Genomic DNA, 57671 nt, shown 5'->3' on the forward strand with positions numbered 1-57671 from the left:
TGCGGTGCCGTCTGTTGTGAGTGTTTTGGTTTGGAAAAACCTGCTCAACGGCTCTTTCGGAATTGTAAACCGGACGCTGATGGAGCTGGGCTGGATTTCTGCACCGATCCCCTGGCTGAGCGATACGCTGCTCGCAAAATTCATGTGTATTTTCGTCAATCTCTGGGCAGGGTTTCCGTATTTTATGCTGTTGACCCTTGGCACCATGACGGCAATTTCGCCGGATGTTTATGAAGCGGCGCGGATTGACGGCGCCAACCGCGCGCAGGTGTTCCGCAAGATTACGCTGCCGCTCGTCATGTATCAGACGACGCCGCTGATGATCATGTCGTTTACACACAATATCAACAATTTCGGCGCCATTTTCTTCCTGACCGGCGGCATGCCGAAGGTTTCGGACAGCACCATTACTGCGGCCGGCGGAACGGATATTTTGGTAACCTGGATCTATCAGCTCACGGTAAATTTGCTCAAGTACAACTATGCGGCGGTGGTTGCGGTGCTTCTGTTTTTGGTGATTGCGCCGTTTGCCATTTTGAATTTCCGCAGAACCAAATCCTATCGGGAAGGGGAACTTTGATATGAAAAGCAGGACGATGCAGCGCGTGAATACGGGAATCATCTTTCTTTTTTTGACGCTGGTCTCTCTGGTGACGCTGTATCCGCTTGTCTATGTTGTGGCCGGCGCGTTTTCGCCGGGTTCCTCGATTGCGTCGCTGAGCGTGGTGCCATTCGGAGACGGCGTGACGCTTGCGCATTTTCGATATCTGTTTGAGAGTACGAACTATCTGCTCTGGTACCGCAATACACTGATTATCGCGGTTTTTTCTTCCGCCGGAACGGTTGTCATTGCATCGCTTGGCGCCTATGTCTTTTCGCGGTTTCGCTTTCCTTTGAAGAAAAGCATGATGATGGCGCTTTTGATTTTGCAGATTTTTCCCTCTTTTATCGGAATGATTGCCATTTATGTAATCTTGCTGCGGATCGGCGGAATCGATACTCTGTGGGGGCTGGTGCTGGTCTATGTGGCGGGCAATATTCCGTACAACGTCTGGCTGGTAAAAAGTTATCTCGATACCATTCCGCGCAGCCTGGACGAGGCGGCACGGATCGATGGCGCCAGTCACTTCCGCGTGTTTTACAGGATTGTGCTGCCGGTTGCAAAGCCGATCCTGACCTTTTTAATGATTTCCAGTTTCACAACGCCCTGGCTGGACTTCATTTTTCCGAAGATGGTGCTCCGCTCTTCGGAAAAGCAGACGCTGGCGCTGGGGCTGTTCAGTTTGGTGACGGATAAAAAGAACTTGTTTACGACATTTGCTGCCGGCGCGCTGCTGGTAGCAATTCCGTTTATCATCTTCTTTGTCCTGACGCAAAAGACGCTGGTGACGTCTCTCGGCGGCGCGGCGGTAAAAGAATAAATGCTTTAGAATGCAACATTTTAATAAAAATATGCAACACTTTCTCCTTTCCTGAAAGGAAAAATTCGCTATAATGTGGATAGAACCTGAGAAAAGAGGAGAAGGCAAAATGAAAATTACGTTTATGGGTGCGGGAAGCACGATTTTTGCAAGAAATGTCCTCGGAGACGTCATGTGTACACCGGCGCTTTGCGGCTGCGAAATTGCACTTTATGACATTGATCCGGTCCGCCTCAAGGAATCGGAGATTATTCTTTCTGCAATCAACAAAACAATAAATTCTGACAAGGCAAAACTTCGGACGTATCTCGGCGTGGAACACCGTCGCGAAGCGCTTCGGTCGGCTGACTTTGTTGTCAATGCAATTCAGGTCGGCGGGTATGAACCCTGTACGGTTACGGATTTTGAAATCCCCAAAAAGTTCGGCCTGCGCCAAACGATCGCCGATACATTGGGAATCGGCGGCATCATGCGCGCGCTTCGGACCATTCCGGTGATGGAAGATTTTGCGCACGACATGGAAGCGGTCTGCCCCAATGCCTGGTTCCTGAATTATACGAATCCGATGGCGATTTTGACCGGCTATATGCAGCGGTATACAGGGATCAAAACGGTAGGGCTCTGCCACAGTGTGCAGGTGTGTTCGGAACATTTGCTGCAGGCGCTCGGTATGGAGGATAAACTCGAAGGGCGTCAGGAAAAAATTGCCGGAATCAACCATATGGCCTGGCTCCTGGAGCTGCGCGACCGGAACGGAAACGACCTTTACCCCGAAGTGCGTCGTCGTGCGGCGGAAAAAAACGCAACTGAAAAGCACAGCGATATGGTTCGGTATGAATATATCCGGCGCCTGGGCTATTACTGCACGGAATCCAGTGAGCACAACGCGGAATACAATCCGTTTTTCATTAAGGCGCAGCATCCGGAGCTGATTGACCGCTATCAGATCCCGCTCGATGAATACCCCCGCCGCTGTGTTGAGCAGATTGCCGGTTGGGAAAAAGAAAAGGATGGAATTCTTGCGGACGGAAAGGTTTCGCATACGCGCTCCAAAGAATATGCGTCATATATTATGGAGTCGATGGTTACGAATGCACCGCTGAAAATCGGAGGCAACGTTCTGAATGCCGGCGGCCTGATCGAAAATCTGCCGTTCGACGCCTGTGTAGAGGTTCCGTGTCTGGTGGATGCCTGCGGCGTGACACCTTGCCGGGTAGGACGCCTGCCGGTACAGCTGGCGGCGATGAATATGACGAACATCAATGTGCAGCTTCTGACCATCGAAGCCGCCGTGACGCGCAAAAAAGAGCACATTTACCACGCCGTGATGCTCGACCCGCATACGGCGGCCGAGTTGACACTCGACGAAATCGTAGCAATGTGCGATGCGCTGATCGAAGCGCACGGCGACTGGCTGCCGGCGTTCCACTGAAAATTTGCGTGAATAGAGCTGCTTGAAAACCCAAAGCGCTCCGTGTGACTGTGAACTGCAGTCATACGGAGCGCTTTTTTGTAGAGAAAAGTGCATTGTGGAGAACAAACGGCTGTAAGCATTAGAGGCGAAGTGCGCTGCAGCTCTTTGTAAGACGGCTCAGCGAGAACGGTTTCGGACGCTGCTGCGCTCGACAAATTCTGTGCAGAGCTCAATTTTCATGCAGGGAGAGCCAGCAGATGCGTTTGCTTTACTGAGCAGACGCCGGACAGCTTCCTGTCCCATTTCTTTTTTGAAAACGCGGATTGTAGTCAGCGGAGGAGAAGTCACTTCGCAAAACGGCATATCGTCAAATCCGATGATGGAAATTTCATCCGGAATCTGGTGACCGCGCTCCTGCAAGGCCTTCATTGCGCCGAAAGCGATGTTGTCGTTGTCGGCAAAAAATGCAGTCGGAAGCGTTGCGTGACAGTTGAGATAGGCGAGCATATCCCGGTAAGAGCCCTCCATGGTCGGAGAGAGGAACGCGCAAAATGATTCTGGAAGACAAAGATCGTGGCGATCCAGCGCGCGCAGCAAGCCGGCTTTCCGATCCTCAAAGTTGTTGATTCGGAAACTGCTGCCCAAATACCCGATTTGCGTATGACCGTTTTGAATAAAATATTCGACCGCATTGCAAACGGCATCTGTATTGCCGATTAGAACGGTGTCCATGGGGTTTCGGTCAAACCAACTATCGAGCAGGATAACCGGTGCAGCAGCCTCGTGGAAAGGCGCGATATCGGAATCCGCAAGTTCTGTGGCGAGAAGCAAAATGCCGCTGGTGCTGTCGTTTAAAATATGGGTCAGGACTTCCTGAAAGTCGGGATCCTCCTGCGAAAGATTTGTAACCGTCATATGGATGCCGTTATTTCGGCATTCGTATTCGATCCCCTGAATGAGAGCGGAGAAAAACGGTGTGTCGGCCAGAACATCCCCGGATTTGGAGTAGGACACCAGACGCACGCTTTCCATTTTGGCCTGCGTGCGGTACCCGATTTCTTTGGCAATTTTTAAAACTTTTTCTTCCGTTGCTTTGCTGAATCCTCTTTTCCGGTTCAAAACATTGGAAACCGTCGCAGGGGAACAGCCGGACCGTTTGCTGATTTCTAAAATGGTTTTTTTCATTGAAAACCCGCTCCTTACTGCAAAACATTATAGACGAAACTCAAATTTTCTGTCAAGAGGGATAGATTACTTTTAAGTAAAATATTAGATAAAATTTTATAAAACAGAAAAACGGAATTGACAAAGGATCGAACGAGATATATGCTAAAAATCAGAAAGGATTGCTGCTTTGCACAGGATTTTCAAAAAGATTGTTTGCTTTGTAGAATAATCCGTAAATAAAATAAATGATAAAATTTTATTTTAAAATTATATGAAATGATTTAGGGGGGTGAACAATATGCACAGCTATCCAACGTCTGTAGAAAAATGGGGACTCTTTGAATTTCAGGCGCGCGGAAAGACAGCAGGAAATCCGTTTACGGATTACACGGTCCAAGGAACGTTTACATCCAAAAATGAGACAGTAAGGGTGTCCGGATTTTATGACGGCGAGGGCATTTACAAAGTCCGGTTTATGCCGTCTTTCGAGGAAGCGTATACCTTTACGGTGTCCGGCAGTTTTTCCGACGAAACATACGGCGGCTCTTTTTTGACAACCGCGCCTTCTTCTAAAAACCATGGGCCGGTCCGGGCTGCAAATACCTATCATTTTGCGTATGAAGACGGAACGCCGTACTATCCAATCGGCACGACCTGTTATGTGTGAGAGCTGCAGAGCGATGAGCAGATTGCAAAGACGCTGCAAAGTCTCAAAGAGGCGAAGTTTAATAAAATCCGGTTCTGCATTTTCCCAAAACATTATGATTATAACCTCGGCGAACCGCGCAGCTATCCCTATGAAGGAACCCCGATGGACAGCAGTGTGCTGACCAAGGAAAACTTCCTCGAGTATACCGGAAAAACAGAGGGGAACCACTGGGACTTTACCCGGTTCCACCCGGCGCATTTTCAGCAGATTGAGCGCTGCATTGCTGCGTTGCAGGAGCTCGGTGTGGAAGCGAACCTTATTGTCATGCATCCCTATGACCGCTGGGGATTTTCGCAGATGACGGCGGAGCAGGACGATCTTTACTGGAATTACGTGATCAACCGGTTTTCTGCATATCGCAACGTCTGGTGGGCACTGGCCAATGAGTATGACCTGATGGAGCACAAAACGCTTGCGGACTGGGAACGATACGCGAAATTGCTCTGCGATCACGATCCGTACGGGCATCTGCGTTCCATTCACAACTGCCATACCTTTTACGATCACAGCAGGCCCTGGATTACGCACTGCAGCATGCAGCGTTTGGATTTGCATCTGTCTTCGGAATGTACAGATGCCTAGAGAGCCCGGTATCAAAAGCCGGTTGTGCTGGATGAGATCGCTTATGAAGGCAATATTCAGCATGGCTGGGGTAATATTTCCGCACAAGAGCTGCTCAGACGATTTTGGGAGGCTGCCTGCCGCGGGGGATATCCCGGGCACGGGGAGACGTATCTGAGCGAAGATGGAGTTTTGTGGTGGTCGCACGGCGGCAAGCGCAAGGGGGAAAGCTGGAAGCGTTTTGCGTTCTTGCTTCAGATTTTGCAGGAAACGCCGGGGATCGGCTTGAAGGGGATTCCCTATGAGTGGGACAGTGTTTGTGCGGTTCCGGAATCACCGGAACTGGCGGAAAAAACCGGATATCATCTGTTCTATTACAGCTTTATGCGTCCGTCCTTCCGGGAATTTAATTTCGATGAAGAGACCGAATACCGGGCAGAGGTCATCGATACCTGGAATATGACGATAGAAGAGGCGGGCGTTTGGAAAGGACGGTTCCAGGTTCCGCTGCCGGGCAGAGAATATATGGCGATCCGTCTGACAAAAGTACACGGCTGAAACGGAACGATTGCAATAAACTCTTAAGTTTACAATACTACGATACATAGAAAGGAAGATTCATATGCAGCAAGCAACCATTAAACTGGGATTTGCCCCTACGCGCAGAAGTGTTTTCAGTGCGCCGGATGCAGTGAAGTATGCGAATCTGACGCGAAAGCGCCTGCGGGAATTGCAGGTTGATTTTGTGGACATCGCAGAAGTGAATGCGGACGGCCTGCTCTACGATGAAGCGGGACGGCAAACAATCGAGGAGAAATTCAGAGCGGAAAAGATCGACGGCCTGTTTGTTCCGCACTGTAATTTTGGTACCGAATATGAGGTGGCCAGACTGGCCAAAGCGCTGAACGTACCGGTGCTGCTTTGGGGACCGCGTGATGAGGCGCCGGAATCGGACGGCAGCCGGCTTCGGGATTCGCAGTGCGGGATGTTTGCAACCGGCAAGGTGCTGCGCCGGTTTGGCGTGCCGTTTACATATCTGAAAAACTGCCGGTTGAAAGACGCCGCTTTCGCACAGGGAATCCGGCTGTTCCAGGCGGTATGCAACGTTGTGCGGACATTCCGGAATATCCGGATTTTGCAGATTGCACCGCGTCCCTTCGACTTTTGGAGCACCATGTGCAATGAAGGGGAACTGCTGGAAAAGTTCGGCGTGCAGCTCTCTCCGGTTCCGATGCCGGAATTGCTGGAAGAAATTCGGCTTTGCCGGGATACGCAGGCGGATGCGGTCCGGGAGACCGTTTCGCTGCTGCAAACCAAAACAGAGATACAGGTAACCGCACAGGAACTGGAGACCATTGCGGCCCTGACGGTTGCAATGAAGAGGCTGGTTGAAAAATACGGCTGCAGTGCCGTGGCCGTACAATGCTGGAACTGTATGCAGACAGAGCTGGGCATTATGCCCTGCACCGCAAATGCGATCCTGACAGATATGGGAATCCCGGTTGCCTGCGAAACCGATATCCACGGCGCCATCTCCTCGCTGCTCGTACAGGCGGCAAGCATGGGAAATAGTCCGACACTTTTCTGCGATTGGACGGTTCGTCATCCGCATAACGAAAACGCGGAACTATTGCAGCATTGCGGCCCGTGGCCGATCAGTCTTGCGAAAGAAAAACCGGTTTTGGGCTATCCGATTGCATTTGATTATCCCGGCTCTCTGAGCGCAGAATATCCGGAAGGAACCCTCACAATCGCTCGGTTTGACGGCGATAATGGGGAATATTCCCTTCTGCTCGGCAATGCAGAGGTTGTGCCCGGTCCGTATACGAAGGGGACTTATCTGTGGATTCAAGTGGAAAATTTGGATCGGCTCGAAGCGAAGCTGGTTTGCGGGCCGTATATCCATCATTGTTTGGCTGTTTATCAGGATGTTTTGCCGGTCCTGTATGAGGCCTGCAAATATATCGGCGTGCAGCCAGATTTGTATGACCCGGTAGAAGAACAGGTAAAAGCAGTGATTAGAGGGGAAAAGATACAATGACAGATTTGGAATTGGCAAGAAAAGCAGTTTCGCTCAGAAAAGATGTCACGGAAATTATCCTGCGCGGAAAAGGCGGGCATTTTGGCGGGGACTTCAGCGTAATGGAGATTCTGGTTACGCTCTATTACCGCCACATGAATGTCGGTCCGGATCAGGTCAGCGACCCGGATCGGGATCAGTTTATTCTCAGCAAGGGCCATTCTGTGGAGGCACTCTATGCCGTGCTGTGTGACCGGGGATTTCTGACAAAAGAATTGTGCGGGAGCTTTTCGCAGTTTGGCTCTCCGGTGATCGGGCATCCGACTAATAAAATCCGTGGAATCGAGATGAACTCCGGTTCTTTGGGACACGGCCTTTCCGTCGGCGTAGGAATGGCGCTTGCAGCCAGAATGCAGAAGCGCGATTATCGAACCTATGTCGTGATGGGAGACGGGGAGTTGGCCGAAGGCTCTGTCTGGGAAGGTTTTATGGCAGGCGGCCATTACCGGCTGGACAATCTAACCGCAGTGATTGATCGGAACGGCTTGCAGATTTCCGGCAAGACGGAGGATGTGATGTCGCAGGAGCCGATGCACAGCCGGCTTGCAGATTTCGGCTGGCATGTGATCGAGTGTGACGGAAACGATGTCCGTGCGCTTGACCGCGCCTTTACCGAAGCAAAGGCGACAAAAGGGATGCCTTCGGTCGTACTGGCCAAAACCGTAAAGGGATGCGGGTATTCTGTTGCGGAAAATCAGGCGGGATGGCATCACAAGGTACCGTCTTTGGAGCAGCGGGATGAAATTATGCGGGAATTAGACGAAAGGCTGGAGAAACTCCTATGAAAAATACGATTACAAACCGACAGGTTATCTGCGATGTTTTAATGGAGCAGGCGGCGGAACATCCGGAAATTACGGTTCTTTGCAGTGATTCCCGGGGGTCGGCTTCGCTTGGAAGTTTTGCAAAGGCGTTTCCGGATCAGTTTGTGGAGATCGGTATTGCGGATCAGAATTTGGTCTCGATTGCTGCAGGCCTTGCAAATTGCGGACAGCGCCCCTTTGCAGCCAGCCCCGCGAGTTTCCTTTCTACACGCAGCTATGAGCAGATCAAGGTGGACGTTGCCTATTCGCATACGAATGTCAAGCTGATTGGAATCAGCGGAGGCGTCAGCTATGGCGCGTTGGGAATGACGCATCATTCTTTACAGGATCTTGCGGCGCTTTCTGCCATTCCGGGCATGCGGGTCTATCTGCCCAGCGATCGTTTCCAGACAAGGAAACTGATGGAGATTTTAACCCGTGATTCGGAGGGGGCGTACATCCGAATTGGACGCAATGCGGTAGAGGACGTCTATACCGAAGAAAATTGTCTGTTCCAGATGAATCAAGCGACACTGGTGCGGGACGGTCATGATATGACCATGATTGCCTGCGGCGAAATGGTAAAACCGGCAAAGGATGCTGCGGAAGTGTTGGAAAAGGAAGGCATTTCCGTCCGGGTTTTGGACATGTACTGCATCAAACCGATGGATGAAGAGGCTGTCCTGCGTGCTGCGCGGGAGACCGGGCGCATCCTGACGGTGGAAGAACATTCGGTGTATGGCGGACTGGGTTCCATGGTCGCAAGACTGGTCGGAGAGGCCTGTCCGGTTCCGATCAAGACCGCTGCCATTCCGGATGAGCCGGTGATCACCGGAACCAGCGCCGAGGTCTTTGCGTATTACGGTCTGGACGCAGCCGGTCTGCAAAAAAAGGCGAAGGAGCTTATGCAGCGTGGAAAATAACATCATCATCGGAATCGATCAGAGTACCTCCGGGACAAAAGCGCTGGCTTTCAGCGCAAACGGAGAAATTTTGGGGCGCTACGATCTGCCGCACCGGCAGATCATTGATGAGAACGGGTGGATTAGCCATGATCCGATGGAAATTTACCGCAACACGCTGGCAAGCGTGATCGGGGTGCTTGAAAAGACTGGCATCGCGCGGGAACGGGTAGCCGGAATCGGCCTGAGCAATCAGCGGGAGACAGCGGTTGTTTGGAATCAGAAAAGCGGGCTGCCGGTTTGTGACGCCATCATCTGGCAATGCGCCAGAGGCGCTTCGATTTGCCAGAAAATCGACACGCCGGAAACCAGGAGACAGATTAAATCCGTTAGCGGGCTTCCGCTTTCACCGTATTTTGCCGCAGCCAAATTTGCTTGGGCCGTTGAAAATGTGCCGATTCCCGACCGAAAGAATCTCTGCTGCGGGACGGTGGACAGCTGGCTGGTTTTTAAGCTGACCGGAGAATTCTGGACAGATTATTCCAATGCGTCCCGGACGCAGCTGCTCGATCTGCATACCCTGCGCTGGAGCGATTCCCTTTGCGCATGCTTTGGGCTGGATCCGGCGTGGCTTCCGAAACTGACGGATTCCAACGGCTTTTTCGGAGAGACGGACCTCGAGGGATATTTTCCGAAGCCGGTTCCGATTCATGGCGTTCTCGGGGACAGCCATGGGGCGCTTTATGGGCAGGGCTGTCTGACGCCCGGATCCATCAAAGCCACTTATGGTACCGGGTCCTCCGTAATGATGAACGTGGGCTCCCATCTGGTTTCAAGCGAAGATATTGTGACTTCCCTTGCGTGGTGCATAGATGGGAAGGCACAGTATGTATTGGAAGGAAATATCAATTATTCTGCTGCTGTGATTAAGTGGCTGGAGGAAGATTTGCAGCTGATTTCATCCGCAAAAGAGGTGGAGGCACTCGCGAAATCGGCCAGAAATATGGATGGAATGTACCTTGTTCCGGCATTTTCGGGATTAGGTGCGCCGTATTGGAAGGATCAGGCGAAAGCCATGATCTGCGGAATGACGCGAAATTGCGGTAAGGCCGAACTGGTGCGCGCAGCAGAAGAATGTATTGCGTACCAGATTACGGATATCCTTTCGCTGATGCAGCAGGCTTACGGCGAGGCGCCAAAGCAGCTCCGCGTAGACGGCGGTCCGACAAGAGATGCATTCCTGATGCAGTTCCAGGCGGACGTGAGCGGCGTCGAGGTCGTGGTCCCGCAGAGCGAGGAGCTGTCCGGAATCGGGGCCGTCTATGCTGCCGGATTGGCACTGGGCGTTTTTGACGAGTCCATTCGGGAAAACCGTCCTGTGCGTGCGCGGTATCTGCCATCTATGGAGAAAAAACGCCGCGATGCCAAATATGCCGGATGGAAAGAAGCTGTGAAGCTGGTTTTGCAGGCGAAATAAGATGGTAGCGTTTTTAAAACAGAAAGAGCGATACGGCAAAACCGTATCGCTCTTTTTCGTGTGCATGCAGTTGTAAAGGGCAATTTCAGCTCTTCTGCGAATTTGCCTCAAGATTTTCTTTTGCGACAGAAAGCATCAGTTTGATGCGATTTTCCTGGTTTACTTGTGTAGCGCCGGGATCGTAGTCGATCGGCACGATGTTGGAATCCGGATGGAGGTTGCGGATTTTGCGGATCATACCCTTGCCGACGATATGGTTCGGCAGACATCCGAAGGGCTGTGCGCAGACGATGTTGCGGTAGCCGCTTTCAATCAGCTCCAGCATTTCTGCGGTGAGCAGCCAGCCCTCGCCCATTTTGCAGCCGTAGCCGATGACGCCGCTGATAAGCTCCTTTAAATGGGCGTAGGGGGAAGGCGCCACAAATTGCGGATAACGTTTCACGGTATCGATCAGGCAGAGCTCCAGCTTGGAAAGGTAATCCATCAGAACGCGTACGAGCGCCTTTTTTGCAGGATTTCCGCCGTAAAGCTTGATGTCCTCGAGCCGGTTGTCTACCTTGAAAAGCATAAACGCCAGGATGCCCGGAACCATCACTTCACAGTCCTGTTCATTTAAAAACCGTTCCAGACCGTTGTTGGCAACAGCGGAGTACTTGACGTAAATTTCGCCGACGATTCCGACCCGGACTTTGGGTGTGCGATTCACGGGGATGGCTGCAAAGGATTTGGCGATTTCATCCAGATAACGGACCATTTCCTTTTGGGAGTAGGCTTGTCCCTGTTTAAACAGTTCTGTCAGTTTGTTGATCCAGCTGGAAACAAGCGCTTCGCTCTGGCCTTTTTCGCATTCATAAGGCTTGACCTGATTGTCCAGCAGCATGAGCAGATCGCCGTATACGAGCGTTGCAAGGGAACGCCGGATCATCGGCAGCGTAATTTGAAACCCGCTGTTCTTTTCCAGCCCGGAAAGGTTGATGGAAATGACCGGAATGTAATCCAGACCGTCTTTTTTCAGTGCCTTGCGCAGCAGGTGAATGTAGTTGGAAGCCCGGCAGCCGCCGCCGGTCTGCGTCATCATGAGCGCGACTTTATGCAGGTCGTATTTTCCGCTGTGCAGCGCGCTCATCAGCTGCCCGATACAGAGCAGTGCCGGATAGCAGGTGTCGTTATGGACGTATTTCAGTCCTTCGTCCACCAGTTCGCGCCCTTCGTTTGTCAGCAGTTCCACATGGTATCCGTAGTTCCGAAACACATTTTTCAGCAGCTCAAAGTGAATTTTTGCCATGCTGGGAATCAGAAGGGTATAATCCTTCTTCATTTCTTTGGTAAATTCTACGCGGGTCAATTCTTCTTTCATCCGTGTGCCTCCTTTGCCTGCTCCAATGCCGCAAAGAGGCTGCGCAGGCGGATTTTTACTGCACCGAGGTTGGTGATTTCGTCGATTTTAATTTGTGTGTAGATTTTTCCGCCGGCCTCAATGATGGATCGCACCTCGTCGCCGGTAATTGCATCCACGCCGCATCCGAAGGAGACGAGCTGCACCAGGTTGATGTTCTCCTGCGGCCGGTCGGCGGCGTATTTGGCGGCCGAATACAGACGTGCATGGTAGGTCCATTGATTGAGCACGTGCGTGCGGAATTTCGGCGTCAGATGGCTGACGGAGTCTTCTGTGACAAGCACGGCGCCGCAGTCGCAGATTAGCTTGTCGATTCCATGGTTGACTTCCGGGTCGAGATGGTAAGGCCGGCCGGCCAAAATGATGACCGGCAAGTCCTGCTCTTTGGCAATCGCAAGGAAATCTTCACCCTTTTTCCGGATCTTTTCCATATAAGCGGAATATTCCTGATAAGCGGCATCAGCTGCGGCCGTGACTTCCGGAAGCGGAACCTCCAAGCCGTGCCGTTTTAAGATGGCGTGCATCTTCCTCGGGAAGTCGTGGCGGCGGTGCGGGCCGACATAGTCGCTGATGAACGTTTTTTTCTCCAGCTGTGGAATGTTCGCGTGGATGACCTCCGGATAATATGCGACAACCGGGCAGTTGTAGTGGTTATCGCCGTGCTTTTCATTGAAATTGTAGCTCATGCAGGGATAGAAAATCACGTCGACCTCCGGATTCCGCAAAAGCGCTTCCACGTGTCCGTGGAGAAGCTTCGCCGGATAACAGACCGTGTCGGAAGGAATGGTGTGCTGCCCTTCAAAATAGAGCGTTCGGGTAGAGTCGCCGGTGGTGGTGACGCCGAATCCGAGCGTGCGGAAGAACGTGTGCCAGAAGGGATAAAGCTCATAAAGATTCAGCCCCATCGGCAGTCCGATTGTCGGGCCTTCTCCTTTGACGGTCGAATACTGCGAGAGCAGTTCGCGCTTGTAAGCGTAGAGGTTGAAGGCCTCTCTGGAGGCGCCTTTTGCAACCGGTTTTTCGCAGCGGTTTCCGGCAATGTAGCGGCCGCCGCCGGCAAAGGTGTTGATGGTCAGCTTGCAATGGTTCGAACAGCCGTTGCAGGTCGTATTGACCGATTTGTGCGTGAAATTTTCCAGTGCATCTCGCGAGAGGACCGTGCTTTTGCCGGCCGAGCGGGATTTCGCATAAAGCGCCGCTCCGTAAGCACCCATCAGTCCGGCAACGGCGGGCCGGATTACCTGCTTGCCGATTTCCTGTTCAAACGCCCGCAGAACCGCGTCATTCAGGAAGGTGCCGCCCTGTACGACGATGTGGGACCCGAGAGAGTCCGCATGCGCCACCCGAATGACTTTGTAGAGCGCATTTTTTACAACGCTGATGGAAAGCCCGGCAGAGATGTTTTCAATGGAAGCGCCATCCTTTTGCGCCTGTTTGACGGAAGAGTTCATAAAGACCGTACAGCGGGAACCGAGATCAACCGGGCGGTCTCCCTGCAAACCAAGCTTTGCAAATTCTGCGATACTGTATCCCATTGCGCCGGCAAAGGTCTGCAAAAAGGAGCCGCAGCCGGAGGAGCAGGCTTCGTTTAAAAAGACATTGTCGATCGCGCCGTTCTTAATTTTAAAGCATTTGATATCCTGTCCGCCGATATCAATGATGAAATCGACCTGCGGGTCAAATTTTTTGGCAGCGGTAAAATGCGCAATGGTTTCGACTACGCCGAAATCGAGCTGAAAGGCGTTTTTGATGAGTTCTTCTCCATATCCGGTCGAAGCAGCACCGGCAATCTGAATTTCCGGATAGGCTTCATAGAGATCGATTAAAAATTGCCGCACAAGCGGGACAGGATTTCCGTTGTTCGGCAGATACCGGGAGAAGAGAATGTCGCCGTCACGATTGATCACGGCGGCTTTGAGTGTTGTTGAGCCCGCATCGATGCCGAGATAGCAGGTTTTGTCCTCTGGCAGTGTGCTGCTTGCGCGCAAGGTGCAGCCGCTGTGCCGCGCCTCAAATGCATGGTATTCCGCTTCGCTGGAAAAGAGCGGCGCACAGCTTTTGTAGCCGCCCTTGGCAGAATAGGTTCGGATTTTTTCGGTAAGCGCCGAAAGGTCGACCGGTGCGCCGCCAGGAGAGAGCGCAGCGCCGATTGCAACAAAATAAAGGGAATTTTCCGGGCACAGCCCCTGCAGTCCGAGCGTGTGGTCGAAGACGCTGCGCAGCTGCGGCAGGAACGTCAGCGGTCCGCCGAGATACAAAACGTTTCCCTCAATCGGTCGGCCCTGTGCAAGTCCGGCAATTGTCTGGTTGACGACAGCGGAAAAAATGGCGGCGGCAATATCTTCTTTGCGTGCCCCCTGGTTGAGGAGCGCCTGAATGTCCGATTTTGCAAAAACACCGCAGCGGGATGCAATGCTGTAGGTTTTGGTGCTTTCTCCGGCAAGGGTGTTCATTTCGGCCGGCGTGACATTGAGAAGCGTAGCCATCTGATCGATAAACGCACCGGTGCCGCCGGCGCACGATCCGTTCATGCGGACTTCCATTGCACCCTTCAAAAACAGGATTTTGGCATCCTCGCCGCCGAGTTCAATGACTGTTTCCGTTTCCGGGCAAAGCTTTTTGGCGGAGATGCGTGTCGCATAAACTTCCTGTACGAACGGCAGCCCGATTCCTTCGGCGAGCCCCATCCCGGCAGAACCGGAAATGCTGAGCGTGGGCGTTTCTATTCCGGGAAGCGCGGCGATTTCCTGTAAAAGCGCGGCGGCCTTTTCAGAGATTTTGGAATAGTGACGCTCATATTTTTGATAAATCACAGCGTCTGTATGGTCTAAGACGACCGCTTTTAAGGTGGTCGATCCAACGTCAAGTCCAATTTTCATCATCTATCGTCTCCAATATTTAAGGTCGTCTCGGCAGGATCCTCTTCGGATATATTGACGAGCATTTGATTCAGCGTTTCCAGCAAAAGGGTCAAATGCGTGTCCGGAATATCGCGGAGCAAGTGTTGCTCCATCTTTTTTCGGCGAAGCTCCATTTCCTGCTGAATTTCATAGGCTTTTTCGGTGAGGGAAACGGTTCGGCAGCGCCGGTCTTCCGGGTTGACGGCACATTGTACAAAGCCTTTTTTGCGCAGCCGCTCCAAAAGACCGATTACCGTGGGGTGCTGCAGTCCGAAATGGGATTCAATATCCCGCTGGCTGACCTCCTGAATCCGGGTGTGGTATAAAAAGAGGAGGATTTCTGCCTGAGAGACCGTAAGACCGATTCGTTTGAGCGTGCGGTTTGCGTCTTTTACAAAGGCGTTGCTGATCTGTTTGAGCGCTAGGCTGACGGAAGCATCTGTGTCGATGGGGTTCACATCCTTTTTATGTAACATACTACGTATTTTATTTCTTTGTCTCTGCGTTGTCAAGCTTTTTCGACAGGGAAAATCCGGAAGCGGCGGCCGGATTTTGACAGAAAAATACAGCGTTTTTTCCTAAAAAGCAGGGGACGTATTTGTGAAAAAAAGATTCTTGCAAATTTTGTGAATTTGCAATATTATAATCATAAGTTCAAAACAAAATATAGTAATTTCAGAAAGGCGGTTTCCAAATGAATTACGCAGAGGTGCGGGGATTTAATTATCAGCCGAGTTACGGGTCGACAAGTCTGGAAAACTGGGTGAACTACCGTCCGGATATTGTCGAACTGGAACTGCGGCGCGGAAAAGCGTATTTCCCGAAATTCAATACGGTGCGCTACTGGCTCTCTTGGGATGCGTATTACCGGAAGCCGGAGGTATTCAAGGCGAATTTTGAAAAATCGCTGCAAATTGCGGATTCGCTGGGGCTGAAGGTTATTCCGTGCCTGTTTAACCGCTGGCACGATCAGACCGGTTACGACAACGGCGGTGTCTATCTCGAAAATATTGCAATGCCGGATTGCTGGGCATATTATCGGCCGCTGTATCTGGAGTATGTGATAGACCTGGTTTCGGCACACCGGGAGGATCCCCGGATCCTCGTGTGGGATTTATGCAACGAACCGTTTTCATATCGTGCCGTGACAGAACAGATTCGTCCGTTTGTCCAGCTGGAACTGGACTGGCTGACAGAGATGTATACCTGTGTGAAGACGCTGCATGCGCGTGCGCCGGTTGGCGTCAGCATCCATCAGGATCATGGCAGGGAGGGTCTGGAACGAATCAATGCGGTCAGTGATGTGCTCCTGATTCACCCTTATTATGCCTGCGATCCGGAAACAATTTTTGATCCGGAGCTGCGTGCGGCATATATTCAAAATGTCGAGATGATGTGCGCGTTTGGAAAGGAAGCGGGAAAGCCGATGCTGGTGACGGAGACCTGCTGGGGCGCTATGCGGGATGAGGATCGTGTGGAGATTATCCGCTTTACGCTCGATACGCTGACCAAACACGGGCTGGGATTTGTCGTACACGCGCTGCATTACAGTAAGGTTGCCGATCTGCACGACACGGAAGACGGATTTGTCGGGGCGCCTTACAACCTTGCGTTTACCCGGAAAGACGGAGCGATCCGCCCGGGACATGAAATTTTCAATCAGTATTGATAAAAAACAAACCCATGCGCTGCGAAAGAAAATCGCAGCGCATGATTTCGTTTCTGTTTGATTTGCCGTAAAAGCCAAAAACGGTCTGGAAACTGGACTTCGATGAAGCGATTCCGAAAGCGGGCACAGTCTCCAGTCAATATTTCACTGTATAGGAGCAAATGGACAGCCCGGATACAAATCCGCAAAGAAAAAGCAGAAGAAACCGGATATGAAATAAAGCGGATTTCGGGCTGCCGAGAATCGCCTGACGATGTGCAGAATAAAAGAAAAAACCGCCGTTTTCCTAGGAAAACAGCGGTTTTTTCTGGAGCTGATGACGAGGCTCGAACTCGTGAACCTCTCCCTTACCAAGGGAGTGCTCTGCCTGCTGAGCTACATCAGCAAAATGGCGACCCGGAACGGGCTCGAACCGTCGACCTCTAGCGTGACAGGCTAGCGTTCTAACCAGCTGAACTACCGGGCCACGTCATCCGGACTAATGCTTGACAGCAAACAATATTATAAAGGATCCGGCGTAAAATGTCAAGAAATGTTTTTAACTTTTTTGATAAAAAGGAGCAGGAAGTTTTTTCTGCTTTTTTAAAACGCCGCAAAGCAGCAGCGCGACGCTGCTTCCCAGCAAGGCGCCGGTGAGAATATCCGTCGGAAAATGGACGAAAAGAAAAACACGCGAAAACGCAATCAGGGCGGCGAGAAGAAGTGCGAGAATTCCAAGACGCCGGTTTCCGTGAAAGAGAACGACGGCAGCGCTGAAGGAAGAAGCCGAGTGCCCGGAAGGAAAAGAATAGGAGGCTGGGCGCCGGATTAGAAGCTCAATAGCAGGAAACAGGTCACACGGACGCGGCCGTGCAGCCAGCGGTTTGATCAGCAGATCGTTGAGCACAAAGGTGCCGGCAAGCGCGAGCCCAAGTAAAAGGCCCCATTTGCGGGTTTTGCGGAAGAAAAGCAGAAGTACGGCGGACAAGATCCAGAAGATGCCGGCGTTTCCCAGTGCGGTGATGAGCGGAAAAATTGCATCCGTAACCGGATTGTGAAAATGCGCTTGTATGAACAGGATAACGGCTTCATCAAAAGTCTGAATAGCCTGCAAGTGAATTCCTCCTTGTGATGAAATTTTAGAAATAAATCTTGAAAATTAACGATTGTTTGGCGGCTGATTTGGCTTGCGGCAAAAGCAAGAGCGCAGAGAAGCGCACTTGCAATAAGACGGTCTTTTGCACCGGCGATAAACAGTTCATTTAAGATGATTATAACACGAAGTGTTTAAAAAGAGAATACCAAACAGGGACACGCGAATATATATAGAAAGCGGCGGAGGACGTTCGAATTTGAAAACGCTTTTAAGCGCTGCATGAAAAAGGAGTTGACGCGATGGACTGGCAGAGTCTGAAACAGGACGAAGTCCTGGAACGCTTAAGAACCGATGCGGTTTATGGAATTTCGGAATTGCAAGCGGAAAAGCGCAGGGCAGTGTATGGGGAAAACAAATTGATGGAAAAAAAGAAAAAGAACCTGTTTCTGCAGTTTTTGGCGCAGTTTTCCGATTTTATGGTGCTGATTCTGCTTGCCGCTGCTGCAATTTCGTTTGTGATTTCCTATTTAAACGCGGATCAGGATTATGTGGATTCCATCATTATTCTGGCCATCGTAGTTTTAAATGCCGTAATTGGCGTAATTCAGGAGAGCCGTGCAGAACATGCAATTGAGGCGCTCCGCAAGCTTTCCACGCCGCACGCCCGTGTGATCCGTTCCGGAAAAACGATGCAGATTCCGTCCGGAGCGGTTGTGCCGGGCGATATTGTGCTGTTAGAGACCGGCGATCTAGTTCCGGCTGATTTGCGTCTGTTGGAGGCAACGGATCTGACAGCGGAAGAATCGGCGTTAACCGGGGAATCGGTGTCGGTTGAAAAGAATGCGGATGTCCTTGTTTCGCCGGAAGCAGCACTGGGAGACCGGCAAAACATGTTGTTTTTTGGGAGCAGTGTTTCCGGCGGACGCGGAAAAGGCGTTGTTGTGGGGATCGGTATGGACACGCAGATGGGACATATCGCGGGGATGATCAATCGGGAGGAGACACCGCAGACGCCGCTGCAGAAACGGCTGGCGCAAACGGGAAAAATTTTGGGAATCGGGGCAATCGGAATCTGTGCGGTGATTTTTGTGTTGGGCCTGCTGCAAAAGACCGATCCGCTGGAAATGTTTATGATGTCCGTCAGCCTGGCGGTTGCTGCAATTCCAGAAGGACTTCCGGCAGTGGTGACGATCGTTTTGGCGGTTGGCGTGCGCCGGATGGCGGCCCATCATGCGATTGTCCGACGATTGCCGGCGGTGGAAACTTTAGGAAGCGCCAGCGTGATTTGTTCTGATAAAACGGGAACCCTGACGCAAAACCGTATGACCGTCACGGAGATTTGTACGCTGGAAGGCGTTCAAACCGGAGAAGTGGCGCAGGAACTCTTGCGGATGGCTGCACTCTGCAATAACTGTACTGTTGAAAATGGAAACGTGCGAGGCGAAGCGACGGAGGCCGCGCTTGTCAAGGCCTGTACGGTGTCCAAGATAGAGCTGGAGAAAAAATATCCGCGTATTCGGGAAATTGCCTTTTCTTCCAGACGAAAACGGATGACGACCATCCATCGTCTGAACAATGGGCGGTTCCTAATCCTTATGAAGGGCGCACCGGATGTTTTGATGCAATATTGCTCCGGGTGTCGTCAGGCAAACAGCGTCATTCCGATGGATGCAGGAGTACGGCTGAAGCTCAGCCGGAAAAATGAGGAAATGGCCGCCCGTGCGCTGCGCGTGCTGGGGGTCGCTTATCGGGAAACCGCGGCGCTTCCGCGGGATACCGCTGCTGCGGAGAGCGGACTGGTGTTTTACGGCTTTGTTGGAATGCAGGATCCGCCGCGTCCCAGAGTGGCGGATTCGGTTCACCTGTGTAAAAATGCCGGAATCCGCCCGGTTATGATTACCGGCGACCACAAAACGACGGCTGCCGCTGTTGCCAGAGAAATTGGGATTCTGGAGACAGACGGCGTTGTTTTAACAGGCGCGGAGCTGGATCGGATGGATGATCAGGCGATGCAGCAGGCAGTTACCCGCTGCCGGGTTTTTGCGCGCGTTTCTCCGGAGCACAAGGTGCGGATCGTAAAGGCTTATCAGGCATTAGGCGAAACGGTAGCCATGACGGGTGACGGCGTAAATGATGCACCGGCCTTGAAAACGGCCGACATTGGCTGCGCGATGGGCAGATCCGGAACGGAAGTTGCCAAAGCCGCGGCCGATCTAATTTTGACGGATGACGATTTTACAACCATCGTCTCTGCGGTCAGAGAGGGCAGAGGTATTTATGAAAATATCCGCAGAACGGTGCATTTCCTGCTTTCCTGTAATATTGGCGAAATTTTGACAGTCTTTGCTTCTGTTTTAATGCGGCTTCCGGCGCCGCTGCTGGCAATTCAGCTTCTCTGGGTGAATCTGGTTACCGATTCGCTTCCGGCTTTGGCGCTAGGCGTGGAGCCAATTGCAAAGGACGTGATGGAGCATCCGCCGGTGCGGCGGAAAGAAGGTCTGTTTTCCGGCGGACTCTGGTACAGCATTCTGATTGAGGGATGCTTGATTGGTGCGCTGTCACTGCTCGCCTATACGATCGGGCGCGTGTTTTTTGATTCGGATGCTTCGATGCCGGTGATTGGGCGGACAATGGCATTCGCGGTTCTCAGTTTGTCACAAGTTGCCCATACCTTTAATATGCGGTCGCTGAAGTCCATTGCACAAACAGGTCTGCTTTCAAAGTCAAAGCTTTTACCGGCAGCGGCAGTCTGTTTGTTGTTGCAGATTTCCGTGATCAGTATTCCCCCTCTGGCGGCGGTGTTTCGGACCGTGCCGCTTTCGGGAATGCAGTGGCTGATCATCTTGGCGCTGTCGGTTGTTCCGCTTGTAATGGTGGAATTGGAAAGGCGTATTCCGCATAACAGGCAAAAAGCTCCGGTAAAACAGATGAAAAAAAGTAAAAAATAATCACGTAGGTATTGAAAAATGATGAAAAAGCGTGTATGATAGAAACCAGAGAAAATTTTTCACGGGGAGTTTGTTAGAGGAATGAAACAGAGAATTGCAGAAACAAAAGGACTGACAGAACGGTTTTGCCTGCAATATGATGTTGTGGGTGACGAGGAGAACGGGTACGGAATCGAGATCACGTTGATCGAAGATGGCAACAAAACCACTGAGCGGTGTTCCGGTATCACCAATTGCTACTTTTATGCCAAAAAGCTAGCAAAGGAACTCGCGTCTGAAGCAGTATTTCCGGTTCATCTGGAAGATATCGTTCGGGATGTCATGTCCGACTGGAAGGTTTTTTGAGCGAAAGCGAGAGAAATCCAACAGGCGCCGGGGGTGTCTAAGACACAGAAAGCAGAATCCCTGTTTTTCGATCAAATCAAAATAGGGATTCTGCTCAGATGGCGTTAGCGGCGGCGTTTTGGACGGGAACGGCCTTGCCAGCTGCATGTCACTGCTGCGCTTTAAACATTTTACGATTCGGGATATGGCATTTCGAAATGGCAAACAGTATGGCCTGCGGATTGAGGAACGCGGCAGCCTGTGGACCTATGAGCTGGTTGCAACAAACTGCTACTTTAAATGCACAATGCCGGGACTTGGCGGAAATGCAGCGGTTAGTTCTCTGGGCGGGGACAGTCACTTTGTGGATTGTATCTGTGTAGATTGTACCGTTGGATTTGAACTTCTGGGAGGCGGGTCGAACCGCCTGACTCGCTGTCACGTGTGGGGGGCCGATTCCGCCGCGCAAAGAGGGCGAATTGCCGGAAATGCTGGTGCACTCTGTAAATTATCGAATCAACTGCAAAGATACGATTTTAACGGATTGCTATGCCGATACCGGCGAGACCGGATTTGAAATCAGCGCGGATACGCGCCTGATTGGATGCAGTTATTATAACAATTTTGTGTACGGTTTGGACAATGTGGTAGGGATTCAGCATTTTGATGGCCGTCTGACCGTATCGGACGGTTACTTCCGTCAGACGAGTCCGCATGCACAACTGTATGTTGGAAATGGGGAACATGTCATCTGGCGCGATAATATTCTGACCGGCGGATTGAAGCTGCCGGAATAACACGCGGAAAGGGCTATAGATGCAGGGCGTTTTGAGCCGCGCCCGCGCTGTATGCAGCTAGTAGCTGCTGGGAGACGGGGCAAATTTCCCCTGTAGGACTTGGAAATCTATCTTTTCCGGTTGTGCTTGATAAAAATAAACGCAGCGCGGCACCGGGTGAAGGGGTGCCGCGCTGCGTTGTTATATAGACGGATCGATGGTATTTTAGCGGAGATTGGGCGCTGTGCGTGAAGAGGATGCATTGCAATCAGATGCATTCCGAGCTTTGGCGCTTTCTCTATATAAGGCAAGACATACAACTACCACGTGTGAGCTAGGTTGCTGGGACCATACAAGCGACAAAAAGCAGGATGTGGTTTTGGCAGGCTGAAAGGCGTCCAAGAAAAAGCAAACATGCCGTCCAACCGTACGGTCGGGTTAATTGGGCAATGAAGAACGTAAAAATGAAAGAAGAACAGATCGGAGTCAGAACCGCGTTTGTTGTCAAACCATTCCCAAATCCAACTGTTCAAAAAATTTAGAAACAAAAAACAAAAAAACCGCCTTTAAAAGGCGGTTCATATGTTGGCATCTTCCTATTTTCCCAGGCCGTCACCAGCCAAGTATTTTCGGCACCAATGAGCTTAACTTCCGTGTTCGGGATGGGAACGGGTGGACCCTCATCGTCATCAACACCAACTGTTTTGCTGCCCTCGCGAGTCAGCTTCTATATATTATCATACCTTTTTTAAAAATGCAAGCCTTTTTTCAAAAAAAATAAAATTTTATTGTTCTTGTATTCTTTAAAGGAAAAGAACTCTTAAAATCAATTAAAAAGAACGTATAAAAATTCCTTCTTCTAAGGAAATGACCGCCGGTTCAGCGTGCTGTTCCCAATACCGGAACAGAGACATACAAAAATAGAAAACTGCCAATGAATGTGCGGGTTCGGTTTGCAGTGGGATGATGCAGCAATTGGCGGCTTTAGCGACTTCCCTAAAAAAACATGAAAAAATTTTGAATATTTCGGGTCGAAAGCAATTGAAAAATGCAATAAAATGTAATAAGATAAAAAAGGAAAATGTATGCACGATAAGAGAGAAATATCCCAGACGGTCTGTTGTTTTAGCGGTTCCAAATGGAATTGCTGGAATTTGCTTTTCAAACAAGCGGCGGCAGATCCCTGGGATGTGATTTTTTTGTCGTTGTATACGCAGGAGAGAAATATTAGAGAGGGGAACAGGTGTTCATGGAGAAGTTTTTTAAACTCAAAGAAAATGGCACAACCGTTCGCACAGAGTTCCGCGCAGGTCTGACAACATTCTTTGCAATGGTGTATATCCTGATGGTCAATGCGAACATGTTTGCCAATCCGTTTGGAGACGGAACAGAGGCTCTGGGCGTTTCCTACGGCGCAATTTATATTGCAACCGCAATTTCCGCAATTATCGGAACGATTTTGATCGGCTTGCTTGCCAATCTGCCGCTTGCACAGGCGAGTGGTATGGGACTCAATGCATTCTTCGTTTATACGGTTTGTGTTGGTTTCGGCCTTACGTACGCAAATGCATTGGTTCTGGTTTTGATTGACGGTATTGTCTTCATCCTTCTGACTGTTACCGGTCTGCGCAAAAAGATTTTCACGGCGATTCCGCAGGCTGTCCGCGTGGCAATTCCTGCTGGTATCGGCCTGTTTATCGCGTTCCTCGGTTTGCAGAATTCCGGAATTGTCATTCCGAGCACCTCGACAGGCGTTACGCTCGGTTCCTTCAACCTGCTTTCCGGTTCTTGGGGTGCAGTAATGCCGATGCTCGTGACGATTGCTGCGGTTCTGGCAATTGCCATTATGTCGAAGAGAAATGTTCGCGGCGCAGTCCTGTGGGGCATCCTCGGCGGCGCAGTTCTGTATTATTTGCTTGGATTGACGGTGCCGGAGTTTTATGCAAATCTTGGAATCGCGATGTCTCATCCGTTTGAGGCGTTTAAGGCATTTGGCACCGAAGCATTCGGCAAAGTCTTTACGGAAGGCTTTGACTTCTCTGTGTTTGCAGCAGAACATGGCGTTGCAAACTTGGTTTTGACGATCGTTACAACCGCACTGGCTTTCTGCATGGTCGATATGTTTGATACCATTGGTACGCTGTATGGTGCTTGCGCACGCGGCAACATGCTGACCGAAGAGGGTGAAGTTCCGCGTATGGATCGCGCGATGCTGGCGGACGCAATTGCGACCACAACCGGCGCAATCTGCGGTACTTCCACCGTTACGACGTTTGTAGAGTCTTCTGCAGGTGTTGCGGAAGGCGGCCGTACGGGCCTCTCCTCGATGTTCACGGCGGTATTCTTCTTTATTGCAATGTTCCTCAGTCCGATCGCACAGCTGATTCCCGGATGCGCAACCGCTGCGGCACTGGTTTATGTCGGCGTCCTGATGATGGGCTGCGTGAAAGAAATTGATTGGCATTCTGCGGATATTGCGGTTCCTGCGTTCCTTACAATGGCGCTCATGCCGTTTGCCTACAATATTTCCTACGGTATCGCGTTCGGTTTGATCTCCTATGTAGTGATTAAGCTGTTCACCGGCAAGGTAAAAGAAATTAAAGCTGGAACCTGGGTCATCACGCTGCTGTTCCTTGCCATGCTTTTCCTGACACACTAAGTTTCGATTTTATAAAGCGTTTTATACTCGAGGGTTTTATACAAAGACCGGTTTTCCATACACTGGAAAGCCGGTCTTTTGTTCGTATTATGGTTATGGCTTTAGCCAGTTGAGGACGGAAGGTCCGAAACAAACAACCACCCGCAATGCGGGGTACTGTCAAGAATTATGCGCAACTTATCTTAACTTATCTTCTATAACAGGACAGGGTTCGGATTCCATTACATAAATAAAAAGAATCTCAAAAAAAGCAGACACCTGGAGTTTTCCATGGTGTCTGCTTTTTTGAGGACTGTGGAAAAGACGCGCAACGGCCGATTGAAAAGAGAAAAGGAAAATGAATCAGGCGGTTTCGATGTTGCTTGCATCCTGCAAACGAAGCTTCTGTACGGCCTGTTCGCGCATTTTGTACTTCAGAATTTTACCGGCGGCATTCATCGGGAAGCTGTCGACAAAATCAATATAGCGCGGCGTTTTGTGCTTGGCCATGTGGGTGAGCACAAATTCCTTGAGCTCCTCTTCCGTCATGGTTTCACCGGGCTGAAGGATGACGCAAGCCATAATTTCTTCCCCATAATCTTTATCAGGGACGCCGATGACCTGAACGTCACGCACCTTCGGATGCGTGTAAATAAAGTCTTCAATCTCTTTCGGATAGATGTTTTCTCCACCGCGAATGATCATATCTTTAATCCGGCCGGTAATTTTGAAATATCCGTCTGCGTTTCGTCTTGCGAGATCGCCGCTGTGCAGCCAGCCGTCGGAATCAATCACAGCAGCGGTGGCTTCCGGCATTTTGTAATAGCCCTTCATGATGTTGTATCCACGCGCACAGAATTCGCCGTCAACACCGTCAGGCACTTCCTCTCCGGTCTCCGGATCGACAATTTTGCATTCCACGCCGAACAGATGCGCGCCGACTGTATTGACACGGACCTCAAGCGAATCGGTTGTTTTGGACATGGTGGTTGCAGGGGAGGCCTCTGTCTGCCCATAGGTGATGCAAATTTCCGACATGTGCATCTTATTGACGACATCCTCCATGACTTTTACCGGACAGGGACTTCCGGCCATAATTCCGGTGCGCATGTGGCTGAAATCTGTTTTTTCAAAGTCTGCATGCCCCAGCATCGCGATGAACATCGTCGGGACACCGTGGAAACAGGTGATTTTCTCCCGATTGATGCAGTCCAGGCCCTTTTTGGGTGAAAACGCCGGGATTGGCGACATGGTAACCCCGTGCGTCATAGAAGCGGTCATGGCGAGCACCATGCCGAAGCAGTGGAACATCGGAACCTGGATCATCATTTTATCCGCAGTGGAGAGATCCATGCAGTCGCCGATGGCTTTTCCGTTGTTGACCACATTGTAGTGCGTCAGCATAACGCCCTTCGGGAATCCGGTCGTTCCGGAGGTATACTGCATATTGCAGACGTCGTGCTTGTTGATTGCATTTGTCCTGCGGTAGACTTCTTCAACCGGGACGCGATCGGAGAGCGCCATGGCTTCTTCCCAAGTGTAGCAGCCCTTTTGCTGCGAGTCGCAGGTAATGATGTTGCGCAGGAAGGGCAAACGTTTGATGTGCAGCGGGTGCCCCTTTTCTGCGGTTTCGAGTTCGGGGCAAAGTTCCTTCATGATGGCAATATAGTCGGAATCCTTATATCCGTCAATCATCACGAGGGTATGCGTGTCGGATTGGCTGAGCAGATATTCTGCCTCGTGAATTTTATAGGCGGTGTTTACGGTGACCAGTACGGCACCGATTTTGGTTGTTGCCCAGAAGGTGATATACCACTGCGGAATATTGGTGGCCCAGATGGCCACATGATCGCCGGGCCGGACGCCCATTGCGATGAGCGAACGCGCAAAGGTATCAACATCATCGCGGAACTCCGAATAGGTCCGGGTGTAGTCGAGCGTAGTGTAACGGAACGCATATTGATCGGGGAATTCCTCTACCATTCGGTCGAGAACCTGCGGGAAGGTCAGATCAATCAGGTGTTCTTTCGGCCAGACGTATTTTCCGGTTTTCGTATTGTTGTCATAGAGGCGGCGAATCTCTTCGGATCCGTCCATATATTGCTGCATGTAACGGGCAAAGTGTGGAAATACAATTCCGGGATCGCTCAGATCCGGCGCATACCGTTTGAGCCATTCCAGGGAAATGTATCCCTCGTAGTTGATGGAACGGAGCGCCCGCATCATGGCGTCCATCGGCAAATCGCCTTCGCCCATGATCTTGTAGACCGTGTTACCGTTTTCAACGACGGAATCCTTGGCGTGCGTATATTTAATGTATGCACCGAGGTGCTGCACGGTTTCCTCCGGTGTTTCGCCGGCATACCGGTAAGGGTGATGCAAATCCCAGAGGGCGCCGATGTTGTCGCTTTCAATCTGATTGAGCAGCGCACGCAGACGCGCGGTGTCCGTATAAACGCCGTTGGTTTCCACCAGCAGGGTTACATTGTGCGCTTCCGCATAGGGAATAAGTGCTTTCAAGGCGCGGAGAACGACAGCGTCGTCAACGTCGCCTTCCGGCGCAGCGGTGCGGTCGCCGAGAATCCGGATATAGGGCGTGTGCAGCGCTTCCGCAAGGTCGATATAGGTGCGGAGTTCCTGCAAGGTTTCCTCTTGCCGGTCAGCGTATTTGAGCGCACATCCGGAAGAAAGGCAGGCAATCTCCAAGCGTTTCTTGTGCAGTTGTTCGATGGTTTTCGGCAGATTGTCCTTTTGGAACGGCTTTGCATTGATGGAGAAAATGTCATCTCCAAGCCCGCGCATCTCGATGCCGCTGAATCCAAAATCTTTTGCCATAGAGTAGATGTCCGTCCAGTCAAAATCCGGGCATCCTAAGGTTGAAAATGCCAATTTCATGTGTGGTTCCTCCCTTTTCAGTTTGAGATCTTCTGCCGGAGCGCAATAAAAAAGCTTCCGTCTCCGGCTGTTACGCAAGAGACGAAAGCAAAACTTCCGCGGTACCACTCTTCTTGACGCTTTTTTTCGCGCCCACTCACGGTATCCTGATGAATACCCTCCCGTGATAACGGCGGGAAACCCGTTCGCGCCTACTTAACAAAGCTTGCTGTTCAGCCGACTGCTCCAGGGGGAGATTTCGTCCTGTTCCGCACCGCGTCGCACCAACCCGCGGCTCTCTGTTGCTTCCGAAAGACGAAGAGTCCCTTTCATCGCATTTTTTGATACTATACCATATTTTTTTTGTTTTGTAAAGTGGAAAGCAGAAAACTTTTTTCTTGGACGATGCGATTGTGGAAAGAAAACGATCTTTCGGTCGAACATTGCATGTTGCGGATCCGTATGCTAAAATAAAAAAAACGGATCGAAAAAGAGGGTGTCGGAATGAAAAAGGATCGTGATGCAATCTTCACTTATTTATGGAAGGATCGGAAACGCATTCTGGGAATGCCGATTTCTTTTACAAAATATGCGCTGACCGAGGACCGGCTGTTTGAGAGAACCGGATTTCTCAATTTAAAGTATGAGGAAATTCTGCTTTACCGAATTCGCGATATCAGTCTGCGGCTTTCGCTGGGGCAGCGGCTATTCGGTGTCGGTACGATTATGGTCCATTCTTCGGATCAGAGCCGCCCGCACATGGAAATCAAACGGGTAAAACGGCCGATGGAAGTCAAAGAACTTCTCCACAAACAGGTGGAAGAGATGAAGCTTGCACGCAGAATGCGGGTCGGTGAAATTCTCGACGATGTGGATGTGGAGGAATCAGACGGGGACGATCCGTGCAGAGACTGAAATATGTAAAAAGTGCTGACGGCAGAATGCGGTCAGCACTTTTTGCTATTTTATTATGATGCAGCAAGGACACCGGAGAAGCCGATGAAAATCATCAGCAGGCAGAGAAAAATTGTAATGCCGCCCAAGATAATTCCCGCTTTGGTTTTAGCGGCGCGATGGCCTTTGGAAATCGAGACAATCCCGAAAATGACCGCAAGAATTCCAAAAATCAGAAGTTCGAGCCCCAAAAGACTGAATCCACTCGTTGCGTTACCGGAAGGAGATCCGGCCGCACGTTCTTGCAAATAAATGGTTGTAACCCCAAGGAAAAACACAAAGCTGTAAAAGGTACCGATGATCCCCAGAACCAGACTGGCAACGCCAAATCCCTTTCCCGGCATTTTTCTCTTATAGGTGTAAAAATAGGGGTAAGCGGAGGGTCGTCCGGCAGGATCATATGGAAAGGGAATCTGCAGGATCTCAGGCGGTTTTGCAGGAGCAAACGGATATCCGCAGACAGGGCATCCCTGTGCGGCGTTGGAAATCGGGTTTCCACATTGCGGGCAAAACAAAACGTCCATAACAGCGCCTCCTTTTACCGCCATCATACAGAATCCCAGACGCTTTGTCAATCGGTGATCTTAACGGAATACGCGAGCGCTTTTTGGCGAATCCGAGATCGGGGCGTACGTTTTCTGATATTCGGCGAGATACTCTGCGAAACGCGACCGGTAAAGCGCTTTTTTTGCAGAATCCGGAAATGCGGTTTTACCGGTTCCTGCAGAACGGAAGGTAAGATCGGAACATGCACCGCAGACCAGAAGTCCCAGACGGGCAGCGCCCAGCATAGAGGCCTGGTCGGTCTCCTGGATGGTCATCGGTTCGCCGAAGAGGTCACAGAGCATCTGTGCCCAAAGCGGAGACCGGATGATTCCGCCGGAAAGGAAGATTTGTTTCGGCGTGCCGCACAGGCCTTCCAAAATCGTATAGCATTGGTAAAGGCTCATCGAAATGCCTTCCAGAATGGCGCGATAGAGGGATCCGGTTCCATGGAATCCGTTTAAGCCGGTGAACGCGGCGGTTCGGCGGTCGTCCCATCCGGGACAGCGCTCTCCGAAGAGAAACGGCAAAAAAAGCGGAGGCGTTTCCTGCTCTTCGGTCACAAATTGTTCCAGCTCGGAAAAGGAAAATGCACCGCGCAGAACGGTTTTACGAAACCAGTCGATGCAGTTTGTGCAGTTCGAAACGGCGGCGCCGGCAAGCCAGGAACCGGGCGCATAATAACACCAGGTCCCGGCACTTTCTGATAAAGCCGGATGTGGAACGGTCATACGCATCGCGCCGCTCGTCCCGACGGAAAGCGTCATATTTCCCGGCTGCATTGCCCCCGCGCCGACCTGATTGAGTGCACCGTCCGGGTGCGCCGGAACAACGGGGATTCCGGCGGAGAGGCCGAGCAAGGATGCGGCAGCCGGCGTGAGCGGGCGGCAATCGGTATGACTGCAGAGTGCAGGCAGGTTCTCCCGATGCAGGCCGGCATTGTCCACAAGTTCAAAATCCCAGTCCAGGGTTTGCAGGTTTAAAAAACCCGTCCCCGAAGCCATGGAAACCGAGGAGAGAAATTCTCCGGTCAGCCGGTAAAATAAATAGCTTCCCTGGCCGGTCAGACGATCCTCTTTTTCGGGAAAAATTCCCTGATTCCGTAAATAGGCAAGCCGATAGGAGGGATAGGTCGCATTTGGCATACATCCGGTTCGCTGATACAGGCTGCGGGCTTTCTCCGGGTCGTTCCGAAGCTTGGCGGCGGTTTCTGCAGCGTCGGTATAGGCCCAGGTGTAAATGCGTGTTTTCGGATTTCCATCCTTTCCGCAGATCAGCATACTGTGCCAGATGCCGGACAGTGCAATGGCGTCGATTTTTTGCCCGCCGGCAATCTCTTTGCCGACAGAAAAAACGGCGTCGGCAACGCCATTGGCATCCTGTGTTTTGATATCACTGCAGGATGCGTCGTAAGGAACGGATTTTGTCGCAAGAATTCCTTTTTCTGCATCATAGAGCATCGCTTTTGCAGAAGTGGTGCTGGCTTCTAAAACAAGAACCTGCATGACGGATTCCTCCTCTTTTATTCCACATGGAAAAGACCCCCCGGCAGAAAAATTCTACCGGGGGGACGAAATGCGAAAAAGTCTGAAACTTAGACAATACCCTGTGCGAGCATGGTGTCTGCAACTTTCTTGAAGCCAGCGATGTTCGCGCCGGCAACCAGATTGTAGCCGAATCCATATTCTTCCGCAGCAGCGGTTGCGTTCTTGTGGATGTTTTCCATGATATCCTGCAGCCGTGCATCGACATCTTCGAATGTCCAGGAAAGACGCAGGCTGTTCTGGCTCATCTCAATTGCGGAGATCGCGACACCGCCTGCATTCGCAGCCTTTGCCGGTCCGAACGGGATCTTGTTCTTGAGGAAGACATCGGTAGCTTCCAGCGTGCTCGGCATGTTGGCGCCCTCTGCAACCAGCATGACGCCGTTCTTCACGAGCATTTCTGCATCAGCCTGGTCGAGTTCGTTCTGCGTTGCGCAGGGCAGCGCGATATCGCACGGTACGCTCCAGACGCCTTTGCCCTCGTGATATTCCGAATTCGGACGATACTTTTTGTACTCCGTGAGGCGCTGACGGTTTGCTTCTTTGATTTCCTTGATTGCAGCGATGTCAATTCCTTCTGCGTCATAGACCCAGCCGTTGGAATCGGACATGGTGACAACCTTTGCGCCGAGCTGCGTCGCTTTGACTGCAGCATAGATTGCAACATTGCCCGCGCCGGAAATGACAACGGTTTTGCCCTGGATGGTTTCTCCGAGGTGGCGGAGCATGGCGTTGACAAAATAGAGCAGACCATAGCCGGTTGCTTCCGTACGGACGAGAGAACCGCCGTAGGTCAGGCCTTTTCCGGTCAGAACGCTTTCGTAAGCGTTGCGGATGCGTTTATACTGGCCATAGAGGTAGCCGATTTCACGGCCGCCAACGCCGATATCACCAGCCGGAACGTCGGTGTCCGGTCCGATGTGGCGGAAGAGCTCTGTCATAAAACTCTGGCAGAAAGCCATGATTTCGCGGTCGGACTTGCCTTTCGGGTCAAAATCGGAGCCGCCCTTACCGCCGCCGATCGGCAGACCGGTCAGGGAGTTTTTCAGAATCTGCTCGAAGCCCAGGAATTTGATGATGCCGAGATTTACGGACGGATGGAGGCGCAGGCCGCCTTTGTACGGTCCGATTGCGGAGTTGAACTGTACACGGAATCCACGGTTGACATGGACCTTTCCGTTGTCGTCCACCCACGGAACACGGAAAATAATCTGACGCTCCGGTTCGGTGAGGCGCTCGAGAATACCGGCCGCTTCGTACTGCGGGTTCTTCTCGATGAAAGGCTCGAGTGTGGTCAGAACCTCTGTGACCGCCTGAATAAACTGCGGCTGGTCTGCATTTTTCTCTTTGACTTGTTCTAGTACATTGCTTACATAAGACATGATTACAAAACCCCCTATCAAACGGTTTCTAAAAACGATGTTGCAAATATTTTAGCATACATTTCATAGCATTACAATCTTTTTGTGCTGCATTTTTCAAAAAATTGCAATTTTGTTGATTTGAACATGCGGAAAAGGCGGATTTAATCAATTTTTGCACCGTTTTCTGCAAGAAAGTTAACCCGATGTTGCAAAATACAAAAAAAGAGACAGGAAAAGCGCCGGCAAAAAAACGGCCTGACAGAGAAAAAATTTGTGCAGACGCCCGAATACCAGACAGGCACGGGAAAATCATTGACAACCGCCTTGCGGATAGCATAAAATGTACTTATTACTTTGATTTTTAAGGGGGATTTCGGTTGGGCAAGTATACGAAAGAAGATATTATCCGGATTATTGAAGAAAAGGACGTTCGTTTTATCCGGCTTCAATTTACGGATATCTTCGGGACTCTCAAAAATGTTGCGATTACGTCAAGCCAAATCCGCAAGGCACTCGACAACAAGTGTATGTTCGACGGCTCATCCATCGAGGGCTTTGTCCGGATTGAAGAATCCGATATGTATTTACGCCCCGACCTTGATACTTTTGTGCTGTATCCCTGGCACCGCAGCCACGGGCATATTGCCCGCCTGATTTGCGATGTATATAAGCCGGACGGCACGCCGTTTGAAGGTGACCCACGCTATGTCCTGCGCAAAACGCTGCAGGAAGCGGCAGACATGGGCTTTACCTTTAATGTTGGCCCGGAATGCGAGTTTTTCCTGTTTAATAACGATGAATTCGGTCATCCCACGACGAATACCTATGATACGGCCGGCTACTTTGATCTCGGTCCGGTAGATGTCGGCGAGAAGATCCGGCGGGATATCTGTCTGAATCTGGAAGAGATGGGCTTCGAGATTGAAGCGAGCCACCATGAATGCGCCACCGCACAGCATGAAATCGACTTCAAATACAGCAAGGCGCTGGAATCCGCCGATAATATTATGACATTCAAGATGGCGGTAAAATCCATTGCACATGCGCATGGAATGTGTGCAACGTTTATGCCGAAACCGGTTTATGGCGTAGCGGGTTCCGGCATGCATATCAACATGTCCCTGTTCCAGAACGGTAAAAACGTATTTGCCGATCCGAACGGTGAGAACGGTCTGAGCGACATCGCACGCCATTTTATTGCAGGACTGATCCGGCACGTCAAGGGCTGCTGTGCGCTGACCAATCCGCTTGTCAACTCGTACAAACGTCTGGTGCCCGGATACGAAGCGCCGTGCTATATCGCCTGGACCTCCGCAAACCGGAGCGCGCTGATCCGTGTTCCGACCGCGCGCGGAGAAGGCACCCGCGTGGAACTGCGCAATCCGGATCCGTCCGGAAATCCGTATCTCCAGCTTGCGGTGCTGCTTGCGGCCGGTTTGGACGGCGTAAAGAACCAGCTTAAACCGCCGGCGGCTGTTTCGACCAATATTTATGATCTGAATCCGGTACAGCTGGCGGAAGCGGGAATTGAAAGTTTGCCTGCGGATCTGAAAGAGGCAGTTGTGGAAATGCAGAAGGATCCGCTGCTGCGGGAAGCGCTGGGCGATCATGTGTTCCAGAAATATATTGAGGCCAAAGAGAAAGAGTGGCAGCGTTTTGCGACGACGGTCACGCAGTGGGAATTGCAGGAATACCTCGGAAAATTCTAAAAGATGGACTCCGGACGGGAAAGAATGCGGGCTGCAAAGAGCCGGGAAAACCCGCTGATTTCCGGATCCGTGATAAGGAGTCTATTCTATATATTATATAATGAAAAGAGGGAGGCGCTGTTTTGGAACGAATTGTGGATAAGATCCGGCTTGACGGGAAGGTTGCGGTGATTACCGGCGGCCATTCCGGAATCGGCCGCGGCATCACGGAAGCATTTGCGCAGGCCGGTGCGGAAATTGCCATCGTTGGACGCCGGAAGACGATCGGAGAGGCTGTCGCCCAGCAAGTTTCTGCGGCGTATGGCAACCGGGTGCGCTTTATACAGGCGGATATCACAAAGCCGGAGGATCGAACCCGTCTGGTGGAGGACGTGCTGCAGATATTCGGAAAAATTGACATTTTGGTCAATGATGCCGGGAAAACAATTCAGAGTAAAGCGGAGGAAGTCACATACGAGCAGTGGAGAAGCATAATGGATCTCAATCTCGACGCGCTCTTTTTCCTCTCGCAGGAAGTCGGAAAGGTGATGATCCGCCAGGGCGGCGGCAATATTGTCAATATTTCTTCGAATTCCGATAATCTGGTTATGACACCGCAGTGTCAGGCGGGATACAATGCCAGCAAAGCCGGCGTCGATATGGTGACAAAATGCCTCGCCTATGAATGGGCGCCGTATCATATCCGGGTCAACGCAATTGCGCCGGGATATGTGCAGAGCGATATTCTGCCGGAAGGCGTACGTCCTTCAGACGGTAAGCCGTTCTGCGAGGTCTGGAAAGAAATGATTCCGCTTGGCCGGTTTGCAAAGCCGGAAGAGATTGGCGCAATGGCGCTTTACATCGCATCCGATATGTCCCCGTTCCTCACGGGCTCTGTGCTCTTGATTGACGGCGGATATTCCTTGACATAAAGAAGTCCGAAAATATTCTGTGGGAAGAAAAACGGAGGAAGCAAACATGCAAAAAACGGAACAGCTGTACGAAGGAAAAGCAAAGAAAGTATTCGCAACGGAAGACCCGGCGTATTGCATTGTCTCTTATAAAGATGACGCAACGGCTTTTAACGGCCTGAAAAAGGGAACAATTGCCGGAAAAGGTGTCGTGAACAACCGGATGTCGAATTTCATGTTCCAGCTTCTGGAGAAAAACGGCATCAAGACCCATTATGTCGAGGAGCTCAATGACCGGGAGACACTGGTGCGGCGCGTGAAGATCGTTCCGCTGGAGGTGATCGTCCGGAATAAGGCGGCCGGAAGCCTCTCGAAGCGTCTGGGACTGCCGGAGGGTACGCCGATGAAGACACCGGTCCTGGAATTCTGCTACAAGAATGACGATTTGGGCGATCCGATTGTCAATGAATATCATATTCTCGCAGCGGAGCTTGCCACAAAGGAAGAAGTGGAGACCATTTCGGCGATGGCGCTCAAAATTAACGAGCTGATGTGTGAATTCTTCCGCTCGGTCAATGTGGATTTGATCGATTTTAAGCTGGAATTCGGCCGCTGTGCCGATGGCACGATTGTCCTGGCAGATGAAATTTCTCCGGATACCTGCCGATTCTGGGATATTCATACACAGGAAAAACTGGATAAGGACCGCTTCCGCCGCGATATGGGCGGTGTGGAAGAGGCCTATGAGGAAATGATGAAGCGGATCGGCCTGTAACCGGTCCGGTCTTGAGGCGCGGAGAAAGCTTTTCTCCGGGCCTCATTTTTGCGCATACCGGCTGTAGAAAACGAAGTTTTGGAAAGGAGGGCTGGCACCGGCGTCTGTTCTGGGTTCTGACAAAAAACGCCGTGCCGTCTGATGATGAAAGAAGTTTATGAATCCCCGTTGTCGTCACGTTATGCGGATCGCGAAATGAAATATCTGTTTTCTCCGGATATGAAATTCCGGACCTGGAGAAAGCTTTGGATTGCGCTGGCAGAGGCAGAACACGAATTGGGACTTCCGGTTTCCGAAGAACAAATTGCGGAACTGAAGGCGCACGCGGACGACATCAATTATGAGGAAGCGCAGGCGCGGGAACGCATTGTCCGCCATGATGTGATGAGCCATGTGTACGCGTATGGCCTGCAATGCCCGAAAGCAGCGCCGATTATTCATCTTGGTGCAACCTCCTGCTATGTCGGAGACAACACAGACCTGATTATTATGACGGAGGCGCTCCGGGTTGTCCGCAGAAAACTGGCGCTGCTCATTCAGAATCTTTCCGAATTTGCGCAGAAATACAAGGATCTGCCGACTCTTGGTTTTACGCATTTTCAGCCGGCGCAACCGACAACGGTCGGAAAGCGCGCAACCCTCTGGATGCAGGAATTCCTGATGGATTTAGAGGATGTAGAATACCGGATCAGCAAGATGAAGCTCCTCGGCAGCAAGGGGACAACCGGTACGCAGGCAAGCTTTTTAGAACTGTTTGACGGCGATCATGAGAAAGTAAAGGAACTCGACCGGCGAATTGCGCGTAAAATGGGATATGCGGCCTGCTATCCGGTTTCCGGCCAGACGTATTCCCGCAAAGTTGACAGTGCGGTGCTCGGTGTGCTCAGCGGCATTGCGCAGAGTGCTTCGAAATTCTCGAATGATATCCGTCTTTTGCAGCATCTCAAGGAAATCGAAGAACCATTTGAAAAAACACAGATCGGCTCTTCGGCGATGGCCTATAAACGGAATCCCATGCGCAGCGAACGGATTGCGTCGCTCTCGCGGTACATTATTACCGACAGCCTCAATCCTGCCATTACCTCGGCAACGCAGTGGTTTGAGCGTACGCTGGATGACTCCGCAAACAAACGGATCAGCGTGCCGGAGGCGTTCCTCGCGACGGATGCCGTGCTCAATCTCTGCATCAATGTGGCGGATGGACTGGTGGTTTACCCGAAAGTGATCCGGCAGCGCCTGATGCGGGAGCTGCCGTTTATGGCGACGGAAAACATCCTGATGGATGCGGTCAAACGCGGCGGCAACCGACAGGAACTGCACGAGCGAATCCGCGTCCATTCTATGGAAGCGGGTCGGATTGTAAAAGAAGAAGGCGGCGAAAACGATCTGATTCAGAGAATTGCATCGGATCCGGCCTTCGGCGTTACGGAAGCGGATCTCAGCGACGTGCTGCGGCCGGAACGCTATGTCGGACGCGCGCCGGAGCAGACACAGGAATTTCTCGATGAAGTGGTACGGCCCAAGCTTGCGGAAATGGACGTGCGCGCAGAAGATGCCGCAGAGATCACAATTTAAAATGGTTCGGAATTGAAATTTTACAAAATTTGATGTATGATAAAACATGGTATTCTCTGTAAAAGGGAATACCATGTTTGGCCTTTTTGAAAGGAGGGCTTGCTAGAATGTGTGGAATAGTCGGTTATATTGGATATGAAGAGGCCGCGCCTCTCTTGATCCGCGGACTTCAAAAACTGGAATACCGGGGTTATGACTCGGCCGGTGTGGCGGTTTATGACGGAACGGCTGTCCAGGTTGTCAAAACCAAGGGACGTCTTCAGGTGCTGAAAGACCTGACGCAGGACGGCGCAACGCTGCCCGGAACGGTTGGCATCGGACATACACGGTGGGCGACGCACGGCGCACCGTCGGATATCAATTCCCATCCGCAGGTAAGCGGTTCGGGAAGATTTGCTGTGGTACACAATGGAATTATTGAAAACTATATGGAACTCAAAACGTTCCTGATGAAAAACGGTGTCCACTTTGCATCGGAAACCGATACGGAAGTAGTTGCGCAGCTGATAGATTACTACTACCACGGAGATGTATTGGATGCCATCGTCAAAACGATCGCTAAGGTAAAGGGATCCTATGCGCTGGGGATTATCTGTGAAGAAAATCCGGATCGGCTTTATGCTGTGCGCAAAGACAGCCCGCTGATTGTCGGACTGGGAGAAGGAGAGAACTTTATCGCTTCGGATATTCCGGCAATTTTGAGCAAAACACGGGATATTTACCGCCTTGGCGACAATGAAATCGCGGTTTTGTCGCGCAGCGACGTCCGCGTATATAACCAGAATAAGGAACAGGTAGAAAAAGAGCCGGTTCACATTGACTGGGATGTCTCGGCGGCTGAAAAAGGCGGTTATGAGCATTTCATGTTCAAGGAGATTATGGAACAGCCGAAAGCGGTGCACGACACCATTGCCCCGCGGATCCGGGATGGCAAAATTGTGCTTGACAGCATTTCCCTGACCGCAGAGGATGTCCAAAAGATTCGCCGGATCTGCATTTTGGCCTGCGGCTCTGCGTGGCATGTCGGGATGGTTGCCAAATATATTCTCGAGGAACTGACCCGCATTCCGGTAGAAGTGGATATCGCCTCAGAGTTCCGCTATCGCAATCCGATTGTCGACTCAAGTACGCTCGTCCTGGTGATCAGCCAGTCCGGCGAAACAGCAGACACCCTTGCCGCGATGCGGGAAGCCAAACGGCTTGGCGCGCGGACGCTCTCGATTGTCAATGTTGTGGGCAGTTCGATTGCCAACGACTCCGACGACGTGATCTATACCTGGGCAGGGCCGGAGATCGCGGTTGCAACCACTAAAGCCTACAGCACACAGCTGGCGGTGGTCTATCTGATTTCCATTTATCTTGCCGAAAAACTTGGGACCGTTTCGCAGGCAGAGTATGATGGCTATGTACAGGCGCTGCTGAAACTTCCGGATCAGATTGAAAAGACGCTGGAGAATAAAGAGAAAATCCAGTATTTTGCGTCGCAGTGCTTTAATGCAAAGGATATTTTCTTTATCGGTCGGAATCTCGACTATGCGATGTCGCTGGAGGGCTCTCTCAAACTCAAGGAGATTTCCTATATCCATTCGGAGGCGTATGCTGCGGGAGAACTCAAGCACGGAACGATTTCCCTCATCGAAGACGGAACGCTGGTGGTTGCGCTTGCGACCTACCAGAAGCTCTATGAAAAAATGATGAGCAATGTCAAAGAGGTCAAAGCGCGCGGAGCGGTAGTTTTGGGCCTGACAACGGAAGGAAACACGGAATTTGAAAAGCAGACGGATTATGTCATTAAGGTTCCGGAAGTTTGCGAGATGATGATGCCTTCACTTGCAGTGGTGCCGCTACAGCTGTTTGCCTATTACATTGCCTCTATGAAGGGTTGCGATATTGATAAACCCCGGAACCTGGCAAAGTCGGTTACGGTGGAATAAACGTGGAAACGGACAAACAAAGGAAGGATGAAAAGGGGCATGATTAAAAACGAAAAGGTTTTGGTTTTGGACCTCGGCGGCTGCAATAGTCAGCTGGTTGCACGCCGTGTTCGAAACTGCGGCGTGTATTGTCACGTCAAACCGTTCGCAGCGTTTTCTCCAGAAGAAGTAGCGGCCGGATATCGGGGGATTCTGGTCACGCGTGAGGGGGAAAGCGGCGCGGATGTCGCGGCGGCGGGGCTTCCGGTTCTGAATGTGGAAGCCTGCGGTGAAGATGATGTTGCGCTCAAGGCGTTCCTGTTCGAGACCTGCGGATGCAGCGGGACCTGGGAAATGGCGGCATTCGTGGAAGAAGCTGTTGAGGAAATCCGCAAGCAGACCGGTGGAAAAAAGGTGCTTTGCGCGCTTTCCGGCGGTGTGGATTCTGCAGTTTCAGCCTTGCTGGTACACAAGGCAATTGGGAAAAATCTCACCTGTATTTTTGTCAATCACGGTCTGATGCGCAAAGATGAGCCGGAAATGGTCGAGCGCGTGTTCCGGAAGGAATATGACATCAATTTGATTTGCATTGATGCAGTGGATCGTTTCCTCGATAAACTTGCAGGGGTGACAGATCCGGAACGCAAACGGAAAATTATCGGCGAAGAATTTATCCACGTTTTTGAAGAAGAAGCCAAGAAACTCGGACAGATCGATTATCTGTGCCAGGGAACGATTTACCCGGATATTCTGGAAAGCGGCATTGGCGGCGCGGCGGTGAAGAGTCACCATAATGTCGGCGGCCTGCCGGAGAACATCGGTTTTACCGGCTTGGTTGAGCCGCTGCGGGATTTGTTTAAGGACGAAGTCCGTAAAGTGGGTCTGGAGCTCGGTTTGCCGGAATCCATGGTTTGGCGTCAGCCGTTCCCCGGGCCAGGGCTTGGTGTTCGGGTTGTCGGCGCGATTACACGGGAAAAGCTGCATATGGTACGGGAAGCGGATGCCATTCTGCGCGAGGAAATTGCGAAAGCTGGTCTGGATAAAGAAATCAACCAGTACTTTGCAGTCATTCCGGGAATCCGCAGCGTCGGCGTCAAAGGCGGCAGAACCTACGAAGAGACGATTGCATTGCGCGCAGTTGTCACGAAAGATTTCATGTCCGCAGAGTGGGCGCGGATTCCCTTTGAAATCCTCGCAACCATTTCCTCCCGCATTGTTGCAGAGGTTCCCGGCGTCAACCGCGTAGTGTACGACATCACCAGCAAGCCGCCGGCGACGATTGAATACGAATAATTTGAAATGCTTTAAGAATCCCAGTGTTTATGCGGGTTTGCGGCACTTCAAGAAGTCTTTTGATAACAAATTAATAACGGTTGCATGAGAGCCATTATTCTTATAATCCAGTGGCTTTCGGATTAGAGAATGATTGACAGGCGGCCCAGCAACAAAGAAATCCATATTATAAACGAAGCCCTTAGCTGTGGGTATAAAAAACGCATAGCTAAGGGCTTTTTGTCGTCTTTATTTATCTGGTTTGAGCTGGTCTTGGAACGTTTCGACCAGAGCGTGATAAGGTAAGATAAGTTGCGGATAAGGTAAGATAAGCTGCGCAAATTGAAACGAGGATAAAAGAAGACATCGCTTGCAGGCTCTGGTAGAATGAAGTTACCACACAAACATTCGAAAGGAGACAGCAAACGATGTCCGAGAACATTGTACAGCTGAATGAGGAAGTAATCAAGGGTCAGATCAAGAAATTGGTCCGAAGCAGCGTGGAAGAAACCCTGAACGAGCTGCTGGAAAAGGAGGCGGAGTCTCTGACGCAGGCGGCCCGCTGCGAGCGCAGCGGGGCCCGTCAGGGTTATCGCAGCGGCCACTATGACCGGAACCTCACCACGACCTCCGGCGATGTCACGCTCCATATGCCGCGACTCAAGGGCGTGTCCTTCGAGACGGCCATCATCGAGCGGTATCGCCGCCGGGAGAGCAGCGTGGAGGAGGCTCTCATCGAGATGTACCTGGCAGACGTTTCCGTGCGCCGTGTGGAGGACATCACCGAAGCCATGCGGGACAGCAAGGTCTCGCTCGCTGCCGTCAGCGAGCTGAACAAGAAAGCCTACGTCTACATTGAGGACTGGCGGAACCGTCCTTTGCAGGGCGGACGGTATCCGTATGTCTACGTAGATGGTATTTACCTGCGCCGCAACTGGGGCTGAGAATACGAAAATGTCGCCATTCCGGCGGCGATTGCCGTGAATGAGGACGGGTTCCGTGAGGTTCCGGGCGCTGCCGAGGGGATGAAAGAGAACAAGGCCAGCTGGGTCAGCTTCTTCCAGCGGCTGCGCGGGCGGGGTCTAGACGGCGTAAAGCTCATCGTCGGCGGCAAGTGCATGGGGATACTGGAGGCCGTGGGCGAAGTATTCCCAGATGCCAAATACCAGCGCTGCACCGTGCATTTCTACCGCAATGTTTTCTCTGTTGTGCCAAAATCAAAGGTCAAAATTGCAGCGAAACTGCTCAAGGCGATCCACGCGCAGGAGAGCAAAAAAGCCTCCCGCGAGAAGGCAAGAGCTGTCGTTGCCGAGCTGAGAGCGATGAAGCTGAAGGAGGCTGCCAAGAAGGTCGAGGACGGCATCGAGGAAACGCTGACCTACTGTGATTTTCCCAGCGAGCACTGGACGCGTATCCGCACCAACAATGCGATCGAGCGGCTGAACCGTGAGATCCGCCGCAGGACGCGTGTGGTGGGAACGTTCCCCGATGGGAACTCTGCGCTAATGCTACTCTGTGCAAGGCTGCGTCATGTGGCGGGAACACAGCGGGGCAACAAGAAGTACATGAATATGAAGCATCTGGAGGCGGCTTTGAACGACGTCCCTATTGCCGGCTGACTTCATTCAGCCGGAGTCTGCAAATAAATTTGCGCATAATTCTTGACAGTACCCAGACAATAGGGTGGCGGTTGTAAGGTAATTGAAGATGCAAACGGCGTGATGTTTATGTTCACACCGAATGGTATTGGAGGGCGTATTGCTTTTCCAAGCGAGTTCCTTTATCGGCCTTTTTTATTGGCCTTTCCGATAAAGAAATGCGCGGCGTGATTCTCGTTCGCCGCTTTTTAGCATCCGAAGAGTTCAGCGGCTTTCTTCATTCGCTCCGCAATGGACACACCAAACGGGCAGCGAGGTTCGCAGGCCCGGCATCCAATGCATTCGGACGCGGTATGCGCCAAGGATTCATAATGAGACTGTACGGTGGCGGGAACTTCCGGCTGCATGGTTGCGAGATCATAGAACTGATTGATCATGGCGATATCGAGTTGTGCGGCACAGGGTTTGCAGTGTCCGCAGTATGTGCACTCTCCGCGGTAAGCGTGAAAGGGTGCGTCCGAGAGAACAGATGCATAATCTTTTTCCGCTTCGGAGGCATTTTCATAGGCCACCGCCTGATCTACCTGTTCTTTGGTGTCATAGCCGCACAGAATTGCACTTACTGCCGGACGGGTCAGGGCATAATGGATACACTGCACTGGAGTCAGACTTGCTCCAAAAGGAGAACGCTTCGCATCGAACAATCTGCCTCCGGCGAATCCTTTCATAACGGTGATTCCAACGTCATTCTGCTCACAGATGCGGTACAGTTTCGCGCGGTCGGCGTCGATTCCGCTCAGTCCTGCGTCAAATTCTTCTGCGAACATCGTGTCGATATCCTCGCTGGCGGGCAGCATATCAAATGCCGGATTGATACTAAAAAGAATCATCTCCACATAACCGGATTCTGCCGCCTTGATAGCGACTTTTGGATTGTGAGAACTCATCCCGATATGCCGAATGACGCCGCGGCTTTTTAATTCCATGATGTAGTCCAGATATGCGGAGTGTTGGATCTGCTCCCATTCTTTCTCGGAATCCACATAATGAATCATGCCCAGATCGATATAGTCCGTCTGCAAACGCTTCAGAAGATCTTCAAAAGCAGGACGAACGTCGTTTAGGTCTCTCGTCCGGAAGTATTGCCCATCCTTCCATGTGGAGCCGATATGTCCCTGAATGTACCACTGGCTGCGGTTCTCTTTGATGCCTTCTCCAATGATCTCTCTGGATTTCGGATCGGGCATCCAGCAATCTAAAATGTTGATTCCCTGTGCAGATGCGTAGCGGATCAGGTCGATGCCATCCGCTTTCGGGTGACGTTCCAGCCACTCTCCGCCGAATCCAATCTCACTGATCTGCAGCTCGGTTTTTCCCAATCTTCTGAATTTCATCTTTTTTCCCCCTTTGTAGCGTTCGGTTTGCGCATCGAAGCGGGTTTGCGCAGCGAGACGACAATATCCTGCCCCGACAAGTTTCGGTGGATAATCTGTCTGACTACATACCACGCGATTACAATAAGAATCGTAAGAACAGCCACAGCGGAGTAAACCACTGCGGCTGTTCATTGTTTTATGGACAACCACCTTTGCCTGCAGCAATTTTTATGACCGTGTTTTCTCTGAAATGACCGGACATTGCCGGATACCATAGTACTGAAAAGCTGTGATCGTCTGCCGGCTGATTCGTTCACCGCAGAGAATAAGCGGAATGGCGGGCGGACAGCCAATGGCAGCAGCCGCCGAAATGCGTCCGAGACAATCTTCAGCAGGTAAAATTTCACTTTCTGCAAAAAGGGCCTCGCGAGGGGTTAAGACGGACTCCGAAATCGCGGCCGGCGGCGGAAGCGTTTCGATGGGAGACCGCGGTTTTACAGCGCAAAGCACGCGCGTCAGCGTTTGGAGCGCTCCGTCGCAAAGCTGCGGAGAGAGCAAAAGAACCAAATAATCCGGATCATGAAACTCCGGAAAAATTCCGTGCGCTTCGAGAATCTGCGCAAGCTGCGTGCCGGTGTAGCCAAAGGATTTTGGCATGATGGTTAATTTTAGCGGTTCTTCCCCGGTTAATAGAAATCCGTGCGCGGTAAGCGCTGTTTTGAGGGCGTCCGCTTTTGGAAGAAAGTCGGCAAGCGATGCGCGGAAAATCTCCATTTGGCCGTTTGCCGCATCCAGAGACTGTAAAATCAGATAAGAAGGACTGCTGGATCCGAAGAGGGAGAGTGAAATCTTTGCCCGCTGTGCAAACCAGCCCGGCAAGTGTTTGGCAAGGTGTAAATATGCGCCGCCGGTAAGCACGGGGAGCGTTTTGTGTGCGGAATCACAGCATAAATCTACACCGAGATCCATCGGGTGGCGGGACTCCGGCAAGAATTTCAGGTAGGCGCCGTGCGCATTATCAACGGCAAGCAGAACGCCGAATTTGTGACAGACCGCTGCGAGTTCCCGGAGATTTAGGCAGTTTCCAAGATAATCCGGGCTGGTCAGGTAAACAGCGGTTGGCGGAGATTGCTCATTTTGCAGGACAGCTTCAAGTTGTTCCGGTGCAACCGCGCAGCTTAAGTAGGGCGTACCCATCTGCGGAAGGAGCCATTCAATTTCAAAATCCAGCAGGGCGGCAGCATGCAGGAACGCTTTATGGGCATTCCTGCCCGCGAGAACCCGCGGCTTTTTTCCCTGCGCACCTGCGTGAACGGCAAGCAAATGCAGCATGGCCTGAATGCAGAGCGTGGAACCGGCGGTGGAGTAAAAGGTATCGGCGCCAAAAAGCGCGCCGGCAAATGCTTCACTTTCCGCAATGATGCCATGCGGTGCAAAAAGATCGTCGGCACCGTCAAATTCGGTAATGTCAAGCGATTCGAACCCGAGAATCGGAACGCCCTTGTGTCCGGGCATATGCAGCCGGATTGGATGGCGTTCTGCATATTGCCGCACAAAATCGCAAATCGGCGTGCTGCTCATTCAGCGTCACCGAGTTCCCGCGCAATGGCAACAGCGATTGCGCATTCCATCCGTTTGCGGAAAAGCTCGCATCCGTACCGGTAGATGCCCCGCACCGACCCGGTGGCATGATAGGCATTGGCTGCGCAGCCGCCGGAGCAGTACAGCTTGGCCCAACAATCGCGGCATTCTTCGCGTGCGTAGACATTGCAGGAGGCAAATTCATTTTGAATTTCCGTGTTTTCAACGCCGTTCCAAATGTCGCCGAGACGGAAACGTTCGTCTCCGACAAACTGGTGGCAGGGATACAAATCTCCCCAGGGCGTGACGGCCATATATTCGGTTCCAGACCCGCACCCGGAAATCCGCTTGTAAATGCACGGGCCGCCTTTCAGGTCGATCATATAGTGGTAAAAGGTGAAAGGGTTGCCCTCTTTGTCGCGTTTAAGCATCAGTTTGGCAAGTTCCTCATATTGTGCCAGCACGACGGGAAGATCTTCTTCTGTCAGTGCGGCAGGATCACCCGCCGCCGTTACGACAGGTTCCATGCTCAGCTCGGAAAATCCGAGATTCAACATGGTTTCGATGTCTTTGAGAAAATCCGGATTGGCGTGCGTAAAAGTGCCGCGCATATAGTAATTCTTCCCGCCGCGCGCCGCAACCAGCTTTTGAAATTTGGGAACCACAGTTTCCCAGCTGCCGCGGCCGGCATAATCGACGCGGTACCGGTCATGAATTTCCTTGCGGCCGTCCAGGCTGAGGACGACGTTGCTCATTTCACGGTTGGCAAAGTCGATGACATCGTCATCGATTAAGACGCCGTTAGTGGTGAGCGTGAATCGGAAATGCTTGTTCTTCTCTTTTTCGATGCTTCTGGCATAGGCCACAAGCGCTTTCACGACGTCAAAGTTCATAAGCGGCTCGCCGCCGAAAAAGTCGACCTCCAGATTGTGCCGGGATCCGGAATTCTCAACAAGAAAATCCAGCGCACGTTTTCCTACGTCAAAAGACATCAGCGCACGCGCTCCGTGATACTTTCCCTGGCTTGCAAAGCAGTAGGCGCAGTTGAGGTTGCAGGTATGCGCGATATGCAGACAGAGCGCCTTGATAACGCCGGAGGTTTTTGCCTTGAGCGCGCCTGCCATTGGCTGAAAGGTGTCTTCCGTAAACAGCTTGCCGTCTGCTTTCAGCGCTGCAATCTGGTCGTAGCATTCTTCAAGTTCTGCATGAGTGGCTTCTCCGGAAGCGCTGTATTTTTCTTCAACCGTTGCAATTGCTGCTTCGCGGGGCATGCTTTCAAAGACCGAAATCAGATCATAGGCCGGGCCATCCACTACGTGCACGGATCCGGAGCAGATGTCGAGTACAATAAAATAGCCGCCGAATTGATACTGATGAATCATAAAAACTCTCCCTTATGCTGAAAATGCCGCCCGGTAAGGGCGGCATCACGGCTTTGTGTACCTGGGTTTTATTTGCTTTCTTTATTTTCGCAAGCCTGGTTTGCGATTCCGCAGCTGGTTTTGCAAGCCGACTGGCAGGAAGTCTGGCATTCGCCGCAGCCGCCGTTTTTTGCGCTTTCGCAAAGATTGCGGGTTTCAATGGTTTTGATGTGTTTCATATATAAAACCTCCAATTATGATCATTCGAATGTATTATAACACGTCCAGAAACGCTTGTCAATTGAGGCCGGAGGGAAACCGGAATTTCCAAACAGAAAAGCCGGATACAGGCGAGAGAATGCGTGGAGGCGCAGGCACGCGAACCCGGATGAAAAATTGGCTGTTTCAAGCCGGAAAGCCGGTTTGCAAGATGACCAAAAAACCGCTTGGTTTTCTGGCAGGCAGGAACATACTTTTGTGTGCGGGCTTTCGCATGTGCCGGACCCATTTTGCATATGCATTACTACTGCTCAAAAGAGACGGCATCCGTAGGGTTACTTTAAAAGGAAAAGAAAAAGCAGAGCCTTCGCATGCAAAAGCCGAAAGGGGGGTAGAAACATGGTGGTTTTGACAGTGAGCGCGAAACGGAAAAGGCTTCTTCTTGCAGGCGCTGCAGTTGTAGTTGTCCTTGCACTGCTATTTGGCATTCGGGCGGCAAGTAGACTGATACAGCGGGAAGAGGAACCCGGGATCCAGACCGCAGCTGCCACAAATGAAGAACGGATTGCGTTTTTGTCACAGTTCGGATGGGAGGTGAAGAAAGAAGCTGTTTCAGTAAAGGAGGTGACGATTCCTGCAGCCTTCAGCAACGTCTATACAGAATATAACCAGATCCAGCTGGAGCAGGGGATGGATCTGACGGCTTATGCCGGATGCACCTGCAAGGTATGGACGTATGAGGTGACCAATTATCCGGAAAAGACGGAGACGGTTTACGCGACGCTGATTGTTTATGACGGACAGATTGTCGCAGGCGATATCAGCTGCGCGGCGCTCGACGGATTTATGCACGGATTTTCCGGCAGGCCGGAGGCTTTGCGCGGTGCGGAAGACGGGGAAGCGCTTCCAGAAGAGGAGAAATCGTGTGAAAAGCAAGCAGGGGAGAATTCTGAAGCAGAAAGCATAGAAAATACAGAACAAAATGCACAATCAGCCGAGAAAACAGAGCCCCAAACCTCTTCAGAAGTGGAAACCGGCGCATGGCCGACGGACTGAATCTAAATAAAAGAGCCCTTGAAAAGAGCCCTTGAAAAGCCTTTCGAAACCAGACCACAAGATGTTGTTTTAGGTGTTTCCATAAGGGGATTTTTTCAGGTTTTGTCAGGGTTTGTCGAGTATTACAAATATTTTTCGAAAAAAAGGAACATCTCTTCAATTTTATAAAAAATCAATAAAGACGCTGTAAAAAGTTTGGGCAAATAAAGCCTTTAAAAGCCAAATCGTTTCTGGTATGATTAATATACTGAATTCCAGAAGATGAAAGATGTCTACAGTCGAAATCAAACAAGATTTTCAGGAGGTTTATTATGGCAAGTGTAACACTTAAAAACATCTATAAGGTGTACCAGGGCGGCGTAACTGCGGTTACCGATTTTTGCCTTGACATTGCGGACAAAGAGTTCATCATTTTGGTTGGACCTTCCGGATGCGGAAAGTCGACAACACTGAGAATGATCGCTGGTCTGGAAGAGATTTCCAAGGGCGAACTGTATATCGGCGATGTTCTTTCGAACGACATCGCTCCGAAGGATCGCGATATCGCGATGGTGTTCCAGAACTATGCACTGTATCCGCACATGACCGTTTATGATAACATGGCATTCGGTCTGAAACTCCGCAAAACGCCGAAGGCTGAGATCAAGCGCCGCGTAGAAGAGGCTGCTAGAATCCTCGACATCTCTCACCTTCTCGACAGAAAGCCGAAGGCTCTCTCCGGTGGTCAGAGACAGCGTGTTGCGCTGGGCCGTGCAATCGTCCGTGACCCGAAGGTCTTCCTGCTTGACGAGCCGCTCTCCAACTTGGACGCAAAGCTGCGTGCACAGATGAGAACCGAGATCGCGAAGCTGCACCTGAGACTGGGCACCACGTTCATCTATGTTACCCACGACCAGACCGAAGCTATGACGATGGGCGACCGTATTGTTGTTATGAAGGACGGCTTCATTCAGCAGGTCGACACGCCGCAAAACCTGTATGATCAGCCGGTTAACGAGTTCGTTGCTGGATTCATGGGTTCTCCGCAAATGAACTTCATTGATGCAACGCTCGGCAAAGACGGCGATGCATATACCATTAACTTTGGCAAATACTCCATCAAGATTCCGGCCAGCAAGGCAGAAGGCATTGACCTCGAGTCCTATGTCGGCAAAGAAGTTGTCTTCGGTATCCGTCCGGAGAACGTACACGACGAGCCGGAATTCCTGGAGAAGGTTACCGATGGTATCGTAGACGCAGACGTCGAAGTTACCGAGTTGATGGGTTCCGAGACCTATCTCTACCTCACCTGCGAGAACAATGCAATTACTGCTCGCGTCAGCCCGAACTCCGTTGCGAAGCCGGCTGATAAGATCAAGATCGCTTTCGATCTGAAGAAGATGCATCTGTTCGACAAAGAGACAGAGAAGACCATCCTCAACTAAGAAATTTGCATTTCAAAAGGAGCTGCGCGATTGCGCAGCTCCTTTTTTGTGTCTGTTTCCGTTTTGCCGCGGTGGGATATTTCTGTTGTCTCGGAAGGCGCAGAGGAAATGTTCCGTGCCTGAAAAGCGGCAAAATTCTTTGCTTTTTCTAAAAAACAGAGCCATTCGTGCGGAGTATATCCTGAACTTTATTAATTTTCTGTAAAAAATGAAATTTATTTTATGAGAAAGCAAAAAAAATGGTGTTTAGCGGTTGAAAAATCAAGAATCATTGTGTAGAATACTATATGTAGGGTTATACCAGATGGGGATGAACCGCCTGGGAAACGAGATTTTTTCTAGGGATTGTTTTTGAACCCGCACCTGTAAGATGGATTGCATTGGAAGAGACTGTTCAGAAATAGTTGCTTTTTCTGTCCAAATGGAATTTTGCGAATGGAAAGCAAATGTGCAGGTGTTTTCTTGCGAAATCGGCAAGCAAGGAAAAAACAATATAGCCGGAATCCTTCTATGAAAGTCGGGTTTTTCCCATCGGGTGTGTGCAGACACATATTATATGGAAATTCATTGCCGCTTAAGGTCGTTTACGGCGGCGGAACAAAGAATAAAATCGGATAAAGAAGTGAGGAGAAGTTATGTCTAACAGATTGTTTCAGGGCGTTATCCATCAGATGAAGGATACCATTGACCGGACGATTGGTGTAATTGATGAATCATCGGTGATTATTGCCTGCAGCGAACTCGGACGCGTAGGGGAGGTCAATGAAAATGTCTCTCCGGAATCGCTAACCTCTCCGGGGGCTTTTGTCATTAACGGCTATACCTATAAATCTTTTGGCAGCCGGCCGCGCCCGGAATATGCAGTGTTTGTTTCCGGAAGCGATGCGGATGCAATTCGGTATGCCAGCATCCTTGCAATCTCGCTCAACAGCATCAAGCAGTATTATGATGAAAAATATGACCGGAGCAATTTTATCAAAAATGTGATTTTGGATAACATCCTTCCGGGGGATATTTATCTCAAGGCGCGCGAGCTCCACTTTAACTCGGATTCTACCCGCGTTTGCATGATGATTAAGGTGACCAGCCGCACGGATGTTTCGGTTTATGATGTAATCCAGAATCTCTTCCCGGACAAGGCGAAGGACTTTGTAATCAATATCAATGAAAATGATATTGCGCTTGTCAAAGAAATTCGGACCGGTATTGAGCAAAAGGATCTCGAAAAGCTTGCAAATTCCATTGTGGATACGCTTTCCGGCGAATTCTATACACATTGCGTCGTCGGCATTGGTACCATTGTTACCGGCGTGAAAGATCTTGCCCGTTCCTTCAAAGAAGCGCAGGTCGCACTTGAAGTTGGCAAGGTGTTTGATACAGAAAAGCTGGTTGTCAGTTATGATAATCTCGGAATTGCCCGTTTGATTTATCAGCTGCCGACCACGCTTTGCGATATGTTCCTCAAAGAGGTCTTTAAGCGCGGTTCCATTGAGTTGTTGGATCATGAAACGCTCTTCACAATTCAGCGGTTCTTCGAAAACAACCTGAATGTTTCGGAAACTTCCCGGAAGCTTTTCGTACATCGGAATACGCTGGTTTACCGTTTGGAAAAAATCAAGAAGATTACGGGACTCGATCTGCGTGAATTTGAAGATGCAATTGTGTTCAAAGTAGCGCTCATGGTTAAGAAATATCTCTCTTCGAATCCGGTGAAATTCTAAGCTTTATGAAAAGAAAGAGCGGCTTTAGCTGAGAGGCTTTAGCCGCTTTTTTGCACAAAATGCAGCGGGATGTTATTTTAGAAAGGTTACAAATAAATTACAATATAATTCTTTAATAGAATTATATTGTATGAAAATGTTGATATTATGGAAACAGAGTAGAAAATTAGCGAAAAATCTGTCCGAAACCGGTCAAAAACCGCCGGGAGTTGCTTCGATTTGCAAGATGCGAAGTGTGGCACGCGGAAAGCAGTTCCGTCTTGTCACTGGGCGGCTAAAAAGGGTTTTGCAGATTTCAGATCGTGAAATCACAGCGTTTCGGCGATTTTTCAGCTGGAAATTCTGCTGCCTTAGGAACATGGTCTTAGGAAAAGCAACGCAACTGTCCGACGGGTTGTGCAAATCTATTTTTGTGGAACCTTTATCGAAGAATGCGGCATGATATTTGTCGGTTTTCGCGGACAGCGCGATTTTGGAGGTTCATCTGGTGATCGAATTTATCGATGTGTCAAAAACGTATGCGAACGGAACACAGGCGCTGAAGCATGTGGATCTGAATGTGGATAAAGGGGAATTTGTTTATATCGTTGGGTCTTCCGGCGCCGGAAAGAGTACCTTTCTCAAACTGATTATGTGCGAGGAACGGCCAAATTCCGGAGAAATTCTTGTAAACGGAAAGCGGCTTTCCACGCTGAAAAAGCGGGATATCCCCTATCTTCGCCGCACAATGGGAATTGTCTTTCAGGATTTCCGTCTGATTGACAATATGACGGTTTATGAAAATGTTGCATTTGCAATGCATATTGTCGGAGCGTCCAGCAGAGAGATCCGTAAACGGGTCCCTTATATTTTGAATCTGGTCGGGCTGCGCAGTAAAGCTAACAACCATCCGGCGGAGCTTTCCGGCGGAGAGCAGCAGCGTGTTGGTTTGGCGCGCGCACTGGTCAACAATCCTTCGATGATTATTGCAGACGAGCCAACCGGCAATATTGACCCGGCGCTCTCCTTTGAAATCATGGATCTTCTGACGGAGATTAACCGACGCGGCACAACGATCGTCATGGTCACGCACGAGCACACACTTGTGCGGCAGTTCCGGCATCGGATTGTAGAAATCAACAGCGGACGGATCGTTGCGGACAGCGCCTATTATCAGCAGCGGCTTTCAGCGCCGTCCCCGGAAGAGAGAGGGGGGGCGGCACAATGAAGGTTCGGAATTTTCGGTATCTGTTAAAAGAAGGAATTCGAAATGTTTGGAGCAACCGAACGATGACGGTCGCTTCGGTTGGCGTTTTGATTGCCTGCCTGCTTTTGACAGGCGCGGCGGTGCTGTTTTCCATGAATATCTCCGGCGCAATGCAGTCTGTGGAGAGTGAAAACAGCATTACCGTTTATTTGCAGGATGGACTGCCGACGCTCGAAGCTGCTGCTGCCGGCGACCAGCTTCGGAATCTTGACAATATTGCGGAATGCAATTTTGTCGAAAAAGACGAGGCGCTGAAATCCATGTTGGATCGCATGGGGGATGATGGGACGCTTTATGACGGGCTTTTCGATGGTCTGACCGGATCGGATAACTTCCTTCCGGATTCCTATAAGATTTCCCTGAAGGATCTTTCGCTTTACGATGAAACCATCGCACAGATCAAGGCGGTCCCCGGCGTCGATCATATTACGGATTATTCGGATATTGCAGATAAACTAAGCCGTTTGGATAAGATGATCACGACAGTTGGATTTTGGATTGTCTTTATCTTAAGTATCGTCTCACTCTTTATTATTGCCAATACAATTCGGGTTACGATGTACTCCAGACGCGTCGAAATCAGCATCATGAAGTCGGTCGGCGCGACGAACGGATTTATTCGGTTCCCCTTTATTGTGGAAGGAATGATTATTGGACTGATTTCCGGAATCCTTGCAAGCGTGCTGCTGAGCCTTGCCTATCAGGCGATGATGGAGGCAATTACCAATATTGTCCCGTTCTTTGATCTGATTCCGCTGGCTTCGGTGCTTTGGGTAGTGGTTGCGGCATTTATTCTTGCAGGCTGTCTGTTCGGTGCAATCGGCGGCATGATTTCCATTTCGAAATATCTGAAAAAAGAAGGGGGCGAGATCCTTGCGTTATAAAAAGCAAAAAACAATTTTAGCAGCAGCTTTGGCGGCGGTCTTGCTTGTGACTTCGGCCGGGTTTTCGCTTCCGGTACGCGCAGAAACCTTGTCCGAATTAGAGGACCAAAAGACGGAACTGGAGCAGCAGAAAGCGGAAAACGATGAAAAACTGAAAGATCTTAAAGCGGATATTACGAAACAGGAGGAATATCTGGCAACTCTGCAGGAGCAGCAGCGCACGTTGGAAGGACAGATTGACACCCTGAATCAGGAAACGCAGGAGTTGGACGACCAGATTTTGGCGCTGGAAGGGCAGATTTCAGAAAAACAAAAGAAAATTGACGCGGATATGGAGACGCTGAAGGCGCGGCTTCGGGCGCTCTATATTGCAGGAGACGCCTCTACGCTGGAGATCATTCTGAACTGTGAAAATCTGATTGATTTTGCGGAAAAAACAGAATTTATCAAAGCAATTACAGAGCATGACTCCAAGCTGATGAGCGAACTGTCAGAGGATATTGCGGGGATTTCTTCCGAGAAGGATAAAATTCAGAGCTACAAAGATCAGGTGTTGGAGGACAAGAAGGACCTCGACGCGAAACGCGAAGAGCTTTCCGGCCTGTATGAAGAAGCGCAGTCTGTCATGGATTCGCTCAACCAGGACAAATCTGATGCGGAGAACCGGAGTTCCGAGCTGGAAGGCGATCTTTCTGAAGCGGAATCCGCGATTGATGCATGGTATGAGGATTATTATGCCCAACAGAACACACCGGACGATAATAGTACAGGATCCGGCGATTCTGGAGACAATGGCGGCTCCTCTGGCAATGGCTCCGGCGGCGGTTCAAATGGCGGCGGCGTCAGCGGGACGGGGATGTTCATCTGGCCGGTACCGGGCTACACCTGGCTTTCCTCTTACTGGGGAGACGGCCGAAATCACCAGGCAATCGATATTGCCGGCAGCGGAATTTACGGCGCGCCGATTGTTGCGGCGGACAGCGGAACCGTATCTTATGCAGAATCCGGTGGCTGGGGCGGCGGCTACGGTACCTGGTTAATCGTCGATCATGGAAACGGGTATTCAACCGTTTATGCACATTTAAGCGGTTTGGCGGTCAGCCAGGGAGAGTCGGTCTCGCAGGGGCAGGTTGTCGGATATGTCGGAAGCACCGGAGATTCTTCCGGCCCGCATCTGCATTTTGAAGTCCGGGAATACGGCGTGCGTGTCAATCCGCTGAACTGGTTCTCCGGTGTCGGTTAAAGACGTCTGAAAAATAGAGTAAATACAAAACGAAAGGGATTCTTCGGGCTTTGGCCCCGGGGGAAGACTGCGTTCTCCCGGCTCTGCATCTTGCAGAGAGAGGAATCCTTTTGTGCTTGTTTCGATTCTGAATCGGGCGGAGGAAAGAAAGGAGAGGTCCATGAACCGGAAGGTATCGCTAGGGGCTGCTGTTTCGCTTGCGGCGCTTGCGGCTGCGGTTGCAGTATCGCTGACCTATGTTTATGCAATGGGGAAGTTTAATGAAAAACTCTCAAGTGTCAATGCGCGCCAGGCAATGTACACGAAACTTGCCGAGGTGGATCGGAATATCCGGCAGGACTATGACGGAGAGTGGGACGAAACTGCACTGCTGGACAGCGCGTGCAGGGGATATTTGGCGGGACTTCAGGATCCAAACAGCGAATATCTTTCTGCAGAGGCCTATAAGGCGGAGCTTGACGCCGAAGCGGAGCCGGAGAGCGGAATTGGGATTCATACAATCCAGAACGAGGACGACAACATGGAAATTCTTCGCGTGGAAGCTGCATCCAGCGGAAAAAAGGTCGGCCTCCGAAAAGGCGACGTAATTTTTAAGCTGGATGGAAAAGCGGTTGCTGCGATTGGATATGGGACAGCGGTTCAGTCCCTGAAGGGAAAAGAGGGATCCGCTGTCGAGCTTTCTGTTTTGCGAACCGGAGAAGACGGAGAGACCGAGCGTCTCACCATTTCAGTTTCCCGCGAAAAACAGGAGACTTCTGCGGTGGAAAGTGAGCGGCTTGGAAAACAGGTTGGATATCTTGCGATCCGAAGTTTTGATGCCAGTACCCCGCAAAGGCTTGAAAAAGCATATCATGCCCTGAAAGAGGAGGGCGTATCTGCTTTGATTTTGGATTTACGGAATCTTTCGGGGAACGATATGGAGGCGATGGCGCAAGCGGCGAATTTGATTGCGCCGGAAGGCGACTTGCTTGCGTACCGTCAACAGGACGGCACCGTGCAAACAGAATACACATCCGACCCGACAGCATGGGAAATGCCGTTGGCGGTTCTGATCAATCAGGGGACAGAAGGTGCAGCCGAACTGTTTGCCGCAGATTTGCGGAGCTTGTGCGGCAGTGTTCTGGTTGGAGAAAAAAGTGCAGGCAGCACGGCGGCGGTCAAAACCGTGATGCTTTCGGATGGATCCGCAATTCGCTTTACGGCAGGGGAATATCTGACGCCGGAGAAAGATCTTATCAGCGGTTCCGGCGTGGCGCCGGATATGACGGCCGCTCTGGGAAAAGAGGCGCAGAACCAGCTTTTGCGCGGAGAACTTTCGCGGGAAGAGGATGTCCAGCTGCACGCAGCGGTGATGACGCTTTCCGCACAGGGTATTGACTGTGCGGACATCCCCTTTATCTAGAGGGATTTTCCGGAGGAAATCTTGCATTTTCATTGACAATGCATCCCAGATTTACTATAATTAAAAATATTCTTTTGAGCGGCCAGCGTGAAAAATTGGCCGTAAAATTTGATGGAAAGCAGTGTGGTGTAATGGCAGCCAAACAAGTCATCCTTACCAAAGAGGGCCTTGAAGCGCTGGAAAACGAACTCGAATATTTGAAATCTGTAAAACGCAAAGAAGTTGCGGAGAAAATAAAAGTCGCGCTTTCTTTTGGCGACCTTTCTGAAAACAGTGAATATGACGAGGCGAAAAACGATCAGGCGATTATGGAAAGCCGGATTGCTGAGATTACAGCAATGCTGAAAAATTCCAAACTGATCGACGAAAGCGAAATCAGCGATAAACACATCCACATCGGTTCCAAGGTGGACGTGCGGCTGACAGGCGTGACGGGCGCAACCAGCATGAAACAGTATAAAATTGTCGGCTCTAATGAGGCTTGCCCGGCAGAAGGCCGGATTTCTGATGAATCCGCAGTCGGAAAAGCGCTTTTAGGGCATATGACCGGGGAGACCATTGAAGTTGAAGTTCCGGCAGGTTTTGTAAAGTATGAGATTCTATCGATTTCGAAATAACAAGATGGAAAGGGACGGATCCGAGGGGTTTCCGTCCCTTTTTCGGAAAACAAGGGTCGGTTCCGATGCTTGTTTACGAAGCGGTCATAAAATGGTTATATTTGAAAGTTAAAATAAAGGAATGAGATGGGTATGAGCAAGCAAGAACAGAGAAACACGCCGCAGGAAGAGCAGAGCCTGAGCGAACTGCTGCAAATTCGCCGGGATAAACTTTCCCAGATGCAGGCGGCCGGACAGGATCCGTTTACGATTACCACATTTTCCGTAACCGCACACGCGCAGGAAGTCCGCGACCACTTTGAAGAACTGGAAGGAAAAAGCGTTCGTCTTGCAGGCCGGATCATGAGCTGGCGCGACATGGGAAAAGCCGCATTTATGGATTTGCGGGACATGACCGGCAGAATTCAGCTTTACGTGAAGATTGATGCAGTCGGTGAGGCTGCCTATACTTCTATGAAAAAATACCTGGATATCGGAGATATCGTCGGGGTTGAAGGAGAGGTTTTCCGTACGCGCCGCGGAGAGGTTTCCATTCATGCAAGCGCGTTCCAAATTCTTTCCAAGTCCCTTTTGCCGCTTCCGGAGAAATTCCATGGGCTGAAGGATACCGATTTGCGGTATCGTCAGCGGTATCTGGATTTGATCGTCAATCCGGAGGTGCGCGATACGTTTATCCTGCGTTCCCGGATTATTTCCGAGATCCGCAATTATCTGGACGGCCTGAAATTCCTGGAGGTGGAAACGCCGGTGCTGCATACCATTGCAGGCGGCGCGGCGGCACGTCCGTTTATTACGCATCATAATACGCTTGACATGGAGATGTACCTGCGGATTGCGCTGGAGCTGCATCTGAAGCGTCTGATCGTTGGCGGATTTGACCGGGTGTATGAGATCGGCCGCGTCTTCCGCAACGAGGGCATTGATACCCGCCATAATCCGGAGTTCACGCTTCTGGAACTCTATCAGGCCTATACAGACTATAACGGCATGATGGAAATCACAGAGGATATGATCCGCACAGTGGCACGCAAGGTGCTGGGCTCTGCCATCGTAGAATATGACGGCGTCACCATCGACTTTGAAAAACCGTTTGCACGCTTGACGATGAGCGAAGCGGTGAAGCAGTATTCCGGCGTGGACTTCGATACCATTCTGACAGAAGAAGATGCGAAAGCAATCGCGAAAGAGCATCACATTGAATATGAAGACCGGCACAAGCGCGGCGATATTCTCAATCTATTCTTTGAGACATATGTTGAAAAGCACCTGATTCAGCCGACGTTTGTGATGAAGCATCCGGTGGAGATTTCTCCGCTGGCCAAGCGTTGCCCGGATGATCCGGCGCACACAGAGCGGTTTGAACTTTTTGTAATGGGCCGCGAACTTGCCAATGCATTTTCGGAGCTGAACGATCCGATTGATCAGAGAGGCCGTTTTGAGGCGCAGGCTGCCCTGAAAGCTGCAGGCGACGAAGAGGCGACAGATGTCGATGAGGATTTCCTGACGGCACTGGAATATGGTCTGCCGCCAACAGGCGGAATGGGAATGGGGATTGACCGTCTGGTGATGCTGCTCACAAACAGCCTCTCCATTCGCGATGTGCTGTTGTTCCCGACAATGAAGCCGCTGGATGCTTCCAAAACGGAGAAAAAGCCCGAGGAAGCCGGCATCATCGGCGGTGCCGAGGGTACGGTCGAGATTGAGATTAAGGACGAGCCGATTGACTTCTCAAACGTGCGGATCGAGCCGCTGTTTCAAGATCAGGTCGATTTTGAGACCTTCTCCAAGAGTGATTTCCGTGCCGTGAAGGTCAAGGAATGTGAAGCTGTGAAGAAGTCGAAAAAACTTCTGAAGTTCATATTGGACGACGGGACAGGCGCAGACCGCGTGATTCTTTCCGGAATCCACGAGTACTATGAGCCGGAAGATCTGGTTGGCAAGACTTGTATCGCCATCACGAACCTCCCGCCGCGTGCGATGATGGGGATTGATTCCTGCGGGATGCTTCTCTCTGCGGTTCACGAAGAAGAAGGCAAGGAAAAACTGCATCTGCTGATGGTGGATAACCATATTCCGGCGGGTGCAAAGCTGTATTAAAAATCAGGAAGCGCGTATGGTTGGATCGCTTCCCCAAAATGGTGTTTCCTATGAAAATATTGCAATATGGATTTACCGGTTTGGCGGCAAATCCAGGCAGAAGAGATTCTAAAATGAGCAAGTCGTTTGTTTTGTGGGCGCTGCTGGCCGGCCTTGATCGTGCCGGGTAGCGT

Annotated in this window: 45 protein-coding genes, 2 tRNA genes, 1 rRNA gene, 1 pseudogene and 1 other annotated feature (1 of these 50 only partly in view); of the genes and pseudogenes, 33 read left to right on the top strand and 16 right to left on the bottom strand. The window is 51.0% G+C overall.

The window, feature by feature from the left end:
- From IAG03_RS07390 to melA, 3 genes are all read left to right on the top strand, one after another.
- Nucleotides 1–580: the 3' portion of a carbohydrate ABC transporter permease gene (locus tag IAG03_RS07390; RefSeq protein ID WP_249319485.1), read on the top strand. 728 nt of this gene lie to the left of the window's left edge; 580 of the gene's 1308 nt are visible here — the last part of the coding sequence; its start codon lies off the left edge, out of view; its stop codon occupies nucleotides 578–580.
- 1 nt (nucleotide 581) lies between these two features.
- Nucleotides 582–1421: a sugar ABC transporter permease gene (locus tag IAG03_RS07395; RefSeq protein WP_249319486.1), complete on the top strand. Its 840-nt coding sequence runs from the start codon at nucleotides 582–584 to the stop codon at nucleotides 1419–1421.
- A 109-nt stretch (nucleotides 1422–1530) separates the two neighbouring features.
- On the top strand, nucleotides 1531–2853 hold the full coding sequence (melA, locus tag IAG03_RS07400; RefSeq protein WP_249319487.1) for an alpha-glucosidase/alpha-galactosidase: 1323 nt from the start codon (nucleotides 1531–1533) through the stop codon (nucleotides 2851–2853).
- 159 nt (nucleotides 2854–3012) lie between these two features.
- On the opposite strand, the gene IAG03_RS07405 is transcribed toward melA, so the two are convergent.
- The gene (locus IAG03_RS07405; RefSeq protein ID WP_249319488.1) at nucleotides 3013–4020 is read right to left on the bottom strand and encodes a LacI family DNA-binding transcriptional regulator; all 1008 of its coding nucleotides are present in this window, start codon (nucleotides 4018–4020) and stop codon (nucleotides 3013–3015) included.
- 280 nt (nucleotides 4021–4300) lie between these two features.
- On the opposite strand from IAG03_RS07405, the gene IAG03_RS14415 reads away from it, so the two are divergent.
- From IAG03_RS14415 to IAG03_RS07430, 7 genes are all read left to right on the top strand, one after another.
- Entirely contained in the window at nucleotides 4301–4669 is a 369-nt protein-coding gene (locus IAG03_RS14415) for a DUF5060 domain-containing protein (RefSeq protein WP_346726117.1), read from the top strand.
- A 21-nt stretch (nucleotides 4670–4690) separates the two neighbouring features.
- Entirely contained in the window at nucleotides 4691–5293 is a 603-nt protein-coding gene (locus IAG03_RS14420; protein WP_346726121.1) for an apiosidase-like domain-containing protein, read from the top strand.
- A gap of 24 nt (nucleotides 5294–5317) precedes the next feature.
- Nucleotides 5318–5830 carry a DUF5605 domain-containing protein gene (locus IAG03_RS14425; RefSeq protein ID WP_346726119.1) on the top strand — a complete coding sequence of 171 codons (513 nt, stop codon included), beginning with the start codon at nucleotides 5318–5320 and terminating at the stop codon, nucleotides 5828–5830.
- A 64-nt stretch (nucleotides 5831–5894) separates the two neighbouring features.
- The gene (locus tag IAG03_RS07415) at nucleotides 5895–7313 is read left to right on the top strand and encodes an L-fucose/L-arabinose isomerase family protein (RefSeq protein ID WP_249319489.1); all 1419 of its coding nucleotides are present in this window, start codon (nucleotides 5895–5897) and stop codon (nucleotides 7311–7313) included.
- A complete protein-coding gene (locus tag IAG03_RS07420; RefSeq protein ID WP_249319490.1) occupies nucleotides 7310–8137 on the top strand; it encodes a transketolase in 828 nt (275 codons plus the stop codon). Before IAG03_RS07415 ends, IAG03_RS07420 begins: the two co-directional genes overlap by 4 nt.
- The gene (locus IAG03_RS07425) at nucleotides 8134–9078 is read left to right on the top strand and encodes a transketolase family protein (protein ID WP_249319491.1); all 945 of its coding nucleotides are present in this window, start codon (nucleotides 8134–8136) and stop codon (nucleotides 9076–9078) included. Before IAG03_RS07420 ends, IAG03_RS07425 begins: the two co-directional genes overlap by 4 nt.
- Nucleotides 9068–10534: a glycerol kinase GlpK gene (locus tag IAG03_RS07430; RefSeq protein ID WP_249319492.1), complete on the top strand. Its 1467-nt coding sequence runs from the start codon at nucleotides 9068–9070 to the stop codon at nucleotides 10532–10534. The genes IAG03_RS07425 and IAG03_RS07430 overlap by 11 nt, the downstream gene beginning before the upstream one ends.
- An 85-nt stretch (nucleotides 10535–10619) precedes the next feature.
- On the opposite strand, the gene IAG03_RS07435 is transcribed toward IAG03_RS07430, so the two are convergent.
- The 3 genes from IAG03_RS07435 to IAG03_RS07445 are packed head-to-tail and all read right to left on the bottom strand — an operon-like array spanning nucleotide 10620 to nucleotide 15306.
- Nucleotides 10620–11891: a 2-hydroxyacyl-CoA dehydratase gene (locus tag IAG03_RS07435; RefSeq protein WP_249319493.1), complete on the bottom strand. Its 1272-nt coding sequence runs from the start codon at nucleotides 11889–11891 to the stop codon at nucleotides 10620–10622.
- Complete coding sequence (locus tag IAG03_RS07440) at nucleotides 11888–14809, bottom strand: acyl-CoA dehydratase activase-related protein (protein WP_249319529.1); 2922 nt, start codon at nucleotides 14807–14809, stop codon at nucleotides 11888–11890. The genes IAG03_RS07435 and IAG03_RS07440 overlap by 4 nt, the downstream gene beginning before the upstream one ends.
- Nucleotides 14809–15306, bottom strand: coding sequence for a MarR family winged helix-turn-helix transcriptional regulator (locus tag IAG03_RS07445; RefSeq protein ID WP_249319494.1), 498 nt, complete (start codon nucleotides 15304–15306; stop codon nucleotides 14809–14811). Before IAG03_RS07445 ends, IAG03_RS07440 begins: the two co-directional genes overlap by 1 nt.
- A 218-nt stretch (nucleotides 15307–15524) precedes the next feature.
- On the opposite strand from IAG03_RS07445, the gene IAG03_RS07450 reads away from it, so the two are divergent.
- Nucleotides 15525–16499, top strand: a complete 975-nt coding sequence (locus IAG03_RS07450) for a glycoside hydrolase 5 family protein (protein ID WP_249319495.1) — start codon at nucleotides 15525–15527, stop codon at nucleotides 16497–16499.
- A gap of 308 nt (nucleotides 16500–16807) precedes the next feature.
- Here the strand turns inward: IAG03_RS07450 and IAG03_RS07455 are convergent.
- The 3 genes from IAG03_RS07455 to IAG03_RS07465 form a co-directional block, all read right to left on the bottom strand.
- A tRNA-Thr gene (locus IAG03_RS07455) sits at nucleotides 16808–16884 on the bottom strand.
- 4 nt (nucleotides 16885–16888) lie between these two features.
- Nucleotides 16889–16965, bottom strand: a tRNA-Asp gene (locus IAG03_RS07460).
- Nucleotides 16966–17037: 72 nt separating this feature from the next.
- Nucleotides 17038–17592: a phosphatase PAP2 family protein gene (locus tag IAG03_RS07465; RefSeq protein ID WP_249319496.1), complete on the bottom strand. Its 555-nt coding sequence runs from the start codon at nucleotides 17590–17592 to the stop codon at nucleotides 17038–17040.
- Between the two features lie 281 nt (nucleotides 17593–17873).
- Between IAG03_RS07465 and IAG03_RS07470 the strand changes: the two genes are divergently transcribed.
- From IAG03_RS07470 to IAG03_RS07480, 3 genes are all read left to right on the top strand, one after another.
- A complete protein-coding gene (locus tag IAG03_RS07470; RefSeq protein WP_249319497.1) occupies nucleotides 17874–20522 on the top strand; it encodes a calcium-translocating P-type ATPase, PMCA-type in 2649 nt (882 codons plus the stop codon).
- 81 nt (nucleotides 20523–20603) lie between these two features.
- Nucleotides 20604–20867: a DUF6514 family protein gene (locus IAG03_RS07475; protein ID WP_249319498.1), complete on the top strand. Its 264-nt coding sequence runs from the start codon at nucleotides 20604–20606 to the stop codon at nucleotides 20865–20867.
- Between the two features lie 458 nt (nucleotides 20868–21325).
- Nucleotides 21326–21643 carry a hypothetical protein gene (locus IAG03_RS07480; protein WP_249319499.1) on the top strand — a complete coding sequence of 106 codons (318 nt, stop codon included), beginning with the start codon at nucleotides 21326–21328 and terminating at the stop codon, nucleotides 21641–21643.
- A gap of 562 nt (nucleotides 21644–22205) precedes the next feature.
- Here IAG03_RS07480 and rrf read toward each other — a convergent pair.
- Nucleotides 22206–22322 (bottom strand): 5S ribosomal RNA (gene rrf, locus IAG03_RS07485).
- A gap of 549 nt (nucleotides 22323–22871) precedes the next feature.
- Between rrf and IAG03_RS07490 the strand changes: the two genes are divergently transcribed.
- Complete coding sequence (locus IAG03_RS07490; RefSeq protein WP_249319500.1) at nucleotides 22872–24281, top strand: NCS2 family permease; 1410 nt, start codon at nucleotides 22872–22874, stop codon at nucleotides 24279–24281.
- Nucleotides 24282–24623: 342 nt separating this feature from the next.
- On the opposite strand, the gene IAG03_RS07495 is transcribed toward IAG03_RS07490, so the two are convergent.
- The gene (locus IAG03_RS07495) at nucleotides 24624–27155 is read right to left on the bottom strand and encodes an AMP-binding protein (protein ID WP_249319501.1); all 2532 of its coding nucleotides are present in this window, start codon (nucleotides 27153–27155) and stop codon (nucleotides 24624–24626) included.
- Nucleotides 27156–27229: 74 nt separating this feature from the next.
- Nucleotides 27230–27476: a binding site (T-box leader), on the bottom strand.
- A gap of 162 nt (nucleotides 27477–27638) precedes the next feature.
- Between IAG03_RS07495 and IAG03_RS07500 the strand changes: the two genes are divergently transcribed.
- The gene (locus tag IAG03_RS07500) at nucleotides 27639–28049 is read left to right on the top strand and encodes a PH domain-containing protein (RefSeq protein WP_249319502.1); all 411 of its coding nucleotides are present in this window, start codon (nucleotides 27639–27641) and stop codon (nucleotides 28047–28049) included.
- A 53-nt stretch (nucleotides 28050–28102) separates the two neighbouring features.
- On the opposite strand, the gene IAG03_RS07505 is transcribed toward IAG03_RS07500, so the two are convergent.
- The 3 genes from IAG03_RS07505 to gdhA all read right to left on the bottom strand — a co-directional run bounded on the left by IAG03_RS07505 (nucleotide 28103) and on the right by gdhA (nucleotide 31557).
- Nucleotides 28103–28612: a hypothetical protein gene (locus IAG03_RS07505; RefSeq protein ID WP_249319503.1), complete on the bottom strand. Its 510-nt coding sequence runs from the start codon at nucleotides 28610–28612 to the stop codon at nucleotides 28103–28105.
- Nucleotides 28613–28672: 60 nt separating this feature from the next.
- On the bottom strand, nucleotides 28673–30136 hold the full coding sequence (locus IAG03_RS07510) for a gluconokinase (RefSeq protein WP_249319504.1): 1464 nt from the start codon (nucleotides 30134–30136) through the stop codon (nucleotides 28673–28675).
- 89 nt (nucleotides 30137–30225) lie between these two features.
- Complete coding sequence (gene gdhA, locus IAG03_RS07515) at nucleotides 30226–31557, bottom strand: NADP-specific glutamate dehydrogenase (protein WP_249319505.1); 1332 nt, start codon at nucleotides 31555–31557, stop codon at nucleotides 30226–30228.
- A 359-nt stretch (nucleotides 31558–31916) separates the two neighbouring features.
- Between gdhA and glnA the strand changes: the two genes are divergently transcribed.
- The 7 genes and pseudogenes from glnA to IAG03_RS07550 all read left to right on the top strand — a co-directional run bounded on the left by glnA (nucleotide 31917) and on the right by IAG03_RS07550 (nucleotide 41292).
- On the top strand, nucleotides 31917–33248 hold the full coding sequence (glnA, locus tag IAG03_RS07520; protein WP_249319506.1) for a type I glutamate--ammonia ligase: 1332 nt from the start codon (nucleotides 31917–31919) through the stop codon (nucleotides 33246–33248).
- A gap of 122 nt (nucleotides 33249–33370) precedes the next feature.
- The gene (locus tag IAG03_RS07525; RefSeq protein WP_249319507.1) at nucleotides 33371–34159 is read left to right on the top strand and encodes an SDR family NAD(P)-dependent oxidoreductase; all 789 of its coding nucleotides are present in this window, start codon (nucleotides 33371–33373) and stop codon (nucleotides 34157–34159) included.
- A 46-nt stretch (nucleotides 34160–34205) separates the two neighbouring features.
- Nucleotides 34206–34913: a phosphoribosylaminoimidazolesuccinocarboxamide synthase gene (gene purC, locus IAG03_RS07530; RefSeq protein WP_249319508.1), complete on the top strand. Its 708-nt coding sequence runs from the start codon at nucleotides 34206–34208 to the stop codon at nucleotides 34911–34913.
- A gap of 144 nt (nucleotides 34914–35057) precedes the next feature.
- The gene (purB, locus tag IAG03_RS07535; protein WP_430472446.1) at nucleotides 35058–36488 is read left to right on the top strand and encodes an adenylosuccinate lyase; all 1431 of its coding nucleotides are present in this window, start codon (nucleotides 35058–35060) and stop codon (nucleotides 36486–36488) included.
- Between the two features lie 107 nt (nucleotides 36489–36595).
- Nucleotides 36596–38422 (top strand): glutamine--fructose-6-phosphate transaminase (isomerizing), encoded by a 1827-nt coding sequence (gene glmS, locus IAG03_RS07540; protein ID WP_249319510.1) that lies wholly within the window; start codon nucleotides 36596–36598, stop codon nucleotides 38420–38422.
- 42 nt (nucleotides 38423–38464) lie between these two features.
- The gene (gene guaA / locus IAG03_RS07545) at nucleotides 38465–39694 is read left to right on the top strand and encodes a glutamine-hydrolyzing GMP synthase (RefSeq protein ID WP_249319530.1); all 1230 of its coding nucleotides are present in this window, start codon (nucleotides 38465–38467) and stop codon (nucleotides 39692–39694) included.
- Nucleotides 39695–40101: 407 nt separating this feature from the next.
- Nucleotides 40102–41292, top strand: a pseudogene (locus IAG03_RS07550) (IS256 family transposase).
- Nucleotides 41293–41519: 227 nt separating this feature from the next.
- Here the strand turns inward: IAG03_RS07550 and IAG03_RS07555 are convergent.
- The 4 genes from IAG03_RS07555 to scfA all read right to left on the bottom strand — a co-directional run bounded on the left by IAG03_RS07555 (nucleotide 41520) and on the right by scfA (nucleotide 45828).
- Nucleotides 41520–42665 (bottom strand): aldo/keto reductase, encoded by a 1146-nt coding sequence (locus tag IAG03_RS07555; RefSeq protein ID WP_249319511.1) that lies wholly within the window; start codon nucleotides 42663–42665, stop codon nucleotides 41520–41522.
- Nucleotides 42666–42875: 210 nt separating this feature from the next.
- Complete coding sequence (locus IAG03_RS07560; protein WP_249319512.1) at nucleotides 42876–44228, bottom strand: Orn/Lys/Arg family decarboxylase; 1353 nt, start codon at nucleotides 44226–44228, stop codon at nucleotides 42876–42878.
- Complete coding sequence (gene scfB / locus IAG03_RS07565; protein WP_249319513.1) at nucleotides 44225–45610, bottom strand: thioether cross-link-forming SCIFF peptide maturase; 1386 nt, start codon at nucleotides 45608–45610, stop codon at nucleotides 44225–44227. Before scfB ends, IAG03_RS07560 begins: the two co-directional genes overlap by 4 nt.
- Before the next feature lie 68 nt (nucleotides 45611–45678).
- Nucleotides 45679–45828 carry a six-cysteine ranthipeptide SCIFF gene (gene scfA / locus IAG03_RS07570; protein WP_249319514.1) on the bottom strand — a complete coding sequence of 50 codons (150 nt, stop codon included), beginning with the start codon at nucleotides 45826–45828 and terminating at the stop codon, nucleotides 45679–45681.
- A 379-nt stretch (nucleotides 45829–46207) separates the two neighbouring features.
- On the opposite strand from scfA, the gene IAG03_RS07575 reads away from it, so the two are divergent.
- The 10 genes from IAG03_RS07575 (at nucleotide 46208) to IAG03_RS07620 (ending at nucleotide 57668) form a co-directional block, all read left to right on the top strand.
- Complete coding sequence (locus IAG03_RS07575; RefSeq protein ID WP_249319515.1) at nucleotides 46208–46864, top strand: DUF4830 domain-containing protein; 657 nt, start codon at nucleotides 46208–46210, stop codon at nucleotides 46862–46864.
- Between the two features lie 311 nt (nucleotides 46865–47175).
- Complete coding sequence (locus tag IAG03_RS07580) at nucleotides 47176–48288, top strand: ABC transporter ATP-binding protein (protein ID WP_249319516.1); 1113 nt, start codon at nucleotides 47176–47178, stop codon at nucleotides 48286–48288.
- A gap of 635 nt (nucleotides 48289–48923) precedes the next feature.
- A complete protein-coding gene (locus tag IAG03_RS07585) occupies nucleotides 48924–50009 on the top strand; it encodes a PucR family transcriptional regulator (RefSeq protein WP_249319517.1) in 1086 nt (361 codons plus the stop codon).
- Nucleotides 50010–50496: 487 nt separating this feature from the next.
- The gene (ftsE, locus tag IAG03_RS07590) at nucleotides 50497–51216 is read left to right on the top strand and encodes a cell division ATP-binding protein FtsE (protein WP_249319518.1); all 720 of its coding nucleotides are present in this window, start codon (nucleotides 50497–50499) and stop codon (nucleotides 51214–51216) included.
- Nucleotides 51213–52139, top strand: a complete 927-nt coding sequence (gene ftsX, locus IAG03_RS07595; RefSeq protein WP_249319519.1) for a permease-like cell division protein FtsX — start codon at nucleotides 51213–51215, stop codon at nucleotides 52137–52139. The genes ftsE and ftsX overlap by 4 nt, the downstream gene beginning before the upstream one ends.
- Nucleotides 52129–53382 (top strand): murein hydrolase activator EnvC family protein, encoded by a 1254-nt coding sequence (locus tag IAG03_RS07600; protein ID WP_249319520.1) that lies wholly within the window; start codon nucleotides 52129–52131, stop codon nucleotides 53380–53382. Before ftsX ends, IAG03_RS07600 begins: the two co-directional genes overlap by 11 nt.
- Before the next feature lie 160 nt (nucleotides 53383–53542).
- On the top strand, nucleotides 53543–54784 hold the full coding sequence (locus IAG03_RS07605; RefSeq protein ID WP_249319521.1) for a S41 family peptidase: 1242 nt from the start codon (nucleotides 53543–53545) through the stop codon (nucleotides 54782–54784).
- A gap of 131 nt (nucleotides 54785–54915) precedes the next feature.
- Nucleotides 54916–55401, top strand: a complete 486-nt coding sequence (gene greA, locus IAG03_RS07610; protein ID WP_249319522.1) for a transcription elongation factor GreA — start codon at nucleotides 54916–54918, stop codon at nucleotides 55399–55401.
- 132 nt (nucleotides 55402–55533) lie between these two features.
- The gene (gene lysS, locus IAG03_RS07615) at nucleotides 55534–57498 is read left to right on the top strand and encodes a lysine--tRNA ligase (protein ID WP_249319523.1); all 1965 of its coding nucleotides are present in this window, start codon (nucleotides 55534–55536) and stop codon (nucleotides 57496–57498) included.
- Nucleotides 57499–57518: 20 nt separating this feature from the next.
- A complete protein-coding gene (locus tag IAG03_RS07620; RefSeq protein WP_249319524.1) occupies nucleotides 57519–57668 on the top strand; it encodes a hypothetical protein in 150 nt (49 codons plus the stop codon).
- Nucleotides 57669–57671: the final 3 nt, after the last annotated feature.

It is taken from the genome of Yeguia hominis (assembly GCF_014384705.1).
Taxonomy (GTDB): domain Bacteria; phylum Bacillota; class Clostridia; order Oscillospirales; family Acutalibacteraceae; genus Yeguia; species Yeguia hominis.

What these genes read in the sequence shown, in the direction of transcription:
- IAG03_RS07395 (WP_249319486.1), top strand. Translation starts at nt 582, where the DNA reads ATGAAAAGCAGGACGATGCAGCGCGTGAATACGGGAATCATCTTTCTT.
- melA (WP_249319487.1), top strand. Translation starts at nt 1,531, where the DNA reads ATGAAAATTACGTTTATGGGTGCGGGAAGCACGATTTTTGCAAGAAAT.
- IAG03_RS07405 (WP_249319488.1), bottom strand. Translation starts at nt 4,020, where the DNA reads ATGAAAAAAACCATTTTAGAAATCAGCAAACGGTCCGGCTGTTCCCCT.
- IAG03_RS14415 (WP_346726117.1), top strand. Translation starts at nt 4,301, where the DNA reads ATGCACAGCTATCCAACGTCTGTAGAAAAATGGGGACTCTTTGAATTT.
- IAG03_RS07415 (WP_249319489.1), top strand. Translation starts at nt 5,895, where the DNA reads ATGCAGCAAGCAACCATTAAACTGGGATTTGCCCCTACGCGCAGAAGT.
- IAG03_RS07420 (WP_249319490.1), top strand. Translation starts at nt 7,310, where the DNA reads ATGACAGATTTGGAATTGGCAAGAAAAGCAGTTTCGCTCAGAAAAGAT.
- IAG03_RS07425 (WP_249319491.1), top strand. Translation starts at nt 8,134, where the DNA reads ATGAAAAATACGATTACAAACCGACAGGTTATCTGCGATGTTTTAATG.
- IAG03_RS07435 (WP_249319493.1), bottom strand. Translation starts at nt 11,891, where the DNA reads ATGAAAGAAGAATTGACCCGCGTAGAATTTACCAAAGAAATGAAGAAG.
- IAG03_RS07440 (WP_249319529.1), bottom strand. Translation starts at nt 14,809, where the DNA reads ATGAAAATTGGACTTGACGTTGGATCGACCACCTTAAAAGCGGTCGTC.
- IAG03_RS07445 (WP_249319494.1), bottom strand. Translation starts at nt 15,306, where the DNA reads ATGTTACATAAAAAGGATGTGAACCCCATCGACACAGATGCTTCCGTC.
- IAG03_RS07450 (WP_249319495.1), top strand. Translation starts at nt 15,525, where the DNA reads ATGAATTACGCAGAGGTGCGGGGATTTAATTATCAGCCGAGTTACGGG.
- IAG03_RS07470 (WP_249319497.1), top strand. Translation starts at nt 17,874, where the DNA reads ATGGACTGGCAGAGTCTGAAACAGGACGAAGTCCTGGAACGCTTAAGA.
- IAG03_RS07475 (WP_249319498.1), top strand. Translation starts at nt 20,604, where the DNA reads ATGAAACAGAGAATTGCAGAAACAAAAGGACTGACAGAACGGTTTTGC.
- IAG03_RS07490 (WP_249319500.1), top strand. Translation starts at nt 22,872, where the DNA reads ATGGAGAAGTTTTTTAAACTCAAAGAAAATGGCACAACCGTTCGCACA.
- IAG03_RS07495 (WP_249319501.1), bottom strand. Translation starts at nt 27,155, where the DNA reads ATGAAATTGGCATTTTCAACCTTAGGATGCCCGGATTTTGACTGGACG.
- IAG03_RS07500 (WP_249319502.1), top strand. Translation starts at nt 27,639, where the DNA reads ATGAAAAAGGATCGTGATGCAATCTTCACTTATTTATGGAAGGATCGG.
- IAG03_RS07505 (WP_249319503.1), bottom strand. Translation starts at nt 28,612, where the DNA reads ATGGACGTTTTGTTTTGCCCGCAATGTGGAAACCCGATTTCCAACGCC.
- IAG03_RS07510 (WP_249319504.1), bottom strand. Translation starts at nt 30,136, where the DNA reads ATGCAGGTTCTTGTTTTAGAAGCCAGCACCACTTCTGCAAAAGCGATG.
- gdhA (WP_249319505.1), bottom strand. Translation starts at nt 31,557, where the DNA reads ATGTCTTATGTAAGCAATGTACTAGAACAAGTCAAAGAGAAAAATGCA.
- purC (WP_249319508.1), top strand. Translation starts at nt 34,206, where the DNA reads ATGCAAAAAACGGAACAGCTGTACGAAGGAAAAGCAAAGAAAGTATTC.
- purB (WP_430472446.1), top strand. Translation starts at nt 35,058, where the DNA reads ATGAAAGAAGTTTATGAATCCCCGTTGTCGTCACGTTATGCGGATCGC.
- glmS (WP_249319510.1), top strand. Translation starts at nt 36,596, where the DNA reads ATGTGTGGAATAGTCGGTTATATTGGATATGAAGAGGCCGCGCCTCTC.
- IAG03_RS07555 (WP_249319511.1), bottom strand. Translation starts at nt 42,665, where the DNA reads ATGAAATTCAGAAGATTGGGAAAAACCGAGCTGCAGATCAGTGAGATT.
- IAG03_RS07560 (WP_249319512.1), bottom strand. Translation starts at nt 44,228, where the DNA reads ATGAGCAGCACGCCGATTTGCGATTTTGTGCGGCAATATGCAGAACGC.
- scfB (WP_249319513.1), bottom strand. Translation starts at nt 45,610, where the DNA reads ATGATTCATCAGTATCAATTCGGCGGCTATTTTATTGTACTCGACATC.
- scfA (WP_249319514.1), bottom strand. Translation starts at nt 45,828, where the DNA reads ATGAAACACATCAAAACCATTGAAACCCGCAATCTTTGCGAAAGCGCA.
- IAG03_RS07575 (WP_249319515.1), top strand. Translation starts at nt 46,208, where the DNA reads ATGGTGGTTTTGACAGTGAGCGCGAAACGGAAAAGGCTTCTTCTTGCA.
- IAG03_RS07580 (WP_249319516.1), top strand. Translation starts at nt 47,176, where the DNA reads ATGGCAAGTGTAACACTTAAAAACATCTATAAGGTGTACCAGGGCGGC.
- IAG03_RS07585 (WP_249319517.1), top strand. Translation starts at nt 48,924, where the DNA reads ATGTCTAACAGATTGTTTCAGGGCGTTATCCATCAGATGAAGGATACC.
- ftsX (WP_249319519.1), top strand. Translation starts at nt 51,213, where the DNA reads ATGAAGGTTCGGAATTTTCGGTATCTGTTAAAAGAAGGAATTCGAAAT.
- IAG03_RS07605 (WP_249319521.1), top strand. Translation starts at nt 53,543, where the DNA reads ATGAACCGGAAGGTATCGCTAGGGGCTGCTGTTTCGCTTGCGGCGCTT.
- greA (WP_249319522.1), top strand. Translation starts at nt 54,916, where the DNA reads ATGGCAGCCAAACAAGTCATCCTTACCAAAGAGGGCCTTGAAGCGCTG.
- lysS (WP_249319523.1), top strand. Translation starts at nt 55,534, where the DNA reads ATGAGCAAGCAAGAACAGAGAAACACGCCGCAGGAAGAGCAGAGCCTG.